Here is a 57,671-nt window from a genome sequence, read left to right on the forward strand (position 1 = left end):
AGACCGCTGGCACCGGTGCCGACGATGACAACATCTGTTTTTTCTGTTTCCATGACATCTACCTTCTTCTATTTGGCTAAATCCAGCATCCGTTCCAAAGCCTGAACGGCCTTCCCTGCCATCTTGGCATCGACAAAGACTTCGTTCGTTTCGTCGCGCAGGCAGTCACGGACCTTTTCCAAGGTGACCTTCTTCATATTGATGCAGTACGCATCTTCCATGGCCGGATAAAAGACCTTATCGGGATTCCGCGTTTCCAGCTCATAAAAGACGCCGCCTTCGGTTCCGATGATGAATTCCTTGGCATCCGACGAACCGGCATAGTCGATGATGCCTGACGTGCTGCCGACGTAATCGGCCAGGGCCAGGACTTCCTTGCGGCATTCGGGATGGGCCAGGAACAGGGCCTGAGGATGAGCGGCCTGTACCTTCTTTACGTAGTCCGGATCGACCGTATCGTGACGGGGACAAAAGCCCTGATTGAGGATAAAATGCTTATCCGGCACCTGGGTCGAAACGTAGTGTCCCAGGTTTTTATCCGGCGTAAAGAAAATATTCTTCTGGGGCAGCTTCTTGACGATCTTGACGGCATTGGACGACGTGACGCAGACGTCGGACGCAGCTTTTACGGCTGCCGTCGAATTGACGTAACAGACGACGGCCAAGTCGTCATACTCGGCGCGGGCCTTTTCGATCGTCGCCGTATCGGCCATGTGGGCCATGGGACAGGACGCCGTCCGATCGGGCATGAGGACTTTCTTTTTGGGATTGAGCATCTTGGCGCTCTCACCCATAAAATCGACGCCGGCAAAGACGATGATTTTAGCATCCGTTTCAACGGCCTTTTTGGCCAGACCAAAGGAGTCGCCGACGTAGTCAGCATAGGCCTGTACCTCATCGGGCACGTAATAGTGGGCGAGGATAATGGCCTCTTTTTCTTTTTTCAGGGCAGCGATCTCATCTTCAATATACACAGGTTTCCATCCTTTCAGGGAAACGGGACCGCCCTTTGGACAAGTCCCGTTCAAACCGCCAGTCCCTAAGGCTGACGACAATTTTTATTTACACCAATTATACCCTATTGACCGATTTTTGACAATACTACTGTCATGACAATAGAAATCAGGTCGGTATGCAATGTCGTTCTGCCAAAGACAAACAAAAGCCGCCCTTCAAGACAAAGGTCTCAAAAGACGGCTCATGATCATCATAACGTTAGTGGCCGTTGACCGATTCCGACACGGCGCGGAACTTGGCAATCGTTTCGGCCGCTTCCCGGCGGATGTCTTCGGGATTGCGGGTGATGCGGGCGACGCCGCTGTCCATGGCCGCTTTGGCAACGGCTGCAGCGACGGCCGGAGCTACCCGTTCGTCAAAGGCATTGGGAATGACGTGGTCTTCAGCCAGTTCGTCGTCCGAAACTAAGGAGGCGATGGCATAGGCTGCGGCCAGTTTCATATCCTCGTTGATGCTGCGGGCCCGGACGGCCATAGCTCCGCGGAAGATGCCCGGGAATACCATGACGTTGTTAATCTGGTTAGGCGCATCGGACCGCCCCGTACCGACGACTTTGGCACCGGCTTCTTTGGCCGAGGCGTAGTCCGTTTCGGGAATAGGGTTAGCCATGGCAAAGACGACGGCGTCGGAAGCCATGGATTCGATGAGCTCTTTCGTGAAAATATGCGGTGCCGAAACACCGAGGAGGAGGTCGGTGCCCTTGACGGCATCGGCCAGGGTCCCCTGTTTCTTCGCCTTGTTGGTCACGTCTGCCAACGCAGCCTGGACGGGATTGAGGCCTTCCATGCCGGCATAGAGGATGCCCGGACGGTCGACCATGGTGACGTCTTCGGCACCGGCCCGGACCAAGAGGCGGCCGATGGAAGCTCCGGCAGCACCGGCACCGTTGATGACGATGCGGGCCGTCTTGAGGTCCTTTTTGACGAAGCGCAGGGCTCCAATGACGCCGGCTAAGGCGGCGATGGCCGTACCGTGCTGGTCGTCATGGAAGACGGGGATGTCCATTTCGCGCTTCAGCGTTTCTTCGATGTCATAGCATTTCGGAGATGAAATGTCTTCCAAGTTGATACCGGCAAAAGACGGCTGCAGGCGCTTGACCGTTTCGATGAACTCCTTCGGATCCTTCGTGTCCAGGCAGATGGGAACGGCATTGACGCCGCCGAATACCTTGAACAGGATAGATTTCCCTTCCATGACCGGCATGGCCGCTTCCGGGCCGATGTCGCCCAAACCGAGGACGCGGGTCCCGTCCGATACGACGGCAATCATATTGCCCCGGCAGGTCAGGTCAAAGGACAGATCCGGATCTTTGGTGATCTCCCGGCACGGCTGGGCAACGCCCGGCGTGTAGAGTACACTCAAATCGTCGTTGGTCTGTAAGACGGCCCGAGGGAAGGTTTCGAGAATCCCCTGTTTACCTCGGCGGATCTTCATGGCTTGTTCATCAAAATTCATGTCAAAAAACTCCTCTACAATAGTTTATGCGTTAAAAATAGCTTGCGGTTCTGTAAATTCGAGCATCCCGTCTTTGCCGCCTTCACGGCCGAGACCGCTGTCCTTAAAGCCGCCAAAAGGCGCTGTGACGTCGCGCGGGCTGCCGTTGACGTAGACGTTGCCCGACAAGATGCCTTCGGCAACCTTCGTCGCTTCTTCCTTATCGGGACCCCAGACGGCACCGTTGAGGCCGTACTTGGTATCGTTGGCAATGGCCAGGGCCTGGTCGACACTGTCATAAGTGAGGACGCAGAGGACGGGCCCGAAGATTTCTTCTTGGGCAATGGTCATGTCGTTGGTCACATCGGTAAAGACCGTCGGATTGATGAAGTACCCCTTTTCAGGCGCTTCCGGACGGCCGCCGGCCAGGACCGTCGCCCCTTCTTCGATGCCTTTGGCAATGTACGAATCGACGATCTTCCACTGTTCTGCCGAAGCGACAGCGCCGACTTTCGTCGTTTCCAAGGTCGGGTCGCCGACCTTATATTCCGGCAGGACCTTGAGGATGATGTCTTCGATTTCTTTTTTCGCTTCCTTCGGGATGATCAGCCGCGACAGAGCCGTGCAGGTCTGGCCGCTGTTGAGCAGGAGCGAATTGAAGCACATGCGGACGGCCTTTTCATAGTCGGCCCCGGGCAGGATGATAAAGGGTGATTTGCCGCCCAATTCCATGCTGATGCGCTTCATAGAAGCCAAGGCCCGCTGGGAGACCTTGATACCGGCTTTGGTCGAACCCGTAAAGGATATCATGGCGATATTGGGGTCGTCGCAGATAGCGTTGCCGATTTCACCGCTGCGGCCGGGGATGAAGTTGAAGACGCCCTTCGGGAAGCCGGCCCGATCAAAGGCTTCGGCCAAATAATAAGCCGTTACCGGCGTAGACTGGCTGGGCTTTAAGACGACCGTAGCACCGACTAAAATAGCCGGGATGACTTTCTGGATAACCTGGCCCAAAGGATAGTTCCACGGCGTGATGCAGCCGATGACCCCTAAGGGACGGCGGTAGACGACGGACTGGGGCAGTTTTTCGACTAAGGGCAGGTCCGGGGCCAAGTCGATATAAGACTGGGTCCGTACGAACTGGTAGGCGATGTGATTGGTCTTAACGAAGGAAACGGGGATGCCCAATTCCTTGACGGTGGCATCGACCATCTGCGGTTCAAACTGAATGAGCTCTTTAAGCAATTTTCTCATAAAATCAATTCGTTCTTCCATCGGCCTTGCCGCCCACGCAGGAAAGGCCTTGGCTGCAGCAGCTGAGGCCGCGGCGACATCCTGTTCACCGGCAGCGGCAACGGTCGTGAAAACTTCCTTCGTCGCCGGATTTTCAACGTCGATGTATTGGCCGGATAAGGGAGCTACCCACTGGCCATCGATATACAATTTTTTAAAGTCCATGAAAAAAACCTCCTTTGCGCTGATTTATGCTACCATTATAGATAGAAATTCTCCATTGTGCAACAAAAAAGGCATCGTACTCTGAAAAATTTAAGTACAATGCCTTTACCATTATTTTGCCTCGACTTCCAAGGCCTCCGATTCCGACGCGAAATGCCCCAGAACAGACCCGCCGACAAGACCGACGACAAAGGGAACGATCCAGCCGAAGCCGTAGGCCGACAAGGGAACGGCAGCGACGATGGCTTTGGCAACGGCCAGGCTGCTAAGGCCCGGCAGGGATTCCAAGCAGGCGAAGACCGTGACCAAGTAGACCGAACCCTTATAGGCCCACTGATTGGGCAGCAAGGGACCGACGATGCCTAAGACCAATAAGGCCAGGCACGGCGGATAAGCGACGCCGAAGATCCAGCCGATGTAGGTGACGATGCCGTCGACACCGAGGAAGGCCGTCAGGGCCGAGAGGATCGAGCAGGCGACGGCCGCCTGTTTATAACTGACACGGCTGCCGGAAGTCGTGCTGGTAAATTCCGCAACGGCAGCGATCTGACCGATGGCTGTCGTCAGGCAGGCCAAGACGACGGCGATGCCCATGGGAATCATGACCCAGGTGCCGATGCGGTGGATGATGGCTACCAAGAGTTCAGCCCGGCCGATGGACTGGGGATAGTAGGAACTGACGCTGGCCCCCATGTAGAGCAGGCTGCCGTAGATGATGAGCAGCAGGACGAAGGAGACGACGCCGCAGTAGATGAGGACCTTATTGCGCTGGCCGACGCCCGTATAGCCCTTGCCGCGAATGGAGCTGAGGAAGACGGCAGCCATGATGAAGCTGACCAGGACGTCGCCCGTATTGTAGCCGCCGAGGAAGGCATTGACGAAGGGATTGTCTGCGGCAGGTTCCGCCGGCGTCCCCAAGGGGAAGAAAATCCCGGCAATGGCGATGGCCACCAAAATGAAGGCCAAGGCCGGCGTCAAATACTTGCCCATGCGGTCCATGACGTTATGCGGGTCGGCGACGAAGAAGTAGCAGAGCAGGAAATAAAGGACGACTAAAGGAATCATGGGCGCTGCCGGAAAATTTCCTTGTACACCGAGCTGGATGGCCGTCGCCGCCGTCCGCGGAATGGACACGAAGGTACAGACCAGCATCAAAGCCGCCAATAAAATCCGGTACGTATATTTTCCGACCTTGTCCGTAATCGTATGGACGTCGCCGTTGAGGCCGATGACGATGAGCGTAAAAATAGGCAGGAAAATCCCCGACAAGGTCAAACCGGCCAGGCCCGACAAGAAATCACTGCCGCTGTTGAGCCCCAAGTGCGGCGGAAAAATAAGATTGCCGGCCCCGAAATAGGTGGCAAAAAAAGCAAAGCCCAGGATGATGACATCCCGTTTCCGAATCGTCTGTCTGCTGGAATCATTCATAAGAAAAGTCCCCCCAACCCCATCATAAAGAATAAGTGCATCATACAAAAAAGAGGCGCTGCCCTCAAGCTGCGCCTCAATTCACATCATATCTTTCAGGAATAGCCTGTAGGAATTGGCACCTTACCATTGGCAGGTTGCCGCAGCGTCATCGGGCCCATCCCTCAGCTGCTCTGGATATTGCGGTATGAAATTTTGTATGTATTGGTAGTATTTTATAAAACTTTTCGCTGTTTGTCAATAACTTTTTAACAAAATTACTTCTTCGACGGCTTATTTTGACTTCCCGGGCATAAATCAGAGAGGAAGCATTCGTCGCATAAAGGCTTTCGGGCCTTGCAGACCCGTCGTCCGTGCCAGATGAGCCAATGATGAGCCCGGCTCCACCATTCCTTGGGAATGGCCTTCTGCAGTCCCTTTTCGACTTCAAGGGGCGTCTTGCCTTTGGCCAGCTGGAGCCGATTGGATACGCGAAAGACGTGGGTATCGACGGCGATGGCCGGAATGTCGAACAAGACACTGACCAGGACATTGGCCGTCTTGCGGCCGACGCCGGGCAGTTTCACCAATTCGTCAAAAGTCTGCGGTACTTCACCGCCATAGTCTTCACAGAGGATGGCGCAGTTGGCCAGGATATTCTTGGCCTTGCTGTGATAAAGGCCGCAGGTCCGAATCTTTTCTTCGAGGCCGTCGAGGCCGAGGGACAGCATCTTTTCTGCCGTATTATATTCCGGGAAGAGGCCGGCCGTCACGATATTGACCCGTTCGTCCGTGCACTGAGCCGACAAGATGACGGCAATCATCAGTTCAAAGGGCGAATTGTAGTGCAGGGCCGGCTTCATGATGCCGTATTGATCCTGGAAACGCTGGAGCATTTCATCTTTTACTTTCTTGGTAACAGCCATATCACTTTACTTCCTCATCGGTATCGATGACATCATTGAGACTTCCCATTTCATAGCCGCCAAGGTCGAGGGTAACGTAGGAGAACCCCGTATCCTTAATGGCCCGGACGATTTCCTGGCGATGGGCCAACACCGACGGGATCTCGTCTAAGCCCACTTCGATACGGGCTACGTCGCCGTGATAGCGGACCCGCAGCGACCCTTGAACGTAAGGAGCCACAGCGGCTTCGGCAGCATCGATCTGAGCCAGGAGATGCGGCGTCAGGCGGACGCCGTAAGGAACGCGGCTGGCCAAACAAGCGGCACTCTGCTTATTCCAGGTCTGGAGACCGAATTCCTTGGACAGGGCCCGGATATCGGCCTTGTCTAAGCCGGCTTCGATCATGGGACTGCGGACCGAATCAGACAGCTCTTTAAGGGCCTTCATGCCCGGCCGGTAATCGCCGAGATCGTCGACATTGCCGCCGTCGATGACCCACTGATAGCCTTCGGACCTAGCTAGGTTCACCAAGGCCGTGAAGCGGATCTTCTTACAGTAATAGCAGCGTTCCGGCGGATTTTCCACAAACGTCGGATCGTCGAACTCCGTCGAATTGACCAACCGGTGTTCGACGCCGATGAATTCCGCCATGGCCTTGGCATCAGCCGCTTCACTCCCCGGCAGGGTGGCCGATACGGCCGTAATGGCCAGGACCTTATCACCCAGCGCTTCATGGGCGGCATAGGTCAAAAAAGTACTGTCCACGCCGCCGGAAAAGCCGACGACGACACTGCCCAGCGACTTTAATATATCTTGCAGTTTTTCATATTTCTTGCGCGTATCTGTTGAAACCATAAGGATTCCCCCTTATACAATAGTGCAGAAAAGGCGCCTTCTCCCCTCTTCCCGAGAGGGCCCCAAAGAGCCGCCGCGGAAAGGAAAGCAGAAAGAGCCTCCCTGTTCGGCCATCGTCCCCTCAATGGCCGGCTTAGAAGAAATGAGCCGATTCTTCCTTCAACACGGCATCCCGCAGGGCCGACAGCTTGCTGCTGCGCTGGACCCACATTTCTTCCGGATTGACCAGCCGCAGGTATTCAGGCCACAAGGTCTGAATCTGTTCATCGGCATAGGTCATGATGTCCTTGAGATTCGGTTTTTTATAGACTAATTCACCCTTTTTAAAGATAGGGATGAGCATTTCCTGAACGCGGTAGGTCCCGGCCGGAATCGTCCGGAAACGCCAGGGAGCCTTGTCGCTCTTTAAGAGCAGATCCTTCGACTCATCGATGCTTTCCCCTTCGAGGATGATGATGTCAGCCTTCATCTTGCCCGTCTTCTTGTCATAGACGCGAAGGACGTTCTTGAGGCCCGGATTGGAAATCTTTTCGGCATTGTCACTCATCTTGATCTTCGGTACGAACTTGCCGTCGTCGTACTGGCCGACGAGCTTGAAGACGCCGCCCAAGGACGGGCTGTCCTTAGCCGTGATGAGGTTGGTGCCGACGCCCCAGGAATTGATGGCGCAGCCCTGGGCTTTTAATTCGGAAATGAGGTTTTCATCGAGGTCGTTCGACGCTGCAATGATGGCATCGGGGAAACCGGCAGCGGTAAACATCTTATGGGCTTCCTTCGAAAGATAAGCCAAGTCGCCGCTGTCGAGGCGGATACCGTAGACCTTGGGCAGGGTTCCGGCCGCCTTCATTTCCTTGAAGATCGTAATGGCATCGGGAACGCCCTGCTTCAACGTATTATACGTATCGGCCAACAAAATGAGGTTGTTGGGATACTGTTCGGCATAGTGACGGAAGGCTTCCAGTTCCGACGAGAAGCTCATGACCCAGCTGTGGGCCATGGTCCCTAAGACGGGCATGCCGAATCTGGCCCCGGCCAGGACGTTACTGGTCCCGTTGAAACCGCCGATCATGGCCGAACGGGCGCCGTAGACACCGGCCGATTTGCCCTGAGCGCGGCGCAGGCCGAATTCCATAAGATTGTCATTGCCGGCAACAGTCCGAACGCGGCGAGCTTTCGTGGCAATGAGACTTTCATGGTTCATGATCATGGACATGCACGTTTCCAAGAGCAAGGCTTCGTCCTTCTTGGTCTGGACGCGAAGGAGGACTTCCTGCGGAAAGGCGACGGTGCCTTCGGGCATGGCATAAATATCGCCGGTAAAGCGCAGTTCCTTCAAATAATCGAGGAATTCCTGACGGAAAAAGCCGGTACTCTTCAAGTACGCCAAATCATCGTCGCTGAAGTGGATGTTTTCCACATAGTCGATGAGGTGTTCCAAGCCGGCGACGACCGTATAGCCTCCCTTAAAAGGATTACTGCGATAATAGCGGTCAAACACGCACTGCTGCTCGTGCTTGCCTTCAAAAAATAAGCCCTGCATCATCGTCAACTGATACAGGTCTGTCAACAACGCTTTCGTGTACAAAATAACTCGCCTCCAAAAAGATGTTATACCTATTATACATCAGTTAGTCCAAAAGAGATAATCAATTACCGATTTTGCATGCTTTTCAAAATGTTATACAAACTTAGCATGACAGCCCTTTATGTATGCCGGATATGAAACAAGCTGCTCTTCCGATTCATACAGGATGAGCAGCTTGGTCATTATTTTCTTTTCATAACCTTGCGGGCAGCGGCGATGACGTCTTCGGCCGATAAATGATAGGCCTTCAATAAATCATCGGGCTTCCCCGATTCGCCGAAGCGGTCCTGAATGCCGACCAGTTCGACGGGAATGGGATGATGCTGGGCCAAGGCTTCGCAGATGGCACCGCCCAGGCCTCCCATGATCTGATGTTCCTCGCAGACGACGGCTGCCCCCGTTTCAGCCGCACAGGTGCAGATCGTATCGACGTCGAGGGGTTTTACGATGCGGACGTTTACGACGCGGGCCGAAATCCCTTCCTTTTCAAGGGCTTCTGCCGCCACCAAGGCTTCATGGACCATGAGGCCGTTGGCAAAGAGGGTCACATCGGTTCCGTCGCGGAAAACAGCCGCCTTATAGAGGTCAAAAGGCGTGTCTTCCGACGTAATGACCGGTGCCGGATTGCGGCCGAAGCGGACGTACGACGGGCCCTGAATGTCATAGACAGCCAGTGTCGCCTTGTACGTTTCCCACCAGTCGCAGGGCGTGATGACCGTCATGTTGGGAATGGTCCGCATGAGGGCGATGTCCTCGAGAGCCTGATGGGTCGCTCCGTCGGGACCGACGGAAATGCCGGCGTGAGCGCCGCCGAGCTTGACGTTTAATTTATTATAGCAGACCGTGTTGCGGATCTGTCCCCAGCCGCGGCCCGTCAAAAAGACGCCGTACGTCGACACAAAGGGGACGAAGCCCGTCAAAGACAGGCCGGCTGCCGTGCCGACGAGATCTTGTTCCGAAATGCCGACATTGATGTATTTATCCGGGAATTCCTTGCGAATCCATTCGGTCCGCGTCGACTTGGCCACGTCGGCGTCGAGGACCATGACGTCATCGTGAAGGCGGCATAATTCTAAGAGGGCCTTGCCATAGCCGTCACGCATCGGTACTCGGTTCATGACCGCACCTCCAATTCTTTCATAGCCTGCTCGTACTGGGCTTCATCGGGCGCAGCCCCGTGCCATTCGGCCTGGTTTTCCATATAAGAAACACCCTTGCCCTTGACCGTCTTGGCCAGGATGACCGTCGGTTTATCCGTGCGGGCCTTGGCCTCCCCGTAGGCATCATAGAGGGCGTCCGTATCGTGGCCGTCGACGCGCAGGACATGCCAGCCGAAGCTGTCCCACTTGGCATCCATAGGCTCCATATCCTTGATGCCGGCCATGGAATCGACGAGCTGCAAGCCGTTGCAGTCGACGATGAGACAGACGTTGTCCAAATGGTGCTGGCCGGCAAAGGCTGCCGCTTCCCAGATCTGGCCCTCCTGCTGCTCGCCGTCGCCGATGAGACAGAATACCTGCTGCATCTGCCCCTTTCGCTTCAAGCCCAAAGCCATGCCGTTGGCAATGGACAGGCCCTGCCCCAAAGAACCGACGGCACAGTCGAGACAGGGCAGCTTCTGCAGGTTAGGATGGCCCTGAAGGGGACTTCCTACGGTCCGCAGCGTATCGAGCCATTCCAAGGGGAAATAGCCCTTATGGGCCAGGGTGCTGTAAAAAGCCGGCGCCGCATGGCCCTTCGACAAGACGAAACGATCCCGTTCCGGCGCATGAGGCCTGTCGGGAAAACACGTAAATATATCGGTAAAATAGAGCGTGGCCATAATTTCGACAGCCGATAAAGAGCTGCCCGGGTGGCCCGACCCGGCACGGTAAATAGACCGCACGGTATCCCGCCGTATCTGCATACAGACGTCGCGTAGATCATGCCTCATGAACGCATAGCCTCCTAATAATATACAGGTCGATTAAGAAAAAAACGCCGCAGTACTCCCCTTTCATCGGGCAGGCGGTACGCGTGCGTTCGGACAAACGACCTCAGTTATTCGCTTCCGTTTCTTCAATTAATTGTACAATGATTAGATACGCAAGTCAATCGCAATCAACGGCCCAAAGCCGCTTTATGCAAGTATCGCAAGGGCCTCTCCCCCATCTCCAAAACGCAAAAAAAGCCCTGTCAGAAAAGACAAGGCTTTCTCAGCAATTGTAAAATCGACTACTCCTTCATGGCTTTGACGACTTCCGGATCGACAGCAAAACTATATTCCTCATTGGGGAAACTCCGATCCTGTACGTCTTTGATGTACTGACCGACGGCATCGACGATGGTCTGATGGAGGTCGGCATAGGTCTTGACGAACTTCGGACGGAAACCGCCGCTCATGCCGAGGAGGTCCGTGCAAACCAAGACCTGACCGTCGCAGACATTGCCGGCACCGATCCCGATAGTGGCCGCCTGTTTCAAGGCCTTCGTAATTTCCGCTGCAATATCCGTCGGTACGCATTCCAAGACGATGGCAAAGGCACCGGCTTCTTCTAGGGCCAAGGCTTCCTGAATTAAGCGTTTCGCCGTTTCGGCATTTTTCCCCTGCACGCGGTAGCCGCCGAGCTGATGGACCGACTGCGGCGTAAGGCCGATATGGCCGACGACGGGAATGCCTGCCGTCGTCATGGCTTTGACAGCTTCACAGACACTGGCGCCGCCTTCTAATTTTACGGCATCACAGCCCGTTTCCTTCATCAACCGTCCGGCATTGTGAAGGGCCTGGCAGACACTTTCCTGATAGCTCATGAAAGGCATGTCGGCGACGACCAAAGCCCGCTTCGTCCCGCGGACGACAGCTGCCGTATGATGGACCATATCGTCCATAGTGACCGGCAGGGTCGACGTATGACCCATGACGACATTGCCCAAAGAATCACCGACGAGGATCATGTCGATACCGGCTTCGTCGACGTTCTGCGCCATGACATAGTCATAAGCCGTAATCATGGAAATGGGCGTCCCTTCCCCTTTCATTTTCTTGATGGTCAGATTCGTTACTTTCTTATTCATTGTGAACTCCTTCCGCCATCGCAAGGATTTCTTTCAGTACTTCATACTGGTTTTCCGTAATCGTTCCGTTTTCTAAAGAGAGTTCTCCCGCGGCCCGGCTAAAGGCACAATAAGGCCCCACCAAATCGGCCGGCATGGCTTCCAGGTGTTTGGCCACCGTCCCCGTATCGCCGCGAGAAACAGGCCCGGTCAAGGCCTTCTGCCAGCGATCGGTGCCTTCGAGGTTTCCTACCGTCCCCTTAAGGAGAGGCATCAGCGACTGTGCAGCCTCCTTGTCCGTCTCCGTCCAGCGCCGCATGAGCCGCTGCCCGAGAGCGACAGCCGTCACGACGTAATTGGAGCAAAAACAAGCAGCGGCGTGGTAGAGGACCCGTTCTTCCGGCGGCACAAAAAGAGGCTTGCTGTCAAGAGACGTCACCAGCGAAAGGGCCGCTTCCTTGGCCCGGTCATCGCCGTCGACAGCCATATAAATATGGCGCAGCAAATCTCCCGACGGTGCGGCAAAGCTCTGCAGCGGATGAAGGCTGCCCACCGAAAATCCCAAGGCCGACAACGGCTCAAGAGAAGACAAATCCATGGCCCCGCTGCAGTGAAGGATAACCGTATCACAAGCCCCGTCATCCCCGGAAAGAGCCTCTGCCAGCGCCCCGGCAACGCTCCCGATCACATCGTCACGTACCGTCAGCAGCAGGACATCACAGTGCCGAAGAAGATCGGCCCCGTCGGAATAGGCCTTGACCTGAAGGGACTGCGCCCGCTGCGTCGTATGTTCTTTTGTAGAACAAAGAATACCTTCAACGGCCGAAGGCATGGCTAAAACAAAAGAAGTGCCGACTCTGCCGGCACCGATAATCCCTAAACGCATGATGTACTCCCTCAAAAAAAGCGCATTCCACCCGGGAATGCGCACAAAAAGCCTACGTCTACAAATTTCGTCCCAGTCTTTCGATCCAAGCGACATGCTATGAAATTAAAATGCGTAACAGAGACAATATGCGGTACGGATCCCACGGATTCCGTCCAATCCCGGTTACAACTACAGAATACACTATTTGTGAAAACTTTACCAATATCATTTAGGAATAGACATTCATCTTTGAAGCAAAAAAAAAACATATCCGAACCGGCATTCCTGCCACATTCGGATATGTTTGCTTTGGTGGGCGGTAATGGATTCGAACCATCGACCCCCTCGATGTCAACGAGATACTCTAACCAACTGAGCTAACCGCCCTCAATATGAATTTGTCATGCGACTTTATTATTATAACGCATCCTCGATGTCTTGGCAAGTCCTTTTGATTATTTTTATTTTAGAGGTCAATCGTAGAGTAAATACACCTTCAGACATTACCCACAGACTGGCCTGCAATATCTGAAGGTCTTAATTCTAACCATTATTTCAACTTTCACGCCGAGGAGGCTTCAACATAGATAGTTTCACTGCCCCTCTCATCACTATCACGCCTGCACTAAAAAATATCATCTGTCCCCAATCGTACCTGCCCCAAGATTCATTGCCTATCTTTGTCCCTAATGCTCTGACCATCCGGATACAGCCACATAATTCGGCCATTCGCACTCCCTCCGACGACACAGGCGGCCGCAGTAGAAGGGCTGTCGAAGGCTACATCCTCGACGAAGCATCCGTTTTTAATTTTGTTCTCAGTGATCAGCATTCTTCGACGGTTATGGATAGAATTAGGGCACGACGGGCGTTCTACCGCACTGAACCCGGAACCCTTGCACACGACAAAGCGATTCCCTGCAATGTAAGCCGTTGCCGCGACTTGTCTTCCCGCAAGATGAAGAATTTCTATATCTGATTTACTGTGCGTATAGCCGAAAATCCCATTAGGAAATACATCCAGATAAAATTCGATATCTTGAATATAATTTTCGCAAGTATGTATCTGTCCCCCGTTAAGATGATAATGTCGTTTCCTAAACGCCCTCGTACAATTCATCTTTGTAGGACTCGTAGTCAAGCACTTTTTAAAGTGATTATGTGCATATTCACACATGGCATTTTCAATAAATTGCAGCTCATTACTACTGATATTAAAATCTGTAAATTTAAATCCTAAAACAGTATGCCACGATGAATCGATGTCGCCTGAATGCGTATTCAAAATTCTTCTTTGAATCGTATCCAATCCCGTCTGTCCAACATACACCGCATCGGATGCAACAAGGAGCAAATAAATACCCGGCCCATTTAATTCATTTTCATAGTCCTTTATATTTTCTTTTTTGACTTTAATTACGGATATTTTCGATGAATCGCTGCTCATCGTAACGGTACCCTCATAAGTACCATCCGCTAAATATATTTTTAGGCCGCGCATTGAACAATCACTCCTTGAATTATGTTGCTTAGACTGATTTGCTTCTATGAATAACTAGAGTATGAAATTGCAGAATCGCTGCCTAAGGATTTATCCTCTTCTGTTCGAGCATTTCGTTAATTTCAAAAATAAAATTCTCACTACAAGAAGCCAATATACATGAATAGCCATATCCGGAGGATTTCATAAGGTTAATACACAAACTTATAAAAAATAGTTTTCCTGCAGATGTCGATAATTTCGGGACCTGCACCTATGAATTCTTGTACACCTTTTAGTGTAAATTATCATTCCATATCATTTATTATCGTCAGTATATAAAAGTCATATACATGAAATACCTTAAGAACGTCATAAAGAATTCCGTAAAAATCCTTTAAAACAGCGCATGGCTATCGCTAAAAACATTATACGGGTTATACATAAACAAATCAATAAACCGGTATATTAGGCCGACATAATTAATAAAGCTCAGCAACGCTGATGAATCTGTTGAAAGAGCTCTTGATATCACTAATATCATTAATTCTTGCTACTATATACAATGCTAAATAAAAACTGAACCGCCTGTCGATTTTTGTATAAAATCCTCCATCGGCGCAGTCTCATTTACTAGTTACATAAGATTAGACAATGATCGCATAATAAGATCTATATCCTGATTTTCAAGTTCCTGTATAATATGCAGATATGTTTTCTGTGTAGTCGTCATACTGGCATGCCCAAGCCGCCGTGCCACACTTGCAATGGAAACCCCGGCAAAAAGCAGAATAGATGCATGGGTATGACGAAGTCCATGAACAGAAATTACAGGAATTTCAAGTTTCTTACAGCAACGTTCCAGGATATCATTTACAGTAGAATTATATACCTTTTTCTTGGTGATAAAAATCGGTTTATCCGGCGGCATATCTTTAACAAGAAAAGCAAATTGCATAATTACTTGCCAATCAATTTGAATTTTTCGGACAGAAGACTTATTCTTTGTCGGCGAAAAACCTCCCCCATTTTTATAATCCCATGTTTTGCTGACAGAAAGTGTCTGATGGGCAAAGTCAAAGTCAGCCGGAGTGATTGCAAGGGCTTCTGAAAAACGCATTCCCGTCTTGGCAACCAAAAGGATAAACCAGTCCCAATTAACCTCATTCCCGAGATTCAGGCTTTTCAATAACGTATGAAGTTCAAACTGATTCAAATATTTGATTTTCTTTTGGGACTGGGCTTTTCCTTTGATAATAACTTTTCTGGTCGGATCGCGAGGGATAAGACCTTCATCAACAGCATCAAGGATTGACCCTTTTAACTGATGATGAAAATCCATGGTTGTCTGACGTTCATGTTCCTTGGCATATTCGTTAATGATTTGCTGATAGGCCACCCGCGTCACATCGCAAAGTCTAAGATTCGGAGCCAGACGCTCCAGCCAAGAAAGGCTCATACGGTACTTAGAAAGGGTCACACTGCGAATAGCGCCTTCCTTATACACAGCAATCCAGTTTCGGTAATAATCCTTCAAATAATCCGTTGATCTGTTTTCAATTGCCATAAGTGCCTCCTCCCTACGCCGATGAAGGATTGGAGGCCATTAATTATTTACGATTTTTCTTCTTCATCCGGATCCGGAATGTCAATCCCGCCTTCGAGGATAAACTTAGTGAGCAGTTCATCCACGCGGTTATTCACGCGGAATGGAGGTAAGCTTTTCCCATCGACTTTCGTGAAATACTTTTGGGCCTTTTCTCTTACTACCGTCGCTTTCAATTCATCAAACCGCCCGTATTCATTCAAATTATCTTTTGTTACATGAGCATCCATCATTTTTTGCAGGAGCTCCTCAGAACAGCCAAGGGAGTCAGAAAGTCTCCGTTCTTGCCGTCTCTTTGCATTGCTAGCGTACTCTACAATATAATCTCTGAAAGTCTTGCCTTCCGTAAAGCAAACATCCCCGGTCTGTACATCGTGAAGAAAGAGGTTAGCATACTTTTGTTCTTCCTGTGAGAGGAAGGCAAACGATTTGTGGAGTTCCGTCAGCGTCGCTTCTACAGCAGCCGGATCCGCATTGGGATCGCTCAGTTGTTTTCTCCACTTTTCAAAACGAGAGTTCATATAGTCGTTGTCAATAACCCCCGTGTTCTGTTCGGTGAGATAAGGATCGATGGGGAAGGTAATGTCATCATCATCCCCTCTATTTCCATCATCAGGTTTGCGCAATTCTTTGTACCGCTGAAGGAGGATATTATACTGTTCTTCCGTCGGCAGCAGATGAATGATTTCTTCCTTGCTCGTATCTTCTGCATCAATGATAGAAGAATATTCAGTCTTATCCCAAGTAAAGCCCTGAATTCTTGCCGCCTGCAAATAGGTAGAAAATTCACGGAAAAGTTTGGCAAATTTTGCTTTTGAAGGAAGATCTTCCGGTAATCTATCCATAGCCGGGACATCGGCATTTTTAAAAATATCTACCATATCGGCAAAAGTTACATTCATATGGCGAACATTATCAGGCAGATGGTCCGCAAAAAGACCTTGGGGACGATCGCCGGAATAGAGCTGCACAGCGTCTTCAATATTCCGCTTCATCGTATGAGGCATTCGGTAATAACGAATGGAACCAAACGGTTTTTCATTGATGTTAAAAAGCCGGTTAGTACGCGAAAATGCCTGGATTAAATTCTGATAAACCAAAACCTTATCCAAATAAAGGACGTTAATCCACTTAGAATCGAAGCCGGTCAGCATTTGATTGACGACAATCAGCAAGTCCAACTGCATTTCAGGTTCGACTCGTTCATAGGGCTTCTTGTGGGCCAATCTTGCCGATACATCTTTTTTAAACTTAGCGTATCCGCCGATATCGAAGCACTGGCCGAAGGTTTTATTATAATCTTCGAGCATCGCTTTTAGTCCGTCTTCTTTATCAAGCGAACGTTTTCCACCTTGATTATCAATCGTCGGATCAAAAAGCCCGGTTACTTTCAGTTTGGGATATTTTTCCCTGAATTTACGATAGTAACGGACAGCTTCCGGAATGCTGCTGGTAGCAAATAAAGCATGAAATTTATGATTTCTTGACAGGGTCAACCAGTTTTCGGCGATATTATCGACTATCGCCCATTCATATTCATCGGTCTGCCAGGCTTCATCTCCTACATAGTCTTCTATCCCCTTCAGGTATTTTCCGTCCTCCTGGCGTTGTCCTGCCATGGGCACTTCAGATGGCGACATGAAATGATAGTACTTCTTGCTCATACTTGGATTCGTTACAGCCTCTTCCTCAGAACTTGCCCCGGATTCCTGCAAGGCAACTTTCTTTCGCAACTCGTTGTCTTTATAGACCATTACCATCGTGGGGTCGAAGCCGAGAACATTTTTATCACGAATACCATCTGCAATACTATAGCGATGCAATTCATCACCAAAAATATCAGCCGTCGTCGTCATAACTTTTTCATTTTCACGGAATACAGGCGTTCCCGTAAATCCGAAAAAGAGCGCATGGGGGAATGTCGCCTTAATAGTGGAAAGCATTTCGCCAAAGGTAGAACGATGACATTCATCAATAATAAATACGAGACGTTTAGATTTCATGGCCTCAAGGTCTTTTGCCTTCATGCTAACTTCTGCATCGTCTTTGATATTGCTCATCTTCTGAATGGAAGAAACAATCAAGGTATTTTTAGGATCATTGCTTTTCATCTTGCTTATCAGAGTGACCGTATCTTCTGTTTCCTGCACGTCATCGGCATTATCGGCAAAAGCCCGATATTCCTTGAGCGACTGTGTACCAAGTTCAATCCGATCCATCAAGAATACGACTTTATCCGCATCTTTCGAAGCTGCGATAAGCTGAGCTGATTTAAAGGAAGTCATCGTCTTGCCAGATCCCGTTGTATGCCAAATATAACCCCCAAGCTGATTTCCTTCTTCCCAGTCATGTTTAGCCACACGGTCAGAAATCCTATTGGCAGCATAATATTGGTAGCTCCGCATGACTTTCAAAACCCCGTCAGCATCATCTGCAACGGTATAGAACCCGACTAACTGATGAGCCATGGGAATTGACAAAAGCAGCTCGGCAACACGCTTCCAATCGTTGATAGGATCATTATTCAAATCTGCGCAGTGGAAATAAAAATCTGGATTGAACCGTCCATCGGGGCCCGGATTCGAAAAATACAAAGTCTCGGTCGGATTCATTGCCACAAAAATCTGGATAAGAGAGAAAAAGCCAGTAAAAAGCCCTTCATGAGCGTATTTTTCAATTTGATTGGCCGCTTCAATTACGGGAACACCGGACTTCTTCAGTTCGATATGAAAAACAGGCATGCCGTTAATCAGTAACATCAAGTCACCGCGTCGGTCTTGCAATACTTTTTCGTGACGGGCAAATCGAGGTTGTTGAACGATCTGGTAGCGACTTTGTCCGGCGGCAATTTCCATGCGGTCATAGATTTTCAAGCTTACTTCTTTGCCATAGTGCAAGGTATCTTTAGGGTTTTTTCGAGTTATGGATACAGTTTTCCCATTGATGAAGCCGTTTAAAGCCAAAGGAGTCCGAAGACGATTGATTTGTTCCAGAAGATCATCGATTTCTTCTTGAACAAGAGGAAAATCACCCAAGCGGTCGATACTCCGATTGTTTTCAAAAAGAATATTCGCCCAGTTTTGAATCAATTCTTTTTCTGTCGGATACTTAATGACATCCTGTCCCCAACCGTAACGCTGCAATGCAGTAATCAAGGCCGCTTCAAAATCTACTTCTTTATCAAAATCATCCATAACTTTACTCCTATTCTTACAAAATTTCCATAAATTCAGCTTTCGTTGATGAAGGGTAATGGTTTTATCTAAATACGTGAAAAACACACCTATTTTATCTTGTTCCGTGGCATCGACTGGAATCATTACATGTTTTTGCTCCATCCCTGACTTTGTAATATGAATCATTGTTGAGCCATTATGCCCTGCCAATAACGCCTCTTTATCCCTATCAAGTAATTGAACCATAAAATGTTTCTTACCAGTATTAGCTAACTCAATTTTCCAAATATGGTAATGATAAATGACTTTTTCCCCGTGCCAAATATGAGGGCCAAAAGTAGCAGACCATGTATATAATAAATCTCCGTCATTTGCATAATATCTTTCTGGAAGTTCAATATTAGAATAGTACCACGAGTCATTTGTATAGAAATTCCCTACACGCAAAACTCTATATTTTCCTTCATCTAATAATTCAGTTTGAGAATACGCTCTCCCGTTTATAAATGTGGCAATGTCTCCTAACTTACGCTGTTCCCAATCATCAGTGAAGCCTTTAAAGCGAATGCGTGGTTTTTTCGTCTTATTCATCAGTTTCACCACCTATCAATTTTTGTAATTCTCGGATTCCCGCCATATCGGCATCAGACCCGGTCAGATCCGATAGCATAGAAGATAGTAATTTCTCCGTACGTCTAATATCGTCTTCAATATCCTTCATAGTGACAGAATATTTTTGTGCCAGTAATTCCACTCGTTTCGTAAAATCGTCAATCATGGCATCAGCAAGAGCGGCGATGTTATTTACAATCGGGGTAACCCATTTTTTATGAAGAAGCTGCCGTACATCTTCATCAGAAAAGTTTTCAATCGTCTCTTTTGTCAAAAGATGCAACGAAGTTTCTTCTTCTTTGATTTGTTTTTTTAGACTTTTTTCCTTGTCATTCAAACTTTGAGCACTCTTAAGAATTTGAATCAATACCTTGTTGTCCGCTTCATCTTCCTTGAGTACTTTTATGACACCTTTTATATTCTTGAATACAAACTCATCATTTGATTCATTCAAAGCATCGCTAATAGTGTTTTTATCGTCTTCACTCAAAGTCTCAATCAGTTCTTCATAAGCATGGGGAATTTCAGCGAGCTCATCGCGTTTTTTCGACAATGCATTCAATTGCTCAGAAAGGTAAAATTCTTGGACCAACTCGAATTCAAATGCATGCCCTTTCCACCCCTCTTGAACCTCAACTTCTTTCCCTTTTTGTTTCTTTACAACCATGTTGGGATCAACTTTTTTAAAAGTATCTATTCCTTCTGACTGAACGAGCTCTAAGTCTCCAGAGATGATGCTATACTTTTCTTCAAAACTTTCATACGCCTGGTAAGGGTCTAAAATCGGAATACCCGAAAAATGATCAAAAAGATCTGAAGCAATTTGTTCCTCCATTTTAGGGATAGAGAGCGACAAAGACTGATCAATCAGATTTTTATCCAAATATTCCCCGAAATCAGCAAATCGACTGTGAAAACGTCCCAGAAAATTCTGAACATCAAGATTATTCCGAATCGTTGTTTTAATGTCCTCATTCTTCACAGAAACATATTCATCATCGCCGGTAAAGAGATTTTCTTTAAGAGATGGAAAAACCTCCCAATAAGAATCTAGGACAGCAAGTTCACTCACAGGAATCCCGCCAAACATGGAAGCGTAAATATCATAACTTCCCGTCTCTTCCGAAGAATCCACGTAACGCGGAATATTCAAATTATAGTCATTGGCCCTAATTTCATCACGGCTGACCAAGCGGGAATATTTTTCTATACTCAGCCGTCCTTTCACTGTATCCACGACACGGCGAATATCAGAAGGCCTCAATCTATTATTTTTTCCCTCCTTTGTAAATCCCTTAGAGGCGTCGATTACAAGGACATCTGTATTTTCTCTTTTTTGCCGCAATATCATAATAATGGTTGGAATCCCTGTACCGAAAAAGATATTCGCCGGAAGTCCGATAATCGCATCAATATTATTCTGTTCAATAAGGTTCTTACGAATTTGTCCTTCTTCACCGCCACGGAACAGAACCCCATGAGGCAAGACGATTGCCATAATACCATCAGGCCGCAAGTGATAGAGATCATGCAGTAAAAATGCATAATCAGCTTTAGACTTAGGCGCAAAGCCGTACCTGGAATAGCGTAAATCATTTTCTCTTCCAGACGAATCCCAGCGTTGAGAATAGGGCGGATTAGAAACGACAGCATCCACATAGAGTGGATCATACGTCCCGACCGGATCGGAGTCTTCAAAATACGGCCAGTCATCTTCCAGGGTATCTCCATTGCGAGTCACGATATTATCCGGCAAGATACCGCGCATAACAAGATTCATCCGGGTCAGATTGTAAGTATTGGACTTTAGTTCCTGTGCATAATAGCGAATACGATTTTTATCTTCCATATATTTTGCCGTCGTCTGGCCTATGTTGATAAGAAGACTGCCGGAGCCACTCGTCGGATCATAAATCTTGATGTTTTCTCTGCCTCTCAGTTGATTGGCCACAATTTCAGACATGAGGAGAGAAACTTCATGGGGTGTATAAAATTCCCCTGCCTTCTTTCCGGCATTGGCGGCAAAGTTTGAGATCAAATATTCATAAATGAAGCCCAATACATCATAATCCTGTTTTTTCTGCATAGGGATTTCATCAATGAGATGCGCCAGATCACGAACAGATTTGGTTTGGGACTTAGTGTTTTCACCCAGCTTGGAAAGTCCCGTCTCGAGGGTATTAAAAATCCCTTCAAATACTTTTTTATGAGAAGGAGAAATGAGACGAGTAAAGGAAGATAATGCGGTACGCACATTGTCTACAGAAAAATCAGAACCTAAGTGAATCCAAGTTGAAAAGAGATCTTTATAGGAGATAAAGTACCCGAGATTTTTCTGAACAGTACGAACCGTTTCGAAATCCTCTTCATTTACATAATTTATAATATCTTCCTTCGTATATTCTTGGGACAGAAGCCACTGCTCTTCCTTATCAGACAAATATTTATAAAAGATAAAGCCAAGGATATAGTCTTTATATTCATTAGGTTCGATTTTCGACCGCATACGGTTTGCAGATTCCCATATTTTCGCAGCCAGCTGTTGTTTATTCATTGAAGTATACTCCTTACTATATATTCGTTCAATAGTCAAACGTTTGATTCTAATCTCAATAAAGTGCCGTTATCATCGTAATATTCCTTATTATTAACGATTATCCTGCATAATAAATAGTATATCATCATTCCATCCTTTAGAAAAGAAACACCGACAGGAGTCCGTATCATCACTCATCCGTCAGTAACAATAGGATGAAAACAGGATATCCTATGACAAAGTCACAGAACATCCTGTTTATTCAGAGTCAAACGATGATCTTATTTGCCTTTAAAGGTCGTTTTACGTTTTTATACGAAAGCAGCTATGTCTTTTCCATGAGGATCAATATCTTTGGAGACAAAGTTAGAGTTTTTAGAAGACAAGTAAGTTATCATTCCAAAAGTATTCTTACAAACAGAATAAAACAACCTAACAAAAGCCGATACAAGACATCCCTAAAAGATGCCCTATATCGGCTTTTCTCATGCAAGATTCAGTTTTCAGTCCCCCTATAGCATTACCTCCTTTTTCTAAAAGGAGTCCAATTAAATCTGGAGATTTTAGTAATGCGACGGTTGAGCTGGTCAAACTTGTTCGGCGAAAGCTTGTTTCAGTCCCCCTATGGCACAAACTCCTTTTTCTAAAAGGAGTCAATTTAGACCTGGGGATTTTGGTAATGCGACTGCCAACAACACAGATCGCATGTCTTGGTCAACTGAACGTTTCAGTCCCCTTACGGGGATTTTGGTACTCTGGCTTATCCGATAAAGCCGTCGAAGAAGTTGCGTGGTTTGTAAAGTTTCAGTCCCCTTACGGGGATTTTAGTACTCTGACGATGACGATTTCTGCCACTTATGCGCCGTTGCCGGAGTTTCAGTCCCCTTACGGGGATTTGGTACTCTTACTGATAAACCCGGAAAGCCGCGGAATATCAAGACAATCCTGTTTCAGTCCCCCGATGGCACAAACTCCTTTTCCTAAAAGGAGTCTAGTTAAATCCGGGGATTTTGGTACTCTGACCTTGTTCTGAATATGCGCAGCCGTCTTGTCATGGTCTCGTTTCAGTCCCCTTACGGGTACTACGACCCGTGAGCTAACTGCCCACACAACGCCATTATCGACGTGTTTCAGTCCCCTTACGGGGATTTTGGTAATGCGACGTTAATGCTTAAGATTCTGGAGTTGTTCGGGGGCATGTTTCAGTCCCCTTACGGGGATTTTGGTACTCTGACGAGGAACGGCAATTTTTCAATTTTCATGGTAGTCCTAGGTTTCAGTCCCCTTACGGGGATTTCGGTACTCTGACGTTTTCCAAAGGTCAGTAGTACTTTGACTTTTCTTTAGTATACGTTTTCCGACTTTTATTGTCAAACGAATAGTCGCGTTAACTCCAAAAAAAGCCATGCCCGAACGGCATTCGTCCGGAACATGGCTATATGGAAAAAGGGATTGGCTGACCGGTACTTACGAGGAAGAAGCAGGTGTATTAGAAGGTAATTTCAATGCCCGTCCGCCAAATGCGTCCGTCGAGGTAGATGGCGTCGATCTTTTTATTGAAGACGTTGTCGATGCCGGCGAAAAGGCGGGTCTTTTCATTGAATTTACGGTTGATGACGAAGTTGAAGGTTTGATAGTTGTAGGCTTTATGGGTGTCGCTTTCGTAGTAATTATGGACCCACTGTTCCCAAATCGTGGCATTCCAGCCCGTTTTCTTATGGTCGTCGTAGGTAAGCTGCCAGGTCGTGATGTTGTCGGCAATGCCGTCGACGCCGTGGGCCGATGCTTCTGCCGATGCCGATTTATTGCCGGCCGACGTCCAGTTGCTGGTCACCTTCGTATCCCAGCGGTCGGACAGTTTGCGGCCTAAGGTCAATTCGACGCCGTGGGTCTTGGTCGTGCCGTCGATGTTGTAATACTGGCTCCAGCCGCGGCGACCACTGCCGACGGTATGCGTCGATATCATGTTTTCAATATCGTTGTGGAAGTAGGTCAGTTTGCCGAAGGTCTTGCCCCATTCCCCTTCATAGCTGATGTCCCAATTCTTCGATTCTTCGGGCTTCAGGTCGGGATTGCCCAAGGTCAGGACCCCCATGTGGGTATAGTCCATGTAGAGTTCGCTGACGCTCGGCGCCTTGTAGCCTTCGCCCCAATTGACCTTGAAGCGGTTGTTGTCGTTGAGGAAGTACGTCGCCCCGATGTGGGGCGTCGTCTTGCTGCCAAACTGGCTGTGATGGTCGTAGCGGACGGCCGGGATGATGACCCATTTGTCGCCGATGAGCCATTCGTCCTGGATGTAGGCGGCGTAAGTGCTGACGTCCTTGCCGTCGCTTCCGTCGCTTCCGAAGTTGACGCCGTCGACGCTGTAGCGATTGTATTCCGTGCCGTACGTCAGGGTATGGTCGCCGTTGATCTTATGGCTGTTCTTGCCTTCAATGCCCCAGATGCTGTAGTTATTCGTTTCTCCGTATTCTTTGGCCAAGGCCGTATAGGGCAGGAAGCGGAATTTATTCAGCTTGCTGTAGAAGGTGCGGATCATATAGTCGTCGTTCTCGGTCTTACCGGTCAGGCTCAGGCTGGCGTCGCGCCGTTCCGTTTCCAGCTTGGCGTCGGCCAGGCGAACGATGCCGCCCCAGGCGCCGAGGTTATATTCTTTATGGCTCCAGTCGCCGGTCAGCTTATCTTTATAGTAACCGAGGTCGAGGTTGAGGTTCTTATTTTCGCCGAGTTCATAGGTACCGCTGAAATTGTAGCTCTGCTTCGGCCCTTCGAGGTTCTTGACCGGAAGGCCCGATACTTGGTGTTCCGTCCACTGGCGGTCCTTGGAAAAATTCATATCGAAGGTACCGCTGAACTTGCCCTGCTTCCCTAAATCGATGTGGTAGTAATTGGATATGTTGGTCGTCCCCGTGGCAACGCCCATGGTAACCGACGGTTCGCCGGACGACTTCTTGGTAATGATGTTGATGACGCCGGACAGGGCATCGGAACCGTACTGGGCCGAGGCGGCACCGCGGACGATTTCGATACGCTCGATGGTATGGACGTTCAGTCGGTCGAGGGCCAACAGGTTCTGTGTCGTCGACGTATCTTCAATGGCCGTCCGCTGGCCGTTGATCAGGATAAGGGCACTGTTGCTGGCCATGCCGCGCATGGAAATGCGGTGACCGAAGCCGGTGCTGGTATTCATGATCTGTATATTATCGGCCAACCGCAGGGCCGAATAGACGTCGGTGGCGCCTAATTTTTCAATGTCCTCGGCGGTAATGACTTCGACGGTCTGCGGCACGGTCTTGACCTCCGCTTCCGTCCTGGTCGCCGTAACGACGACATTCTTCGTCGTCACTCCTTGTTCCGTATCCTGCACATCTGCCGCATAGGCCGGCAGGGACAGGGCCATCAGTATGCCCCAAGTTACATAAGCAGCGCTTTTATGCCTCATCGTTTGATAAGTCCCCTCTTTCATTAGTTATTTTGAAAATGTTTCTCGTTTAAAAGGGTACCATATCTCGTAGTCACATTCTACTCCATTCAGCCAAAAAGCACTCCATTACGACATTTTTTTCACAAATCAAGGTCTTCCTCCGCCTGATTGAGCGCTTTCACCGGCCTGTGACCTCAGGCCTCCAATCGGTCCGAAAAGGCCTGCTGCTTGCGGTATTCCCGAGGCAGGCAGCCGGCCGTCTTTTTGAAGGCCACGGCAAATTTACTGCTGTTTTCATAGCCCACGCAGTTGGCGACTTCGAGGACGCTCTTTTCAGTCTTCACCAAGAGTTCCATGGCTTTAGCCATACGCAGTTCTTTCTGGTACTGATACATCGTCGTCCCGTAGACATCCTTGAAGCAGCGCTTCAGCGACGTCGGCGCCATGTTGTAGCGTTCGGCCATCGCTTCGATCGTGCAGTGGCAGCTCAGATCAGCCACCAATTCCTGGTGGACCGCCTTCACGGTTTCGACTTGGCGCCGCGTCAGGTACGGGCGGTCCAGGCGCATCTTGCCTTCAAAGGTACTGAGGAAGAGAAAAATTTCTAAAATCTTCAGGCGGAAATATCGATGGCGGATGGCCGGCGGCACGTGGTAGAGTTCATAAAACAGATGCTTCATGGCCTCGTTTTCCTGAACGATGATGCCGAAATCGGAATCGCTGCAAAAGCGGTCACACAGGGACATCAAAGAGAAGCTCTCCTGTTCCAGCAGGCGGTCCACGACGGATTGAGCCCGTTTTTCATCGACCAGGACCGACAAGCCATGATAGTGGGATGACGGGAAATAAGCCATATGGCAGTAATCGCTGCAGCTGCGGCGGCCGACGGACATGTCGCCCTTGCCCATGTACAGGTATTCTCCGTTTTTAAATCGGCATTCGATGCGGCCTTCTTCGCAGTGATTGATGGCAAAGACGTCGGGCCGCAGGGGCGCATAGCAGGAAAATTCTTCCATATGGGCTTCGAGATAGCTGAGGGTAATGCCGGGGTAGACTTCCCAGTTGTTCATTTCGGCCGTCCCCGTTTCATTTTCTAGAGACAGGACCGTCAGCGGTCCGTCGTGGCGAACCATCTTGATCGTCGTCGTATAATCCATGATAACCTCCTTAAAGTATGCACCGAGTCTGGCGTAAAGGCTGCTTCCGTTTGGCAAAGCCGGACCAGACAAAGGTCATCCGCTGCGGCGTCAATTCGATGCCGTGGAGAACGACGGCCATGGCTGCCAGCCGTTTTTCGGAAATCCCCTTGGCGGCCGCCGCAGCTTGATAGGCCGGGTCAGCGGGTTCTAACAGGCGTACGGAGCCTTCGATTTGAAGGCCTCCCAAGTGGTCCGTATCGGTAAAAGCATCGAAGACGGCAAAGGCCGCCCGGGGATTTCGGTAGAGATGAATGAATTTTTCTCCGCCTTCACTGAAGAAATAGAGCTTTTGCCCGACGAAAACGTACTCGATGGGCGTAGCCCGCAAGGTGCCGTTGCTTCCAGTCGTCAGAACACCCGTATTATGCTGGGCCAGAAAATCTTCCATGGCCTGCACAGCCTCTTCATCGGCAAAAGGCGCCGGCCACAGGGCCTTGAGGCGCCGAGCCGTTTCCATCGTGTCTTCGAGAAAATTTTCACTAGAAACGAAAAAGGACGCCGCTAAAGACCGTCCCAGTCCCTCTTCGACAGCCGCCGGGCCTTCTCTGATTTCAGTCTTGGCCGTAAGCAAAAGAACCAAGGCTTTCCCTGAAAGGGGCTCCCGCCATTCGGGAAGGGACGAGAGCATGTCTCCCCTTTCCCCCATGACCAAGACAACCCGGCCGTAACGCTGCCACGACGGAGGCGATTCATAAAACGCGCAGGCCCCCATGCCGACCATTCGGCTGACCATAAGGGCTATTTTTCTGGTTGCCTCATCCTCATAGAGATAGAGCGTATTCATTAGAGCCTCCTTTATAAATAATATTGACTCTCATTATAATTTTAATGGATAGCCGTAAACCTTGTCAAATACAAGTAAAAACTGCCGCCCGAAGCAAGGGAGTGGCTCCGGGCAGCAGTCGCTTCGGACCGGTGAAGGGCCGGCCCATCTATAGGGGAGTTACATAGAACCCATGCGCTTCATGACAGCGCTCAGTTCTTCCGGTGAAAGATGCTGCATCGCTTCTGCCATCTTTTTCATGGCTTCCATGCCGGGCTGAACGCCCTTCTCTTTCATTTTTTTCATCGCCGCCGCCATGGCCTCGGACTTGGCTGAATCTTGAGCAGCGACGGCAGCTAAGTTCATGACCGATTCTCCTGTCAGGAGATACTGCATGCATTCCAGCGTCGTCTGGGTCAGGTTGACCTGCCAGAACTGCCCGGCTTCGGTGAGCATATAGAGGGTGCCGTTGTCGGTCACCAGTCCCCGCGCCTGCCAAAGGTCGTAAAGCCACTTCAAATCGCCTAAGCGGCGGTCCTTGGCGATGAGACCGTTCAAATCGAGATAGCCCTGTTCCATTTGGACCTGGACGAAGTCGATCAGCGGCCGCAGGGGCGACTGTTTCATGAGGGCCATGAAGGGCTTCTGCCCCTGGCGGACAAACATTTGATACGGCGAAATGGCCCGGTGAAGCATCGTTTCGTAGCCGTCGACGTGACCGCCGGCGCCGCTGCCGAAGGGAAACATGGCGGCCCCCGACCGGGCCAGCACGTTATACAGGCTGCGCTCCCGGTTGGTCCGGCTCCAGTGGCAGATATTAAGGCGCCGATAAGCCCGTTGTTCCAAATAGACTTTCGCCTCGTGGAACATCTGCGCTTGGACGGACGTTTCGGCCGCCCGTTCCAATCGACCTTCGGAAATAGCTTTATTCAAGTCGCTGCCGTCGAAGACGTTGAGCTGATATAAGTCGGCCCCGTCGGCGGCACATTCCGTCAAAAGGCGCATATCGCGGCGCCAGACATCCATGGTCTGACCGGGCAGGCCATACATCAGATCGATGACGATGACCGCCTGGTTATAAGCCCTTACGTCATCGAGTCGGCGAAGGACGGTCTCCTCGTCGTCGAGGCGGCCGACGGAGCGGCGGACAGCCGTATCAAAGGACTGGACGCCGAGAGACACGCGGTTGACGCCGTTTTCAAACCAAATATCCATCTTTTCCGGGACGACGTCGTGGATCCGCCCTTCCAAGGTCAGTTCGTAGTCATTGGCCAAGGGCAGGCAGCGGCGAATCGTTTTCAAAAGCAAGTCGGCATTAGCCGGCGACAGCGATGTCGGCGTGCCGCCGCCGATGAAGACGGCATGGATCAAACCGTCCCGCAGGCGGGGGCTGTCGGCAGATTGTTCCAGTTCGTCGACGAGACAGCGAACGTATTCGTCTTCGGCCTCCTGCTCGGTTCCGTTTTGAAAGAAACCGCAATACAAGCATTTTGTTTTGCAAAACGGAATGTGGATGTATGCCGTTTGGACGTCCCGCCCGGCAGGCCGACGGCTCATCACGTCCTGCCAGATCTGCTGCGACTCGGCCGGAGCGATGATCTTTCCGCTCAATCCGGCGTGGACGACGCGCTTTCTCGGGAAGGCGTGCCCTAAGGGATCGCCGCCGGAGAGGCCAAACTGCAGGGCCTGCTCTTCCGGCGACAGACTGTCGTAATAAGCCTGTAAGCTCATTGCCCGCCTCCTTCCAGCCAGTGCAGGATATCGGCAGCAAAATCAAAGGCTCGCTGCAAGTCGTCTTCATCGGGGTGCTTGGCCGCTTCGGCATGGCGGGCATCCCGTTCCGGCGTCCGCCCGTGGGGATGGCCGGCATGAAATTTTTTATACATCATTTCAATGATTTTCGGATCCACTGCGCCCTGGCAGATGAAGGTCCCGACGACGTCCGTCCCTTCGGGCAGGAGCCGTGCACCTTCGTCGAGGCTCTTTTGCGCGTGTTCCGACCGGGGATCTGCGCCGAGGGTTGCAAAGAGGGCGACCTTCGGATGGTGCAGTCCTTCGAGGAAGGTCCTGGCTTCGGCATTGGCCGTCCCCCGGTCTACCCAGTAGCCCATAAAGACCAGATCGTAGGTTTCGATGTCGGACGGTGCTTTCGCTGCCGGCAGGCACGGCGTCCCGGCCGGCAGGGCACTGGCAATAGCCTCAGCCACTTTTTTCGTATTTCCCGTGCGGGATGAGTAAAGTACGATTATTTTCATAATGCTTCTCCTCACTGTAATTCAAAAGTAACGGGGACATTGACGGTGATGTCGCCCCCGGTCGGATTGGGATAAGGGCAGGCGGCGTAGACGGCCTTCATCGCCGCTTTAGCCAGCAGCCCGTCGCCGCTGGCCGAAACGCCGATGCAGTTACCGCTGCCGTCGAGGGTGACCGTCACGTAGACCGTCCCGGTCAGGCCGCGCTTCACAGCCATGGGAGGATAGGTTTTATTGGCATTGACGGCGGACCAAAAGCCGTCGGTATCAAAGGCGCCGGTACCCGTACCGTCACTGCCGCTGTCGCCGCTGCCCTGACCACTGCCGCTTCCTTCGCCGTAGCCTTCTCCGTCACCGATGCCGTCGCCGCTGCCGCTGCCCGAACCAGAACCGTAGCCCGAGCCGGACCCGCTGCCTTCGCCGCTTCCCGAGCCGCTGCCGCTGCCGCTTCCTTCCCCGCCTGCCGCAGAGCTGCCTCCATCAGACGAAGCAGAATTTGTCGGAGAGGGATTGGCCGCTGCGCTTTCTACCGGCGATATGGCCGATGGAGCTGCCAAGGCTGACGAAGCCTGTTCGACCTGAGCCCTTCGCTCGGCCACGGCCGCGTCGGACAACTTATCGGGGAAGAGATCGGCCGCTCCGCCGCCACCGCCGGCATGACCGCTCCCGGCGCCTGTCAGTTCCGACGCATCGAGGTCGATGACGTACATTTTTTCTTCTTCATGGTGAGCGACGGAGCTGGCTAAAAAGCACATGAACAGGCCGAAGACCAGGGCGTGGATGACCAGGGATCCGCCATAAGCCTTTTTCCAAGAAATACGGCTGTCCATGGACCTCACCCTTTCTGCTTGGCCGCAATGGCCAGCCGCTTGACGCCGGCAGATTTCAACATGTCCATAACGGCTACGACCTGGCCGTGAGCCGTGCCCTTATCGGCCTGGAGGACGACGGCGGCATTGGCATTATCGGCCATGTGCTTCTTCATCAAAGTCGACGCTTCGTCGATACTGACCGGCTTATTGTCGAGGGTAATATGGCCGTCCTTGTCGACGGTGACGATCAAGGGCATCTGAGCCGGAGCCGAAGCGCTCTGGGCCTGAGGAAGCTGGACGGAAAGGGCTTTTTGGGCGACGGTCTGCAAGCTGTTCATCATAAAAAATACGAGGAGGAAGAAGATGATGTCGATCATGGGGATGATCATGAACACGGGCTTCTTCTTCATTCTGACGTGAGAAAACATGACGTTCGCCTCCTATCCTGCTTTTTGGGCCTGCATGACGTCGAGGCAGACCCGTTCCGTATCGGTGACGATCGTGTCGAGCTGATGCGAGAAATAGGTATAGACGCAGAAGGCCAGGATGGCTACGCAGAGGCCCGTTGCCGTAGCGACTAAGGCCTCGCCGACACCGCCGCTGATGGCCGAGGCACCGGCACCGTTATCGAGGACGCTGAAGGTACTGATCATGCCCGTAACCGTCCCCAAGAGCCCTAACAGGGGAGCGATGGTGACGATGGCACTGAGATAGTCGAGATACCGCTGGAAGCCGATGGCTTCGACGTGCATCTGTTCATGAAAGGCCGTCTTCATCCGATTTTCGTCGCCGCCGTATTTCAGGCCGTTGGCGACGATGCGGCTCATGGCCGTCGGAAATTGCCGGCAGTAGGCATCAGCCCGGTCCCATTCCCGGCTCTCGGCCGCCTCACTGACGCCGGCACAGAATTCCTTAGAGCCTTTACGGTTCACCCGGTAGTAGCCAAAGCGTTCGATGGCGATGGCCAGGGTAAAAATAGACAGCAGCAAGAGAGGATACATGACCAGACCGCCGCTGTGAAACAACTGTAAGGCATACTGAAAAGCTTCCATTCTTTCACACGCTCCCTTTTATGAAATTAATTCTCATCTTTAAGCAGTGTCATTGTAACAGATTTTCCCCTCCCCTTTCTACTCCAAGGAGGTCAAAAAGGATCCGTTCAGACATTTACTTTAAAAATGGATCAAAGACTGATAAAATACCGCCTTTTTCTAGGCTTTTGAAGAAAACTGAGCCCGGTATAAGTCATAATAAGCCCCTTTTTTCGCTATCAGCGCTTCATGGGACCCTTCTTCGGCAATCCCCTCTCCGGTCAGGACCACGATGCGGTCGGCCTGGCGGATCGTCGCCAAGCGGTGGGCGATGATCAGTGTCGTCCGCTTCGCCGACAAGGCCGTCAAAGCCTGCTGGATCCGCAGTTCCGTTTCGTTATCGAGGGACGACGTGGCCTCGTCGAGGATCAGGACCGGCGGGTTCTTAAGGAACATGCGGGCAATGGCCAATCGCTGTTTTTGACCGCCCGACAAGAGGACGCCCCGTTCGCCGACATAACTGTCATAGCCTTCGGGCAGGGCCTCGATAAAGGCGGCGGCATCGGCTTTTTTCGCCGCTTCCCGAAGGGCCTCATCGGGTGCCGTCTCATCGCCAAGGGCGATATTGTCCCGAATCGAGCGGGCAAAGAGAAAGACATCCTGCTGGACGATGCCCACGGCCTGCCGCAGCGACGCCAGGGTATAGTCGCGGATATCCCGGCCGTCGAGGACGATGGAACCGGCCGAAACGTCATAAAAACGAAGGATCAGATTGGCAAGGCTGCTCTTTCCGACGCCGGTAGCACCGACGATGGCTACCGTTTCCCCCGGCGCGACGGTCAAGTTAAAATCCTTCAAAATCATCGTATCGCTGCCGGGATAAGAAAAGGACACGCGGCGAAATTCCAGACGCCCTTCAATTCCCTCAGCCTCGACGGCGCCGGGACGGTCGACGATTTCAGCCTGTTGGTCCATCAATTCTGCATAACGACGAAATCCGGCCATACTGCGCTGATACCGTTCCGTCAGGACGGTGAGCTGCATGATAGGCCGGATAAAGAGCATGAGATACATCAAAAAGACGACTAAATCGGCGACGGCCATGGCTCCGTGAATGATAAAATAACTGCCGGCAGCAATGATGACCAAGTTGTTTACATTGGTAAAAAAGAGGATGGTACTCATCAAATAGGCTTCCAGGAGATTGGTCCGCTTCTGGGCCTGCCGCAGCTTTTGGCTGGCCCCTTCAAAATGGCGGAAGAGGCGGTTTTCACTGCCAAAGGCCTGAATGACCCGGATGGCACTGAAGCTTTCGGCACAGACCGTACTGAGGCTCCCCATTTTCTCCCGCGCGCGGAAAAAGGTCTTCTTCATCCGTCGGTTGAGCCATATCGTATCGGCCGTCTTTAGGGCCAAAACGACGAGGACCAGACCGGCCAACTGCCAATTGAGGCGGAACATGAAGAAGGCACTGCCGGCCATGGTAATCGTGCAGACGAGGGCTAAGTTGGGCAGTTGAAAGACGAGGTCGCCGATCTCTGAAATATCGCTGATGACCGTCGACACGAGCCGTCCCGTATGGACGCGGTCGAAGAAGGAAAAACTCAGCCCTTCCACATGGGAAAAGAGGTCACAGCGAAGGTCATGCTCAATGCGGGCTCCCATATTCCGGCCGCAGTAATAGACGAGAAAGGTCAGGAGCAGACAGAGGACGTAGAGCCCCAAAAGGCCGAGGGCTGACCGAATCAGGGCCACTAAATCCCCGGACGGCAGGACGACGTCGAGGATATGGCGGACCACCATGGGAAAGAGGGTCTCCAAGACGGCCGATAAGACGGAGCCGATAACGACGACGGCCAGGAGCCGGCCGTACGAGCGGTAGCAGGATAAAAAGCGCTTCATCCCCCATCGCCCGCCTCTGTGTTAGGTACGACGACGATATAGTCCCCTTCATCTTGGTACAGCCTTCCCGGCTGCACACCGCCTGTCTCGGACGACTCCGCGAAAACGGCGGTAATGACCTGTATATCGAGGTCCGGCTGCCGGCGGTGGAGCTGTTCGACAGAGCCCAAATAACCGCCGCTGTGGACGGCCCCGGTCAGATGATAGACCAGATGAGCGGGATGGTTCTTTTTATAAGCGGCCAGCCTTTCGGCCATGGCATTGTCCTTTAAAGATTGGGCCGAAAACAGCTTGGGGATCGTTTCTTCCGATACCGGCATGGCCCGCCCTTTTAAGGCCTTCATGATCTTCGTAAATTTTCGTTCATAAGCCAGAGAGCTCGGGTAAAGGGGCTCCGGCACATAGGATTTCCACGATGCCGGAATGGCGTCCAACGTCCCCGTCCGGGCATACGCCGCCGCAGCCGGCCTCGGGATCGAGGCGGCGACGACAGAAAGGTCATGTGTTTTGGCAAATTCAACGGCGGGCCGATAGGCCTCCCTATAGTTGGGCCAGGGCCGGCTCTGGGCTAAATAAGTTTCTTCAGGGACCTCTCCCTTCAGATAGGCATCCAGCACGGGCTGGCTGTCCTGTTCAGCCATTTCCAACGAAAGGGCCAGATTGCGGCCTTTTCGCTCATAGAGAGCCTCAAAGAGAGCTGCTTCCAGTTCGTGAATGGCGGTATTGTCATGAAATTCCCCAAAGAAGATGACGTCCGCCCCTTTCACCTGATCGGCTAACTCCGAGACCGACAGACTGCGGCCCGTCGCCGTTTCGACGATGTCCGGTCCTTGAGCCCCGTTCGTCAGTCCGGGTACGGCCAGGACGAGGGCCCAAGCCCACAAGGTCAATGATTTTCGTAACAAGGATTTCATCACGACGCCCCCTTACCACTTCCATTCAGCGCCGATCCGCCACATCCGGCCGTCGACATAGATGTCGTCGACTTTCTTGTCAAAAATATCATCGACGCCGCCGTAGACGGCAAAGCCGCCGCTCAGTTTCTTGCGGAAGGAGAAGTTCAGCGTATTATAGGTATAATCCTGTCCGTCAAAGCGGTAGTCGTTGCTGAACTGATCCCAGAGGACGGCACTGAAGCCCTTTTCTTTATGATCGTCGTATAAGAGTTGCAGCGTCGTCGTATGTCTGGCCCGATAATTGAGGCGTTCGCCCGTCGTACCGTTGGTCGCGTCGAGGTAGTTATGGGTCATCTTCACGGTCCAGCGGTCATTGAGGCGGCGCCCCACTTCGGCTTCGACGCCGTTGATATCGGCCTTGGCGATATTGATGTACTGATAGGTCATATAGCCGATGGGAGCTGTTTCGATTAAGTTGGTCACCTTATTATGGAAATAGGTCAATTTCCCGAAATTGCGGCCTTTATCGTATTCTAAGCCGAAGTCGAAGCTCGTCGATTTTTCCGGTTCCAAATCGGGATTGCCGTAGATATTGACCGTCGTCGCTCCCATGGCCCGGTGCATTTCCATATAGAGTTCACTGATGGACGGGGCCTTATAGCCCTGGCCGTAATTCGATTTAAAGCGCCAGTTCTGATCGATGTTATACGTCAGGCCGATTTTAGGCGTCGTCTGACTGCCGAACTGGCTGTTGTGCTCAAAGCGCAGGGACGGGATGAGCAGCAGGCGATCGTTGACCTGCCACAAGTCTTCTACATAGCCGGCATAGGAATTGACTTCGTGCCCGGCCACATCCTTATCAAGACCGACCGACGAGCCGGAGAGGCGGGTCCCTTCGTATTTCAGTTTCCGATATTCGCCGCCAAAGGTCAGGTTATGATGGTCGCCGATATACATCGTATCCCGGGCTTCGGTCACCCAAGTGCTGTAATCAGCCCGGTCCATATCGGCTCTGGGGTACATGCCGCCTAAGATCCGTTCCATCATGCCCGGAAAGAGAGGGCGGTCATTGTAGATGACAGAATTTTTCTTCAACTGATTGTAATACGTGCGGAACATGTAGTCATTGCGGCCGGTCTTCCCGGTGTATTCGACGCTGGCTGCCCGCTCCTGTTCATGGTAAAATTCCCGCTTATCCAGCGACATCGGAAGCTTCATGGGCCCCATGGCATACCAGGCCGGAGCAAAATCGGACCGCAGGTCATCATTATGATACTCCAGGTCGACGCGCAGCTTGTTGTCGTTGCTGTTTTCAAAGTCATAGACGCCGGCCAGATGGTACATGCGGCGCATGCCGTACATGGCCCGGTCATAGCCTTCGGTCACGGTCCGCGTGCCGCGGCCGGAGACGGTGCTGCTGTAGACGTAGCGGTTAAAGGGCCGCAGCCGGTCCCAGCGGGCGTCGAAGGACGTCGACCAGCGATGGTGTCTGCCAAAGTCGATATTGACGTATGACGCCGTATTTTCCGTACCGGTGACGACGCCTACAGTGCCGCCGGCCTTATCGGGGACCTTGGTGATGATATTGATGACGCCGCCCATGGCATCGGAGCCGTAGAGGGAGCTCGACGGGCCGCGGACGATTTCAATGCGCTCGATATCGCTCAAATCGAGGCGTTCCAGGGCATAGACGTTGGTCGTGACATCCGTATCTTCACCGGCATAGCGCTTGCCGTCGACGAGGATCAGCGAGTGGTTGGTGCTCATGCCGCGAATCATGACGGCGTTCCCCGTCATGCCCGCCCGGGCCAGGTTGACGTTATTGGCCAGTTGCAGGGCCGACCGGACATTCGCCGCTCCCATGAGCTGCAGATCTTCCTGCGTCCAGACTTCGACCGCCTGAGGCACGGTCTTCACTTCTTCTTCGGTCTTGGTCGCCGTGACGATGACGTCTTTTAATTGGACCGGTTCTTCATTTCCGACGGCAGCGCCTTCAATCGTTCCATACAAGGACGTCGTCATGAGTACGGCTAAGAGTGCCGTATAGTTACGATAGTTCATTCCCTTTGCTCCTTCCAGCAGTCAGTGCGTCCCATAAGGCACACACAGGCGGTACGTTTCAGCACCTTCCTGTACTTCCGTAATAATAGCTTGTATGTCGTACAGCGGTTCAATGATGTCCCGCCGAAACACATCCTTAACCGGTCCGTCGACGACGATCCGTCCTTCTTTGACGGCAATCAGGCGATGGCTGTAGCGGGCGGCATGATTCAGGTCATGGAGGACCATGACTACCAACACGCCCGTCGTTTCATACAGTTCAGCGATGAGTTCCATTAAATCTAATTGATGGTGAATGTCTAAATAAGTCGTCGGCTCGTCGAGGAGCAGGACTTCCGGCTCCTTGGCCAAAGCCAGTGCCAGCCAGGCCCGCTGCCGTTCCCCGCCGGACAGGGCCGAAAGGCGTCGGTGCTGCAGCTTGGTCATCCCCGTCCCGGCCAGCGCCTTATCGGCAGCCTTACCATCTTCTTCGCGAAGGCTGGAAAAGAGGCTCTGATAAGGAAGCCGTCCCAAGAGGACCAGGTCCCGCACGGTAAGATCGCCGGGGGCCTGCATCGACTGGGGCATAAAAGAGATCATACGGGCCAGGGCATCCGTCGAAAAGCTGTTCATGTCGCGGCCGTTCAAGGTGACGACGCCGGCCGACGGCAGGATCAGGCGGGCCATCGTCTTCAGTAGCGTCGACTTCCCCGACCCGTTGGGGCCGATGATGGAGATGATTTCTGCCTTGTCCAGTACCAGGTTCAAGTCCCGGGCAACGACCTTATTGCCGTATTGGATCTGAAGACCCTTAAGTTCAATAGGACTCATGGCGTACCCAGCCTCCGTCTCAATAAATACAGGAAAAACGGCGCCCCGATGAAGGACATGAAGATGCCGACAGGAACTTCCATGGGACTGAAGACCGTCCTGGCCGCAGCGTCTGCGCCGGCTACCAAGACGGCACCGAACACAGCCGAGCAAGGCAAAAGGGGCTCGAAATCAGAACCGACGATGAGGCGCATCACGTGGGGCACGACCAGTCCGACGAAGCCCAAAAGGCCGGCTACGCTGACGGCAGACGCCGCCAAAAGCGCGGCCAGGGCTACCAAAAGAGCCCGCGTCCGATGGACCTGAACGCCTAACGTCTGAGCTACGTCGTCGCCGAGCTGCAGGGCATTGAGGCGCCGATAGAGGCAGATTGTCCCCACCATGCCGATCAGACTATAAGGCAGGATCATGCGCACGCTCTGCCAGCCGGCACCGGCAAATCCGCCGGCCATCCAGGACACGGTCCCCTGGACCTTATCGGAAAAGAAAACGGACAAGGCCGTCATGCCGCCGCCAAAGAAGGCCGCCACGGCCACCCCGGCCAGTACCAGGCGCAGGGGATTGACGCCCCGCTCCCAGGCCAGGAAAAAGACGATGGCCGCCGCCCCTAAGGCTCCGGCAAAGGCCGCTAAAGGTACCCAAACGGTCAGCGTCGGCGCCAGCATCATCAAGGCCATAGCCGCCAGGCCCGCTCCGGCCGAAATGCCGATAATGCCCGGATCGGCCAAGGGATTGCGAAGGACCCCTTGGAGGATGCAGCCCGACAAGGCCAGGTTGGCCCCGGCCAAGGCGGCGCAGATGCCGCGAGGCATGCGCAGGGTATAGATGATACGGTAATCTTCCGTCGTCCCCGGCGCCCGCAACGCCAGCCAAAGATCCGGTAAGGGGATCGATACGGCACCGACGACGACCGTTAAAATAAGGACACCGACCAAGAGGACCAGGCCGGCTAAGAGGACCGTCAGCCGCCGGATCTCTCTTTTCCGGGTGACCTTATCCGCCATCATAGGGTCCCTCCCCCATACAGGCGGTCGGCCATGTATTCCATGGCATCGGCAATGCGGCTTCCCGGATTGACCGTAAATAGGGCCGTCGGCAGGGCATAGACCTTCCCTTGGCGCACAGCCCGGACCTGACTCCAAGAATCGCTGTCAGCCATGGATGACCGGAATCGATCGGCCTCATCGGGACTCTGGCCCATGGAGATGATAAAGATGACCTGCGGATCTTGGCGCAGGACGTATTCCATGCTGAGGGGCACAAAGGGCTCGTGAGAACCGGCGCCCTCGGCAATATTGGTACCGTGGAGGCGTTTCAGCATATCGCCGGAAAAGCTGGCTGCCGTCGCCATATTGTTGCTGTCCGGCGAACTGAAGAGGATCAGGGCCCGCGGGCTTTCCTTCCCGCCGGCAGAGGCCATGACGGCATCGGTCCGATCTTTGATATCGGCAGCCTTCTTCTCTGCCTCCGGTTCACGGCCGGTCAATTCGCCAAAGAACTCCAGCGTCCTCAGACTGTCTTCCAAGGAATCCAAGGAATTGATGTACAGCGGGATGCCGTTTTGGGCCAGGGTTTGGCGAATCTGGTTGTGAAAAGGCACGTTGATGCCGACGACTAAATCCGGATGGAGCGATAAAATCGTCTCTAAATTAGGCCGATGAATGATGCCCACCGACGGTACGGCTGCCAAGGCCTCGGCCAGTTCCGGTGCCATAGAATCAGACGTCGGCTTGCCGACAATCGTATCCCGGCCGCCGGCAGCGTCATATAAATCAAGATTGGATACATTCAAAAAAACGACTCGCTGCGGGTGAACGGGAATCGTGACGGACTCTCCGGTTGCATCCACGACTTGACGAGTCGCTGTCGATGGTACCCCATCGGCGTCTGCCATCATGAACCAGGCCACGGCTGCCACGATGACAATGCCGCAAAAAATAAGACTGCTGATCAATACTTTACGCAAAAAAGACCTCTCTTTCAAAGAAAACTACCAAAACAAGACATAAAACACGAATGCAGCCAAGGCCCATAAAGCTCCTAAAAAGGCGAAGCATTCGCCGGTCCCGTCGAACACGACTTCTCCCTGTATGCGATACATAGACAGGTCCTCCTTTCCCTAAAAATCCGGCGGGGATGGCGGCGTGTTCCCAAGGGGATCTCCTATATAAAAGTTTTATTATCGATATCGATTTTCAATATATTTTGTAATAAAATCATAACATATTACAATTATAACGACCACTCCAATTAGTCGGGAAATGATCCGTTCCGACATTTATTTTGTAACCGCCTGTCTGAACAGCCTTTCCTGCTATTCTCATTATCATTTTATTTGACATATTGAGAATAGAGGTATATCATGTTAATACATCGAATCTTATAACCTTTTAGGAGGCGTCCCCTATGAAACATACCCTCTATCTTTTCTCGTATCTCGTCATGCTGCCCTTAGCCGCTGCCGTCTTCGTCATCGCCCTTTTCACCGGCTGCGTGACTGTTGAATCCCTACTGAAAGCCTTGCTCTGGCTGACCCACAGCACGATGACGACGGAAACCAGAAACCTGGCCGTCGTCATCGCCGCTATGCCTCTTGCCCTGTGTTCAGCGTCGTGGGTACTGGCCCGCACGGCCTGTCAACTGCGCCATTATTGGTCCTAAGGCAAGGGATTTAAAATTTATAGGTCAGCTGCAGGCGGGCATAATCGCCTAAGGTAAACTGTTCCGGCCCGTAGAGCGTATCCCGGCTGTGAATGCCCTTGGCATCGAAGGTATAGAAGGCTTCGACGAGGAAATTTTTAGCCGGTACATAGCCGGCACCGACGGTAAAGCTGCGAATGCCGTCGAGATAGCGGTCCGGCAGGCTTTCCGTACCGTTGCCGCCGAAGAAGGAGCCGTGCTGGAAGTATTTATAGTCGGCAAAGGCATTCCAGCTGCCCGGTATGTCCGTATCGCTGCGGCCCACGTCGAGGCGCACCGTCCAGAAGTGAGGCGTTCCGCCCTTATCCCGGCCAAGAAGGGTAAAGTCTGCCGTGCCCCGCTGATGATCGTACCGGGACTGACCGTTCAGGAAGCGGCCGAATTCCGTACGGTTCTGGCCGTAGTCGGCAGACAGGCGCAGGTTCTGTCCGATCTGCCAGCGGGCCCCGATGCCGACGACGTCGGCAAAACGGTCAAAGATATCGACATCATTGCCGTGGTTATTTTCCGAGAACCACGGCTGTTTGTCCTGCCTGAAAGAGTGGAAGTACCAAGCCTGAAGGCCGAAATCAGCGCCGAATTGTTTCTTGACCTGGACGAAAGCCGCCCGATCGAGAGGGGCAATGACGTCGCGCCGGAGGATCGTCCCTTCCGTAAGGATCGGCCGACCGATGGCTTTTTCTAAAGCCGCCCGGGGCTGCTTGCTGGCCGAATCGGCACTGCGGACGAGATCTTCCAGGGCTTTCAGGTATTCCGACAGCAGTCTGGGAATCTTCAGCCCGTAATTCGGGTCGTTTCCATTGAAGTCGGCACTGCCGTAATTTTCCTTGTACAATTCATCGATGAGATGGTCCAGCGTCGAGTCGAACCGGTACTGTGAATACCAACCCGCTCCGTCTTGGCCGGAATCTTTCCAATCGAGGCTGCCGATGTCTTCGATGCCGTCATAGACATAATCGCCGGCCCTATCGCTGCGGCTCACATTACGCCACATGCCGCTTCCGTCCAAGGGACGGTAGGTCGTCCCCATTTCATCGTCCTTGCCGTAATAGCCCCAAGCTTCTTTGGCCGTATGCTCGGCAATGGCTTCATAGCCCCGATGCAGTTCCGCTTCCCGGGAAGTGAGGAAGGCCCGGCCGTCACCGAGAGCCCTGTCGTCACTGAGGCTGATGGAAAAGTATTTATTCATTTCCTGTTTATAGGCCTTTTCTTCCGGCGAGTCGAAGTCGCTGATGTAGCTGTTATAGTAGACATCGGCCGCCTTATAGACGACGGCTCCCGTGTCTTTATGCTTCAAGCGGTACAATACCTTGCCGTGAATCGGCACGTTGAGGGTAATGCCGGCTTGAGCCGCTTCTTTGCCGTAGGCCGTGTTCACGATGTGCTGGAGGCGGCGGATTACCTCGCCCTGCTCCTTCGTGTCGGCCCCGTTTTTTACGGCATCCCGCAGCTGCTGGTAGAAGTAGACCTTGTCGTTTTTCCCCTTATAGGACTTATTGTAAATATCGTTGGGGCTGCCTTCGTCGTAGACCGTTCCTTCGCGGTCGGGATCGGTCGTTCCCGGCTTCAAGGGGTTGGCGCCGGCCATCTTGGCCAGATCATAAGGCCAATCGTCGCGATTGAGACCGATCAATTCCGATACCGTCGGCGGCCGATAGAAGACGGCGTGCGTCGAATGGGTATAAGCCGAATCGGAGATACCCGTACTGTGCTTAAAGGACCCGTATCCCAGGCGGACCTGGGTATCCTTTCCGGTCCAAACGGCGCGGACGCCGTCGAATTCTTTCCCGAACCAATAACCGGTGACCCCCATGGGTTCCGTCAGGCGGCCGATGGAGAAGTCCCATTTCCGTACGCGGTGCGTCAAGTCCGCTTCTTCGACGCGCTGATGCTGAAGGCCTTCTGACAAGGGCACGGTCTCTGCCGTATCGACGGCTGCCGTCCCGGAGGCGCTGCCCAAGAGGCGCAGATTGGTATCGTCTCCCAAGCGGGCATCGACGCCCAAACGCAGGCGATGGCTAAAGCCGTGTTCTCCCCGGTCATACATGTTGCGGTCTGCCGTATCGATGTACGTATCTGCCCTAAAGGGCGGCAGCTGGCGGTCCTGTCCCTTATGGGAATCCCACCGCAGGCGGTAGTCACCGATGATGTCCCAGCCTTCTCCCTTAGACTCGTCAAAGGGGCGGGCGATGAAGTCGTTCATGCGAACCGGCGTTCTGGCAGCCCCTGCGCCTTCAGCAGCGGAAGCCTTCTTCCCTTCGAGGATGTCCCGGGCATCGCGGCCCAGTTTAAAGTTGACCCCAAAGCGGTAGACCCGCTGCTGCGTCGCCCGGTCGTCGTCGCGGTGGTTGAACAGGTTGTTGATGCCGAAGTAGACCAAGGAATCTTTATTGATCTTTTTCTGCACCATGAGGTTCCAAATACCGAAGGTCTTCTTCTGGTACCGGGGCTTGCGGTACACGGCCCCTTCTCCCTGAAGGATATCGGGCCAGTAGTTCGACGAATCGGAAAGGGAATTGCTGTCCAGCATGTGGATGTAGTAATTGCCCCATAAGGACCCGCGCCAGCCGCTTGCCGGGTCGTCATAGTCAAGGCCGATATCGACCTTATGGACCGGCTTGTCGAGGAGGCGGCGCGGCATATCAGAGTCGCTCTTATTGATGGCATGGAGCCAGGTATACCCCAGTTTAGCCGTCCAATGACGGCCCAGTTTCTGCTTCACTTCCGCTTCCAATCCCGTAATTTCAGCGCGGCCGATATTCTTAAAGCTGTAAATCAAATCGGGGGCCCGCATCCATTTGGCCGAAAAGCCCAAATCAGGGGCAAAATCCATGTAGCGGCCGGTAAAATAGACGGTCATGTAATCTTTGATGCGGTTGTGGAAGAAGCCCAATCGGGCCGACGTATTATCATTTTCCCCTTCGATGCCGATGTCGAAGTTAACCGACGTTTCCGGCTTCAAATCGGGATTGCCGACCCAGTACCAGCCCATGCGGGCCACGCCGATGCCGACGGGACTGCTGCCGTACATTTCCCAGTTATACCAGAGTTCGCCCATGCCCGGTTCGGTATAGCCCGTGCCGATATTGGCTTTAAAGCGCCGGTGTTCGTTGCCGCCGACATTGTGGGTCAGCCCCAAATTTCCCGAAAGATGGCTGCCAAAGAGGCTGCTGTCGTCCAGCCGGAGAATAGGGGTCACGATGGTCCTGTCGTTGACCTGCCACGTATCTTGGATGAAAAAATTACGCCGATTGATCGTGCCTCGCCCCGTCGTAATCCGGTTGTTGCGGCGGCGGTACTCTTCGAGAAAATGGCGGCCGTTAAAGACCGGCGCCTTTTCCCGGGTCTTGGGATCCGTCGCCATGCCCCACTCAAAATACTTGCCGACGATGTTCGATGCGCCGGCCAACTGCGGGTTCTGGTCGCGCAGCTGCTGTTCAAATGTCCAGTAGTCCTTCCACTTGTCGTCGGTCATGGACGAGTCATTGTACCAGCGGCTCGGCTCCTTATCCTTCAGCTTATGCCGTTCGTAATCGGTATAGGTAATGAGGGGCAGCGTCGACGGATCGTTGCGGTCGGCGCCGTAGTATTCATAATTTTGGTCCCATTGAGGCAGGCTGGTGCCGTTATCATAAAAGGCATAGTCGTGGATGTGGGACCAGACGGGAACGCTCGTATCTCCATCGTTTCGCATATAGGCATCGATGCCTTCGACGAGGAGGCCCTTGTCGTAATCCCAGGGATCGATGTAGCGCGTCGACATCCGGGGCGAGCTCTTGAGACGGCTTCCTTCGCCGGTCTCTTTGATAAAGCCGACGCCGTAGCTGAGGAGATGGCGGTCATTGATCTGCGTATTGGCCGACGCCTTGAGACTGCGCTGGCGGTGGTCGACGTCGTCGACGTATTTCAGCTCATTCTTGCCCTCGTAAGACGACCGTCCATAGTAATTGATGAGGGAAATATCGTCTTCCTTCATACGGGAATAATTCGTTTCTACACTCCAGTCGGTCCTGCCGGCCCGTCCCGTCCAGCCCAAATTATACGTATTGCGGTCAGCCCGCCGCTTAAAAATCTGTTGGGGCTCCATATCGCTGTCGGTGTGCTTGACGTGGCGAAGGAGGTCTTCCGTATAACGTTCGACGTTCCAATGGAGGCTGTTATTTTCATTGATGTCATACGTGCCGACCATACCGATCGTATCGGCCGTCCCGTGGTAGCGCAGGGAGTTTGGCTCAAAATTGGCCATATCCTTATTTTCGATGATCCACGTCCGCCGCGGCTTCTCACTGGCGTATACGGGCATGATGTCCCGCTTGCTGCCGTAGACGCCGAGGCCCATGTTTTCAGCGGCCAGCCAGACCTGCATGGCAGCAATGCTGGCATCGACGACGCCGTGATTCCGGCCGTCACTCTGTCGGACCCAGGCTTCATCCGGTACATAACCGATGGCAATGGTCAGGGGTGCTTGGAAGTGGTATTTCGTGATGGCCTTAATCTGTTCGAGTTTCTCCTTCGATTCGATGACCCAGGCCCGAATGGGCTGATAGTTTACGGCACTCGGCGCCAGCAGGATGGCTTCCTTCAGTTTATCAACGAAGGCCGGTTCTACTTTTTTATCCAAAAATTTGCGGACCGAATAACGATCCTTCATCAATTGTTCAAATTCCATGGTCAAGTCTCCTTTTCGCATAAGGTCTCCCCGTCATCGGGTTATCCTCATTATACTTACTGGTATAAAATTTACAAGTACGCACATTTTTGGTACCTAAAAAAATAACTTCCATGACAAAAGCCGATACCAGGCATCCCAGATAGATGCCGGTATCGGCTTTTCTCATGCAAGATTCAGATTTCAGTCCCCCTATGTAATTCCTCCATTTTTCTAAAAGGAGTCTAATTAAATCCGGGGATTTCGGTACTCTGACGTGGGCGTTATTAGTATTGCTAGTTAAACTTGTTTGGCCGTTTCAGTCCCCTTACGGGGATTTTGGTACTCTGACGCTACTTACTTTTTAATTTCTGGTCGATTATTGGTTAGTTTCAGTCCCCTTACGGGGATTTTGGTACTCTGACTCGGCATGATTCTTCTGCCTGAATGGTACGCGTTCGTGTGTTTCAGTCCCCTTACGGGGATTTTGGTACTCTGACGAGGGCGGCAAGAAGACTGGTGTCATGTTGTTACTGAGTTTCAGTCCCCTTACGGGGATTTTGGTACTCTGACACAAACCAAAAACGGAAAAGCACCAATTTATTGGTGGTTTCAGTCCCCTTACGGGGATTTTGGTACTCTGACATGTGTTAATTTTCACCAGTTTCGGCGATTTGTTAGTTAGGTTTCAGTCCCCTTACGGGGATTTTGGTACTCTGACTCGGCGTTCCGGTCTGCCAGTCGATTTCAACGGCGACGTCGTTTCAGTCCCCTTACGGGGATTTTGGTACTCTGACACGGCGGATTTAAAAGGTATCCGTGACGCATGGAAGGAGGTTTCAGTCCCCTTACGGGGATTTTGGTACTCTGACTCTAAGTTCGGAAAGTTCTTCTGCATCATTATTGAAAATGGTTTCAGTCCCCTTACGGGGATTTTGGTACTCTGACGTGAGGGAATCCATACTCTCATTCTTAGGCTTATTTTTTAGTTTCAGTCCCCTTACGGGGATTTTGGTACTCTGACCCGTAGCAAGAACCTCCGAGGATGGAGATTCTATTATGTGTTTCAGTCCCCTTACGGGGATTTTGGTACTCTGACCTTATTAAAACAATCAGATTCTGAAGTAGCTAAACAGTGTTTCAGTCCCCTTACGGGGATTTTGGTACTCTGACATGGGTGGCGATTTCGCTGCTGGTCTATTACAGAGTTTCAGTCCCCTTACGGGGATTTTGGTACTCTGACTCTGCCTCCCAGTACCCGCTCCCTGACTGGGCTCACAGGCGATTTTTTCAAACCTCCGGCTTTTTTGGCCTTTTTCGCTGACCCGGGTGAAAAATAAAAATCAGGCAGTGCCGCTTATCCGCTTGGTTATGCCGTTTTTCGTAGGTTTGAAAATTTTCAAACCTACGGGGTTTTTGACCCTAAAATCGGTTTTCCAAAGCCGTCGCATTACTTTGACTTTTCTTTAGTATACGTTTTTCGACTTTTATTGTCAAACGAATTTCGGAAAAGGGCTCATCTTCGAATGTCCTCGCAAATGCCTCTCATCGGGCACAGGAGCGCCTTCTCCCTCTTAGCCATCTAGTCTGTATGAGTCGACCGTAGATGGCCTTTTAACGCTCGTCTGAAGGGTTTCCGCATAAAACAAGATTTCAGTCCCCTTACGGGGAATTAGATGATGCGACGGTATGACAGTCCAGTTGAGAGTCTACTGTTATGTACAGTTTCAGTCCCCTTACGGGGAAATTGTTAACTCAGATCTAGTCGTCACATCACTTTGGCTTTTCTTTAGTATACGTTTTTCATCTTTGTTATGAAAAAAGGACGTCCCATGACAAATCACGAGACGTCCCTTTATTCGGAGTCAAACGATGATCTTATTTGCCTTCAAAGGTCGGTTTACGTTTTTCTACGAAAGCAGCCATGCCTTCCTTCTGGTCGTTCGTGGAGAAGCAGAGACCGAAGACTTCAGCTTCGTAAGCGATGCCGGTTACGACGTCGCAGTTGATGCCGCGGTTGATGGCAGCTTTGGAGAGCTGTACAGCGACGGGAGCGTTCTTGGCGATTTTGCCTGCCAATTTGAGGACAGCCGGCATTAATTCTTCCTGAGGAACGACTTTGTTTACGAGGCCGATAGCTTTTGCATCTTCAGCACCGATCATGCCGCCGGTGTAGATGAGTTCTTTAGCCTGGCCGCGGCCGACAACACGAGTCAGACGCTGGGTGCCGCCGAAGCCCGGGGTAATGCCGAGGCCGACTTCAGGCTGGCCGAATTTTGCGTTTTCCGATGCATAGCGGATGTCGCAAGCACAGGAAAGTTCGCAGCCGCCGCCGAGGCAGAAGCCGTTGATAGCAGCGATGACAGGCTGAGGCATGTTTTCGATTTCCGTGAAGACGTTCTGACCGAACTGGCCCCATTCGCGGCCTTCTGCCGGAGTCTTGGTAGCCATTTCTTTGATGTCTGCGCCGGCAACGAAGGATTTTTCACCGGCACCGGTGATGACGACGACTTTAACGGCTTTGTCGACAGCGATCTTTTCGATAGCGTCTTTTAATTCCGTAACCGTGTCGAGGTTCAAAGCGTTCAGGGCTTTCGGACGATTGATGGTAATCGTTGCGATACCATTTTCTACTGCACAAAGAATGTTCTGGTAATCCATGAGATAAACCTCCTAAAACAACTGATATAGAGAATAGTATAGAATGAGTATAGAAAACGACGGGTCTTTTCCATGATGGAATCCAACAGGCCGGACCGCCCCCGGGACGCTGGTGAGATACGCCGTTTTATGACCGTAAATCTTTAAAAATAATACGGGGTGTGATAGTCACGCCCCGTATTCAATTAGCACAATGCTAACTTATTTCGCGTAGTCGTAGAAGCCTTTGCCAGTCTTACGGCCGAGGTAACCAGCCTGGACGTATTTCTTGAGCAGCGGGCACGGACGATATTTCGGATCGCCGAAGCCTTCGTAAAGAACTTCCATAACGTGGAGAACAACGTCGTTACCGATAAGGTCGCAGAGAGCCAGAGGTCCCATGGGATGGTTGAAGCCGAGTTTGCAGACGTTATCGATGTCTTCTTTGGATGCAACGCCTTCCATCAAAGCCTGGATAGCTTCGTTGAGCATCGGAATGACGATACGGTTGCCGGCGAAGCCCGGGAAGTCGTTAACTTTAACCGGAGTTTTGCCGAGGTCTTTCGACAACTGTTCGATCTTAGCGTAGGTTTCGTCAGAAGTTGCGATGCCGTTGATGAGTTCGAGCAACTTCATGACCGGAGCCGGGTTGAAGAAGTGCATGCCGATAACTTTGTCCGGGCGTTTCGTAGCTGCGCCGATCTGAGTGATAGCCAAGGACGACGTGTTGGAAGCGAGGATCGTGTGTTCCGGGCAGAGTTCGTCGAGTTCTTTGAAGATAGCCGATTTGATCTTCAAGTCTTCGATAGCAGCTTCGACGACGAGGTCGATGTCGCTCATATTTTCAGCCGTACGGGTAACGAAACCGGAAATGCGAGCCATGGTTGCGTCTTTGTCAGCCTGGGTCATTTTTTCTTTAGCAACTAATTTGGTCAGAGATTTGTCGATTTTGGCCTGGCCGCCGGCGATAAATTCGTCTTTAATATCGTTCAGGACAACGTCCCAGCCGTGCGTAGCGAAAACCTGTGCAATGCCGGAACCCATCGTACCAGCGCCAATAACCATTACTTTACTCATGTTTAACTCCTCCTTCGTCGCGTGATTTTTTTCACTAGATTAGTTTAAAAAAAAGTCACACGCCTCATAAATAAGATTCACTGCTTACATTGATAGTATACCACACACACCAAAAAAATCCACTAAAAAACGGCACTTTTTTCATTTTTTCACATTTATTACATGCATTTTATGCAAGTCGTTTTAAGTCAAGTTACTTATTATCATTCTTTAATATAATTATGTCATGGAAATACGTTACGTTATGAACTTATGTTATAAAAGTTACGTTGTTTTTTCACAAAGTGCATGGAGTTCTATAGCCATAAGGAATCGAAAGTGCCGGAGACAGGCCCTTTCGTGGGTACCAAGTAAAAAAAAGTGCCGCAGCAGGCAAAACCTGTACGGCACGTGAGGCTCTTAGTCTCCCCCATTGAGGGCTTTTAAGAGGGCTCCCCGTTTTTCATAGGAAGCGCGATACATTTTGGTATTTTCTTCGTCGGGAACGTAGGTGGCCTTGACTTCCAACTGGCGTTCAAGGGCTTTTTTCAGGTCCTTGATATCGCCGGCCGCGTAGGCTGCGACGATGCAGTTGGTAGGTACGGCTCCGCCGGCGACTTTCAAGGTGACGACCGTCGTATCGAGCATGTCAGCCTTGATCTGGTTCCACAGTTCGTCCCGGCTGCCGCCTTCGGTAATGGTCAGGTGCTTCAATCCGATGCCGGCTGCCCGGTATTGGTCGGTGACTTCCATATAGTCATAGCCGATGCCTTCGAGGACGCAGCGCCACATGGCTCCCTGGTCGGAATCGAGGGTAAGGCCCGTAAAGGTCCCGCGGACGTTGGGGTAAGCGCTGTCGCCGCCCGTAAGGTACGGCAGGAACATGGCCCCTTCGCAGCCCGGTTTATGGCGCTTGGCCAGTTCGTCGAGGGTACTGTAGTAGTCGTCCCCTTCTTCTCGGGCGATGCTGTCTTTGAACCAGCGAAGGGCCAGTCCCCCCGTGCGGACCATGCCCCAGTAGAAGTACGTTCCCGGCAGGGTCCCGGAGTTAAAGATGAGGTTGCTTCCGGGGACCGACAGTTCCGGCATGATGCCGTCCGTTGCGGCGCAGAACATGGCGCAGGTCCCGGCGACGTCGACGGCGTTGCCCGCTTCCAAGATGCCGCTGCCCATCATGGATTCCATCGTATCGCCGGCACCGGCACAGATGGGAATGCCTGCGGGAAAGCCCGTTTCCATAGCGTCTTCTTCACAGAGATGACCGATGATGTCCCAAGGCTTTACGATGCGCGGCATGGCCGATTCTGGAATGCCCAGGATGTCGAGTTGTTCCTTGGACCATTCTTTTTTGACGACGTCGTAACCGAGGCCCCAGCCGGACATGGTGCCCCAGTCGATGAAGGCGTCCTTGGCCGTAAGGCCTGCCAGGTGCATTAAGACGTAGGGGCAGTTGTGGACGAATTTGACGCCCTTTTCCTTCCAGGCCGGGATGTTCTTCATGAACCAGCGGGCGAACATGGCCGGGAACATCATGTTCGGTTCGGCGTTGCCCGTTTCCCGTCCCCAAATGTCGAGCTTCTTTGCTTTCAGGGCTTCGACGTCGTCGCGGGTGCGGCTGTCGAGGTAGTTGACGTAGGGCGTAATGGCCTTGCCGTCTTCGTCGATGCCGGCGATGCCGCAGATGATGCCGTCGCCCATGATGGCCCGGACTTTGCTGACGTCCCAGCCTTTTTCTTCCATCTGGCGGCTGCACGAGGCCATGCACTGTTTGATGAGGCGATAATATTCATCGACATCCATCTGGACCCAGCCGGGCTTAGGATATGCCAGATGGGTCTTGGCCGTATCCATGGCCAGGCAGTGCTGTTCATCGTCGTAAACGGCTACTTTGACGCTCTGTGTACCGGCGTCGAATCCGATATAATACTTATCACTCATTGAGACCACAATCCTTTCTTATCAGCCGTGGCAGTCCTTGACCAGGCCGCCGATGCGTCCGACCAGGCCCGTCGTCGATTGGTTGGGCTTGGGCAGGCGCTTGAGACCGGTCAGGGCTTCGACGTAACAGAAATACTCATCCATCGCCGTTTCGATGGCGTCGAGGGTCTGTCCGTCGATGTGTTCAATGAGGGCCAAATCGTGCTGTTCATAGCGGTTGATGTAGCCGTAAAGCGAGGTAAAGGTACCGGTATGCTTGGTATACGAACAGAAGAAACAGTATTCGATGACGGCGTCGCATTTTTTCAGCGTCTGCTGATCCGCTGCGCCGGAAAATTCCGGTCGGTCCTGGATGATGGTCTTGATCCAGTTGTTGATAACGCCTTCAAAAAAAGTAAATAACGACAACAATGCCGCCCGATAGTACCGGCGGGATAAAAAGATGCCTTTCTTCGTTTCCTTTTCTTGCTGCATGACAGCCCGTTGTTTAAATGTACAGTAATCCTTCCACAGTTCTTCATAAATCGAAGCCTGCAGTATATCCATATCACCGTTCTTGAAGATGGTGACGTCAATCTTGGCCTTCATGAAATCGGCTGTCCTCCTACTTGGATAATTTTAAAAAATCTGGTTCTTTCTCGGCCATGCGGCTGAGGATCTTTTCGTACCCGCCGCTGCCATATACGAGACAGCGCTTGATACGGCTGATGGTCGCCGTGCTGGCGCCGGTCTTTTGGACGATATCTTCGTAAATGTCGCCGGCTTTGAGCATGCGGGCCACTTCGAGGCGGGCTGAAATGGCTTTCATTTCCTGAATGGTGCAGATGTCTTCGAAAAATTCATAGCATTCATCGACGCTCTTGAGTTCCAGTATGGCCCGAAACAGTTGGTCGTGCAGGTGATCCCGTAGTTTTTCATTCACTGCCACGATATATCCCTTCCTTCCCTTACAGATTTTGTCTTGCTGAGGCCGTTCCTTTAGTCGGCTAAATACAAGAATTATTATACGGCAATAACGGCAATCTGTCGAGAGAAAAAGCCCCTCCGAAGGGAGAGGCTCTGACTCCTGTATGGTCTTTTACATGGCAAAGAGGTCGATCTGTTCGTCTTCCGGAAGGTCGCCTAAGCAGCCGTCTGCACTCATGGTGTCGATGAGGGACTGGGAAACCTTGCCGCGCATCTTGAGGTCGGCTTTGGAACTGAAGGGAGCGATGGCCCGTTCGGCCACGATCTGTTCGGCGACACTTTCGCCCAGGCCGTCGATGGCCGTAAAGGGCGGCAGGATCTTGCCGTCGCAGATGGTGAATTTCGTCGCTGCCGAGCGGTTGATGTCAACGTTCAGGAAGGAGAAGCCGCGAAGGCTCATTTCCTTGGCCAGTTCCAGGGCTGAATAGAGGTCCTGTTCGATCTTGGAGGCACTCTTGCCCTTGGCGGCGATTTCCTTCATGGCCCGTTCCTGCCCTTCGAGGCCGTGGATCATGGCCGACAGTTTGAAGGCCTTGGCCCGGATGGTGAAGTAAGCGCAGTAGTAAGCCAGGGGCTGGTTGATCTTATACCAGGCGATGCGGAAGGCCATCATGACGTAGGCCACGGCGTGGGCCCTCGGGAAGAGGTAGCCGATTTTCTGGCACGATTCGATGAACCACTGAGGAATGTGCCCTTCTTTTAGTTCGCCTTCGTAGTCCGTCGTCTTTTGGCCCAGTTTGTTGGGCTTATCGATGCCCTTGCCCTTACGGACGTTTTCCATGACCTTGAAACTGGTCTTGGGTTTAATGCCGTGTTCGATGAGATAGTTCATGATGTCGTCACGGGTCGAGACGGCTTCCTTCAGGGGGACCGTCCCCGACGTGATGAGGTCCTGGGCGTTGTTCAGCCAGACGTCGGTACCGTGGGAGAAACCGGAAATACGGACCAGTTCCGAGAAGGTCTTGGGCTTGGTATCGACCAGCATCTGACGGACGAAGTTGGTCCCGAATTCCGGGATTCCCAGGCTTCCGACTTTGGAACCCAGTTCTTCCGGCGTCACGCCGAGAGCCTTGGTCGAGCTGAAGAGGCTCATCGTGGCCGGGTCGTCGAAGGGAATGGTCGTGGCCTTGATATGGGTCATGTCCTCTAACATGCGGATGACCGTCGGATCATCGTGGCCGAGGATGTCGAGCTTGACCAGACGGCCTTCGATGGAATGGTAATCGAAGTGGGTCGTAATGATGCCGCTTTCTTTCTTATTGGCCGGGTACTGGACGGGGGTAAAGTGATGGACGTCCATATCGCGGGGGATAACCATGACGCCGCCCGGATGCTGGCCCGTCGTATTCTTGATGCCCGTGCAGCCTGACACGAGGCTGTTGATGTAAGCTTCGTTGACGTGGATGCCCTTCTTCTCGGCCCATTTCATGACGTAGCCGTAGGCCGTCTTATCCTTGACGGCACCGATGGTACCGGCGCGGAAGACGTTGTCTTTCCCGAAGAGTTCTTCCGTATATTTATGAGCCTTGGGATGGTATTCGCCGGAGAAGTTGAGGTCGATATCGGGGACCTTGTCGCCGTCGAAACCGAGGAAAATGGCAAACGGAATGTTGTGGCCGTTCTTTAAGAGCGGTTCGCCGCATTCGGGGCAGGTCTTATCGGGCAGGTCGAAGCCGCCGCCGTATTCGCCCTTCGTGTAGAAGTGGCTCCAATGGCACTTGGGGCAGACGTAGTGCGGAGGAAGTGGGTTGACTTCCGTAATGCCGGACATGGTGGCTACGAAGGACGAGCCGACAGAGCCTCGAGAACCTACGAGGTAGCCGTCGTCGTTGGAGTGTTTTACCAGTTTATGGGCGATGTAATAGAGGACGCCGAAGCCGTGGCCCAGGATGGACGTAAATTCTTCTTCGAGCCGGTCTTCGACGATTTTCGGCAAGGGCGTGCCGTAGATTTCATGGGCCTTTTCGTAACACATGTGTTTCAAGGCTTCCGACGAGCCTGCGATCTGCGGGAAGTACAGCGTTTCCTTCGGGATCGGCCGGCAATCGTCGATCATGTCGTTGATCTTATTAGGGTTGGTAATGACCACTTCTCTGGCCCGGTCTTCGCCGAGGTAGGAAAATTCTTCCAGCATTTCGTCCGTCGTGCGCAGGTAGAGGTCTGGCTGGAATTCGGCATCTTTGAAGCCCTTGCCGGTCATGAGGATTTCCCGGTAGATCTTGTCTTCGGGATTCATAAAGTGGGCATCGCAGGTGGCGACGGTCAGTTTTCCCAGTTCGTCACCGATTTTTAAGATCGTCCGGTTGATGTCGCGCAGCCCTTCTTCATCGGCCACATAGCCTTCACGGACTAAGAAGCCGTTGTTGGTCAGAGGCTGGATTTCCAGGTAATCGTAGTAATCGGCGATCTTCTTTAATTCTTCGTAAGGAAGCCGTTTCTGGACCATGGAGCGGACCAGTTCGCCTGCTTCACAAGCCGAGCCCAGGACGAGGCCTTCGCGGTATTCGTCGAGGACGGCCCGGGGAATGCGCGGACGGCCGCGGTAGATGTATTTAAGGTGAGAAATGCTGACCAATTTGTACAGGTTGCGGATGCCCGTCTGGTTCTTGGCCAGGATGATGATGTGGTACGACTGGTCGATTTTGTCATCGAAGAGGTAGCCTTCCATGCCGTAGATGACCTTGACGCCGTTGCTCTTGTCCGTCGAGATTTCCTGCAGGAGCGGGAAGGACTGGACGACGCCGTGGTCGGTGACGGCAATGGCCGGATGATGCCATTTTTTGACGGTCTTAATGAGCTGTTTGACCGTGATCAAAGCGTCCATATCGCTCATGACCGTATGGAGATGGAGTTCGACACGGGGCGTCGGGTTATGGTCTTCCCGTTCGACGGTCCCGCCGTCGGCTTCCATCATGTCATAGGCCATGAAGACGTAGTCGTTCTGGTAGTTGTCGTATTGGATATTGCCGTGGATGCGGACGTAGGCGCCGGGCTGCAGTTTTGTCTTGAGGCAGTCGTATTCTTCCGGCGTCAGGGTATTCTTGCGGCGGAATTTGCCGCTGCCGCCCTGGTTGCTGACGTCGAGGAACTTTTTGGCCGAAATGCCGTTGGTGCTGTCGGCCATCTGGAAGGTCAAGAGGATGCGCTTGGACTTCAATTCCCGGAACTCGACTTTGACGACCTTGCCCTGAAGGACGACGTCGTTCTGCTCTTCGCCGAGGACGTCGTTGATGGGAACCGGCTGGCCGCCAAAAGCCCGGCCCATCCAAACCCGGCTGTCGCCGCCGGTCTTAGTGCCGCCATTCCCCTTCTCGCCCTTGCTGACGCTGCACGACGAGACGGAAGCGCACTGGCAGGCTTTTTTATAGTCTTCATCCTGATATAATTCTTCGTCGACGTCGTAGAGGGATTCGTACGAATCTTCGTGAGGAATGCCGTAGCCCTCGAGGTCATCCGTCGAGATGTCGGCAATCTGCCGCAAGGGATCGTTTTCCGGGATGGAAAGGGGCATGTCGCCGCCGTGGAAGACAGACGTCACCTGGTGTTCGACAGACACGTTGCCGTCGAGGCCCAGTTTCCGGCAGACCCGGTCGCGGAGGAGGTCCATATCGCCCGGCGCATAGGCCGACTCGGTCTTGACCTTCCACCAATGGCTTTCCAGGTCAGCTGCAATGGAGGCGACGGCGACGGTCTGGCCGCCGTCGACGGGAATCAATATATCATTTTTAGGAACAATATGCCAAACTTTCATCGATTATCCTTTCTTTCAGGCACGATGGCAGGCTACTCTTCGTCCGAATAGTCCTCTTCATCGTAAGCGTCTTCGTCATCGCCGGCAGGAGCTACCGTGACGTTGAATTCCATCATGTCGTGGGGCGCATTGAGGAGCGGATCCTGGGGCTCGAGATCGGCCGTGCTGACGACTTCTTCACTGTCTCCGTCAGGCGTCAAAACGATGGCGTCATTGGGATCGTAATGCGACGTGATGAGGTCGATATGACGGTCGCCGTCGCTGTAGGTCACGGTCCGGCGGATGGTGATGTCGTGGCCGTCGTAGCCAAACTGCTTCAGCGTATCGTCAGTGACGCTGTCATCGTGCTTCTTTATGATCTTGTGCGGTAAATTCTGGAGATGGGTCGTTTCAAAGGTGACCGTGCTGGTATCGGCGTGGTTGCCTAAGATATACGTCGTCACCGTGTTGGCCCCGACGACGGTATAGACGGCGACGGGGTGCTGGAAGGGGTTGGTAAAGGCAAAATCAAGGCCGTCATCGGCAACGGTAGCATCCATGCCGACCGGTACGTAGGCTGCCGGAGCGAAATGCGGTTCCCGGCTGGCGATGAAGAGGCCCGCCCGAAGGGCTGCGTTGAACAAGGTCGTGCTGACCTGGCAGACGCCGCCGCCGACGGATTGTTCCAGTCTGTTTTCAAAATAGGACGGGGCCTGTTTGTAGCCCTTATCTGCCGTTCGCGTGCCGACGTATTTATTGAATGAAAAGTCCTGTTGGCTGGCGACGAAGGCATGATTCAGCCGTTCCTGGGCCAATTTGATATTCGTATTGCGATCCGGATTGCTGTTGTCGAAATGGGTCGTGTAATAAGACAGGACCGTATCGATGTCCTTCAAGTCATCGCTCTTGATATCGGCCTGCTGCCGACTGTCAACGGGGACGTCGATATCGCCGGTCTGGCCCTTATGCAGGCTGTCGGCAATGGAATCCTTGAGGCCTGCCGTATTGATGACGATGCGGTCTTTTTCCGGTTCGACGGCGACGGTCTTATTGTCTTCCTTGACATAGGCAAAGGCATTTTCCGGATCCTTGTCGTGTTTGTCGTGGAGATCGCTCAGGGCCTTGTCGAGTTTTTCTTCATCGACGGCAATGGCCAAGGGGATGTCCTTGCCATACATCAAGGTCGTCGCCACGTCAGCCACGCGCTCCCAAGGCATGCCCTGCCGTCCGATGAGGTGGAGTTCATCGTCGATGTACTGGCGGTCGAGCTTGGCCCCGAGGTCATCGAGGTTCAGCGTCGTATCGACGCCGTCCGCTGCCAGATGGAGCTTGCGCCCTTCGATATCTTTGGCATGGATGTCGAGGTAATTGGCAATATCTTCATCGGTCATGCCCTGGACTGAATGACCGTCGAGGGTCACCATCTGTTCGGCCCTCGTCTGGGCGGCAAAGAATCCGCCGAAACCCAAGATGCACAGGGCTGCGACGACACCGCCTATTTTTTTCCATGACCGAGACTTCGGAGCCGGCAGCCCATGTTTTTCACGATACCGGCGGCGGTATTCCTTCATTCTCTCTTTTCGTTCCTTTTCTGCTTCCGTCACGCTCTAACCTACCTTTTCAGACTACAATAAAGACAAATAAGGGCTCCCATATCGGCCGGCGACGCCTTCCCGCTGCGGATATGGAGCTGTAAGGTAAAAATATTGCAAATACAACGTTCTAACTCTTCTATTGTCCAATAAGATGCGACTTTTTGCAAGTGATATATGACATATTTCGCACTTCGCCCCTTATTGACCGCCGTCAGGACCTGTTCGCGCTGGGTCTTTCCGGCATGGGCCTTCAACAGTTCTTTATACGACAAGAGGAGCCGCAGTCGCGACAGCATGTATCCCGTGTTCTTCAAAAAGGCATCTTGCTTGCTGAACAGCCCTTCGACAAAGGGCAGTGTCTTTTCCCCATTGCGGCGGAGGAAGGCATCCATGAAGGTGAAGAGGTTCTTTTCCATGGTGCCGGCAAAGAGATCGGCCAAGTCATCCGGTCCGATGCTCTGTTTCCCAGCGGGCAGGGTGATGCACAATTTATCGAGTTCGGAAAAGACGTAGAGCAGAGAAATGCTGCCCCAGGTCTGGAACAGGTCCTGCAAAAAGACGACGCCGTCGCGGCTGAGGCTCTTGCCCTGTTTCTTCAGGTACGCCGTCACGTAAGGCATGACATTTTTTTCGCTCACGGCTTCGGCAGCGACGACCCGGGCCATGGGCTTCAAGGCCTTAAAGAAAGCGCTTCCCGTATCGACGTTGCCCTTGCTGTAAAACAAGAGGCTGTTGCCGTCGTCGAGGCGTCCCGCTTCGTCGAGGAACCACTGTTCTTCTTTGCTCACTTTGCTCCGCGACCGGCCGCCCCGCTTCAAGGGCAGAAAGGGACAGTCGTACCAGACGGTGATCGTGCCGCTGCTAAAGAGGCTCGTCCCCTGAAAGGATTCGACGACCGTTGCCGCCGCCGCATCTTTTTGAAAGGTCTGCACTTCAGCGTCGCCGCCGGACCGTTTCCGGGCCGCTTCAAAAAACTGTCTCCGCCCCTCTTCCATGAGGTAGGCTTCGGACCCGTAGATGATCATTATATTTTTAGCATTATTCATAGATGTTCCTCAACAAATGTAGACAGGTGCCACCTTCCACGCCGACGGGCCAGGCGCAGTTGTCCGTCCCGAGACGGAAGGTAGGCAGGAACGCCGAAACTGTCGGCTGCCTCGCTCCACTCGGAAAAGGCTCCGTCCCCGCGGCGTCCTTCATAGACGACGGTGGCCATGGCCGAGGCCGGAAAGGCCCTTCCGTCCCAACCGTCAAGAGATCGGAACTCCCAAAGGA

Annotated in this window: 41 protein-coding genes, 1 tRNA gene, 1 CRISPR repeat array and 1 riboswitch (2 of these 44 cut by a window edge); of the genes, 1 reads left to right on the forward strand and 41 read right to left on the reverse strand. The window is 52.3% G+C overall.

The features are described from left to right. The 31 genes from UCI88_RS10100 to UCI88_RS10250 form a co-directional block, all read right to left on the reverse strand. Positions 1-53: the 5' end (the start) of an L-aspartate oxidase gene (locus tag UCI88_RS10100; protein WP_044503022.1), read on the reverse strand. The gene continues 1,273 nt to the left of window position 1, outside the view; 53 of the gene's 1,326 nt are visible here — the first part of the coding sequence; the start codon lies at positions 51-53; its stop codon lies off the left edge, out of view. A gap of 15 nt (positions 54-68) precedes the next feature. After that, a complete protein-coding gene (gene nadA / locus UCI88_RS10105) occupies positions 69-974 on the reverse strand; it encodes a quinolinate synthase NadA (protein WP_256179474.1) in 906 nt (301 codons plus the stop codon). A gap of 241 nt (positions 975-1,215) precedes the next feature. Next, positions 1,216-2,472, reverse strand: coding sequence for an NAD(P)-dependent malic enzyme (locus UCI88_RS10110; protein WP_256179473.1), 1,257 nt, complete (start codon positions 2,470-2,472; stop codon positions 1,216-1,218). Positions 2,473-2,496: 24 nt separating this feature from the next. Then, complete coding sequence (locus UCI88_RS10115; RefSeq protein ID WP_044503025.1) at positions 2,497-3,909, reverse strand: aldehyde dehydrogenase family protein; 1,413 nt, start codon at positions 3,907-3,909, stop codon at positions 2,497-2,499. A gap of 111 nt (positions 3,910-4,020) precedes the next feature. Further along, entirely contained in the window at positions 4,021-5,337 is a 1,317-nt protein-coding gene (locus tag UCI88_RS10120) for a branched-chain amino acid transport system II carrier protein (protein ID WP_256179472.1), read from the reverse strand. Positions 5,338-5,422: 85 nt separating this feature from the next. Next, positions 5,423-5,521: riboswitch (SAM riboswitch) on the reverse strand. Positions 5,522-5,594: 73 nt separating this feature from the next. Then, a complete protein-coding gene (nth, locus tag UCI88_RS10125) occupies positions 5,595-6,242 on the reverse strand; it encodes an endonuclease III (protein ID WP_044503027.1) in 648 nt (215 codons plus the stop codon). Between the two features lies 1 nt (position 6,243). Beyond that, complete coding sequence (gene larE, locus UCI88_RS10130) at positions 6,244-7,077, reverse strand: ATP-dependent sacrificial sulfur transferase LarE (RefSeq protein WP_044503028.1); 834 nt, start codon at positions 7,075-7,077, stop codon at positions 6,244-6,246. A gap of 133 nt (positions 7,078-7,210) precedes the next feature. After that, on the reverse strand, positions 7,211-8,662 hold the full coding sequence (locus UCI88_RS10135) for a nicotinate phosphoribosyltransferase (protein ID WP_044503029.1): 1,452 nt from the start codon (positions 8,660-8,662) through the stop codon (positions 7,211-7,213). Between the two features lie 182 nt (positions 8,663-8,844). Further along, the gene (locus tag UCI88_RS10140) at positions 8,845-9,780 is read right to left on the reverse strand and encodes a transketolase family protein (protein ID WP_044503030.1); all 936 of its coding nucleotides are present in this window, start codon (positions 9,778-9,780) and stop codon (positions 8,845-8,847) included. Further along, entirely contained in the window at positions 9,777-10,595 is an 819-nt protein-coding gene (locus UCI88_RS10145; protein ID WP_256179471.1) for a transketolase, read from the reverse strand. The genes UCI88_RS10140 and UCI88_RS10145 overlap by 4 nt, the downstream gene beginning before the upstream one ends. Before the next feature lie 281 nt (positions 10,596-10,876). Further along, positions 10,877-11,716, reverse strand: coding sequence for a 3-methyl-2-oxobutanoate hydroxymethyltransferase (gene panB / locus UCI88_RS10150; protein ID WP_044503032.1), 840 nt, complete (start codon positions 11,714-11,716; stop codon positions 10,877-10,879). Then, complete coding sequence (locus UCI88_RS10155; protein WP_256179470.1) at positions 11,709-12,581, reverse strand: Rossmann-like and DUF2520 domain-containing protein; 873 nt, start codon at positions 12,579-12,581, stop codon at positions 11,709-11,711. The genes panB and UCI88_RS10155 overlap by 8 nt, the downstream gene beginning before the upstream one ends. A 292-nt stretch (positions 12,582-12,873) precedes the next feature. Further along, positions 12,874-12,950 (reverse strand) — tRNA-Val (locus tag UCI88_RS10160). 280 nt (positions 12,951-13,230) lie between these two features. After that, entirely contained in the window at positions 13,231-14,064 is an 834-nt protein-coding gene (locus UCI88_RS10165) for a DUF4357 domain-containing protein (protein WP_256179469.1), read from the reverse strand. A gap of 616 nt (positions 14,065-14,680) precedes the next feature. Then, a complete protein-coding gene (locus tag UCI88_RS10170) occupies positions 14,681-15,610 on the reverse strand; it encodes a site-specific integrase (protein ID WP_044503036.1) in 930 nt (309 codons plus the stop codon). A gap of 47 nt (positions 15,611-15,657) precedes the next feature. Beyond that, a complete protein-coding gene (locus UCI88_RS10175; protein ID WP_302356978.1) occupies positions 15,658-19,416 on the reverse strand; it encodes a type I restriction endonuclease subunit R, EcoR124 family in 3,759 nt (1,252 codons plus the stop codon). Beyond that, positions 19,409-21,991: a type I restriction-modification system subunit M gene (locus UCI88_RS10180; RefSeq protein WP_256179466.1), complete on the reverse strand. Its 2,583-nt coding sequence runs from the start codon at positions 21,989-21,991 to the stop codon at positions 19,409-19,411. Before UCI88_RS10180 ends, UCI88_RS10175 begins: the two co-directional genes overlap by 8 nt. Before the next feature lie 1,471 nt (positions 21,992-23,462). Next, positions 23,463-25,415 (reverse strand): TonB-dependent receptor plug domain-containing protein, encoded by a 1,953-nt coding sequence (locus UCI88_RS10185; protein WP_256179465.1) that lies wholly within the window; start codon positions 25,413-25,415, stop codon positions 23,463-23,465. A gap of 176 nt (positions 25,416-25,591) precedes the next feature. After that, a complete protein-coding gene (locus tag UCI88_RS10190) occupies positions 25,592-26,554 on the reverse strand; it encodes a helix-turn-helix domain-containing protein (RefSeq protein WP_049917261.1) in 963 nt (320 codons plus the stop codon). Between the two features lie 10 nt (positions 26,555-26,564). Then, positions 26,565-27,380: a pyridoxamine 5'-phosphate oxidase family protein gene (locus UCI88_RS10195; RefSeq protein WP_256179464.1), complete on the reverse strand. Its 816-nt coding sequence runs from the start codon at positions 27,378-27,380 to the stop codon at positions 26,565-26,567. 159 nt (positions 27,381-27,539) lie between these two features. Beyond that, positions 27,540-29,090, reverse strand: a complete 1,551-nt coding sequence (gene hutW, locus UCI88_RS10200; protein ID WP_302356973.1) for a heme anaerobic degradation radical SAM methyltransferase ChuW/HutW — start codon at positions 29,088-29,090, stop codon at positions 27,540-27,542. Next, entirely contained in the window at positions 29,087-29,614 is a 528-nt protein-coding gene (locus tag UCI88_RS10205; RefSeq protein WP_256179462.1) for a flavodoxin family protein, read from the reverse strand. The genes hutW and UCI88_RS10205 overlap by 4 nt, the downstream gene beginning before the upstream one ends. Before the next feature lie 11 nt (positions 29,615-29,625). Continuing rightward, positions 29,626-30,441, reverse strand: a complete 816-nt coding sequence (locus UCI88_RS10210) for an energy transducer TonB (protein ID WP_256179461.1) — start codon at positions 30,439-30,441, stop codon at positions 29,626-29,628. A 5-nt stretch (positions 30,442-30,446) separates the two neighbouring features. Further along, positions 30,447-30,851: an ExbD/TolR family protein gene (locus UCI88_RS10215; protein WP_044503043.1), complete on the reverse strand. Its 405-nt coding sequence runs from the start codon at positions 30,849-30,851 to the stop codon at positions 30,447-30,449. Positions 30,852-30,863: 12 nt separating this feature from the next. Further along, the gene (locus UCI88_RS10220) at positions 30,864-31,475 is read right to left on the reverse strand and encodes a MotA/TolQ/ExbB proton channel family protein (protein ID WP_044503044.1); all 612 of its coding nucleotides are present in this window, start codon (positions 31,473-31,475) and stop codon (positions 30,864-30,866) included. A 159-nt stretch (positions 31,476-31,634) separates the two neighbouring features. Continuing rightward, positions 31,635-33,356: an ABC transporter ATP-binding protein gene (locus UCI88_RS10225; RefSeq protein ID WP_256179460.1), complete on the reverse strand. Its 1,722-nt coding sequence runs from the start codon at positions 33,354-33,356 to the stop codon at positions 31,635-31,637. Continuing rightward, positions 33,353-34,270, reverse strand: coding sequence for a ChaN family lipoprotein (locus tag UCI88_RS10230; RefSeq protein WP_256179459.1), 918 nt, complete (start codon positions 34,268-34,270; stop codon positions 33,353-33,355). The genes UCI88_RS10225 and UCI88_RS10230 overlap by 4 nt, the downstream gene beginning before the upstream one ends. 12 nt (positions 34,271-34,282) lie before the next feature. Further along, a complete protein-coding gene (locus tag UCI88_RS10235) occupies positions 34,283-36,313 on the reverse strand; it encodes a TonB-dependent receptor plug domain-containing protein (protein WP_256179458.1) in 2,031 nt (676 codons plus the stop codon). 21 nt (positions 36,314-36,334) lie between these two features. After that, positions 36,335-37,123: an ABC transporter ATP-binding protein gene (locus UCI88_RS10240; protein ID WP_044503047.1), complete on the reverse strand. Its 789-nt coding sequence runs from the start codon at positions 37,121-37,123 to the stop codon at positions 36,335-36,337. Then, a complete protein-coding gene (locus UCI88_RS10245; protein WP_044503048.1) occupies positions 37,120-38,130 on the reverse strand; it encodes a FecCD family ABC transporter permease in 1,011 nt (336 codons plus the stop codon). Before UCI88_RS10245 ends, UCI88_RS10240 begins: the two co-directional genes overlap by 4 nt. After that, entirely contained in the window at positions 38,127-39,089 is a 963-nt protein-coding gene (locus UCI88_RS10250; RefSeq protein ID WP_256179457.1) for an ABC transporter substrate-binding protein, read from the reverse strand. Before UCI88_RS10250 ends, UCI88_RS10245 begins: the two co-directional genes overlap by 4 nt. Before the next feature lie 440 nt (positions 39,090-39,529). On the opposite strand from UCI88_RS10250, the gene UCI88_RS10255 reads away from it, so the two are divergent. After that, on the forward strand, positions 39,530-39,784 hold the full coding sequence (locus tag UCI88_RS10255) for a hypothetical protein (RefSeq protein WP_044503050.1): 255 nt from the start codon (positions 39,530-39,532) through the stop codon (positions 39,782-39,784). 10 nt (positions 39,785-39,794) lie between these two features. On the opposite strand, the gene UCI88_RS10260 is transcribed toward UCI88_RS10255, so the two are convergent. The 10 genes from UCI88_RS10260 to UCI88_RS10305 all read right to left on the reverse strand — a co-directional run. After that, positions 39,795-44,492, reverse strand: a complete 4,698-nt coding sequence (locus UCI88_RS10260) for a TonB-dependent receptor domain-containing protein (RefSeq protein WP_330024189.1) — start codon at positions 44,490-44,492, stop codon at positions 39,795-39,797. Between the two features lie 295 nt (positions 44,493-44,787). After that, positions 44,788-45,714: direct repeats of the CRISPR family, unit length 36 nt; unit sequence GTTTCAGTCCCCTTACGGGGATTTTGGTACTCTGAC. A 635-nt stretch (positions 45,715-46,349) separates the two neighbouring features. After that, positions 46,350-47,132, reverse strand: a complete 783-nt coding sequence (locus UCI88_RS10265; RefSeq protein WP_044503054.1) for a short-chain-enoyl-CoA hydratase — start codon at positions 47,130-47,132, stop codon at positions 46,350-46,352. Between the two features lie 201 nt (positions 47,133-47,333). Continuing rightward, positions 47,334-48,188 carry a 3-hydroxybutyryl-CoA dehydrogenase gene (locus UCI88_RS10270; RefSeq protein WP_044503055.1) on the reverse strand — a complete coding sequence of 285 codons (855 nt, stop codon included), beginning with the start codon at positions 48,186-48,188 and terminating at the stop codon, positions 47,334-47,336. Between the two features lie 399 nt (positions 48,189-48,587). Beyond that, complete coding sequence (locus UCI88_RS10275; protein ID WP_256179455.1) at positions 48,588-50,105, reverse strand: FGGY-family carbohydrate kinase; 1,518 nt, start codon at positions 50,103-50,105, stop codon at positions 48,588-48,590. A gap of 21 nt (positions 50,106-50,126) precedes the next feature. After that, entirely contained in the window at positions 50,127-50,693 is a 567-nt protein-coding gene (locus tag UCI88_RS10280; protein WP_044503057.1) for a hypothetical protein, read from the reverse strand. Positions 50,694-50,709: 16 nt separating this feature from the next. Further along, positions 50,710-51,033: a YerC/YecD family TrpR-related protein gene (locus UCI88_RS10285; RefSeq protein ID WP_044503058.1), complete on the reverse strand. Its 324-nt coding sequence runs from the start codon at positions 51,031-51,033 to the stop codon at positions 50,710-50,712. A gap of 150 nt (positions 51,034-51,183) precedes the next feature. After that, positions 51,184-54,822 carry a PolC-type DNA polymerase III gene (locus UCI88_RS10290; protein ID WP_044503059.1) on the reverse strand — a complete coding sequence of 1,213 codons (3,639 nt, stop codon included), beginning with the start codon at positions 54,820-54,822 and terminating at the stop codon, positions 51,184-51,186. A gap of 32 nt (positions 54,823-54,854) precedes the next feature. After that, positions 54,855-56,405 carry a VanW family protein gene (locus tag UCI88_RS10295; protein ID WP_256179454.1) on the reverse strand — a complete coding sequence of 517 codons (1,551 nt, stop codon included), beginning with the start codon at positions 56,403-56,405 and terminating at the stop codon, positions 54,855-54,857. Positions 56,406-56,413: 8 nt separating this feature from the next. Next, positions 56,414-57,442 (reverse strand): DNA polymerase III subunit delta, encoded by a 1,029-nt coding sequence (holA, locus tag UCI88_RS10300; protein ID WP_256179453.1) that lies wholly within the window; start codon positions 57,440-57,442, stop codon positions 56,414-56,416. Beyond that, positions 57,439-57,671 carry the final stretch of a ComEC/Rec2 family competence protein gene (locus UCI88_RS10305; RefSeq protein ID WP_256179452.1) on the reverse strand. It continues 1,861 nt past the right edge of the window, so the window shows 233 of its 2,094 coding nt (coding positions 1,862-2,094); its start codon lies beyond the right edge, outside the window — the gene reads right to left on this strand; the stop codon is at positions 57,439-57,441. Before UCI88_RS10305 ends, holA begins: the two co-directional genes overlap by 4 nt.

It is taken from the genome of Megasphaera massiliensis, from assembly GCF_036305205.1.
GTDB classification, from domain to species: Bacteria; Bacillota; Negativicutes; order Veillonellales; family Megasphaeraceae; genus Megasphaera; species Megasphaera massiliensis.

Excerpts from the sequence above, each read along its gene's own strand:
- UCI88_RS10290 (WP_044503059.1), bottom strand. The coding sequence starts at position 54,822 with ATGAAAGTTTGGCATATTGTTCCTAAAAATGATATATTGATTCCCGTC.
- hutW (WP_302356973.1), bottom strand. The coding sequence starts at position 29,090 with ATGAGCTTACAGGCTTATTACGACAGTCTGTCGCCGGAAGAGCAGGCC.
- UCI88_RS10260 (WP_330024189.1), bottom strand. The coding sequence starts at position 44,492 with ATGGAATTTGAACAATTGATGAAGGATCGTTATTCGGTCCGCAAATTT.
- UCI88_RS10210 (WP_256179461.1), bottom strand. The coding sequence starts at position 30,441 with ATGGACAGCCGTATTTCTTGGAAAAAGGCTTATGGCGGATCCCTGGTC.
- nth (WP_044503027.1), bottom strand. The coding sequence starts at position 6,242 with ATGGCTGTTACCAAGAAAGTAAAAGATGAAATGCTCCAGCGTTTCCAG.
- UCI88_RS10230 (WP_256179459.1), bottom strand. The coding sequence starts at position 34,270 with ATGAAATCCTTGTTACGAAAATCATTGACCTTGTGGGCTTGGGCCCTC.
- UCI88_RS10145 (WP_256179471.1), bottom strand. The coding sequence starts at position 10,595 with ATGAGGCATGATCTACGCGACGTCTGTATGCAGATACGGCGGGATACC.
- UCI88_RS10215 (WP_044503043.1), bottom strand. The coding sequence starts at position 30,851 with ATGTTTTCTCACGTCAGAATGAAGAAGAAGCCCGTGTTCATGATCATC.
- UCI88_RS10205 (WP_256179462.1), bottom strand. The coding sequence starts at position 29,614 with ATGAAAATAATCGTACTTTACTCATCCCGCACGGGAAATACGAAAAAA.
- UCI88_RS10165 (WP_256179469.1), bottom strand. The coding sequence starts at position 14,064 with ATGCGCGGCCTAAAAATATATTTAGCGGATGGTACTTATGAGGGTACC.
- UCI88_RS10140 (WP_044503030.1), bottom strand. The coding sequence starts at position 9,780 with ATGAACCGAGTACCGATGCGTGACGGCTATGGCAAGGCCCTCTTAGAA.
- UCI88_RS10220 (WP_044503044.1), bottom strand. The coding sequence starts at position 31,475 with ATGGAAGCTTTTCAGTATGCCTTACAGTTGTTTCACAGCGGCGGTCTG.
- UCI88_RS10280 (WP_044503057.1), bottom strand. The coding sequence starts at position 50,693 with ATGAAGGCCAAGATTGACGTCACCATCTTCAAGAACGGTGATATGGAT.
- UCI88_RS10240 (WP_044503047.1), bottom strand. The coding sequence starts at position 37,123 with ATGAGTCCTATTGAACTTAAGGGTCTTCAGATCCAATACGGCAATAAG.
- UCI88_RS10175 (WP_302356978.1), bottom strand. The coding sequence starts at position 19,416 with ATGAATAAGACGAAAAAACCACGCATTCGCTTTAAAGGCTTCACTGAT.
- UCI88_RS10255 (WP_044503050.1), top strand. The coding sequence starts at position 39,530 with ATGAAACATACCCTCTATCTTTTCTCGTATCTCGTCATGCTGCCCTTA.
- UCI88_RS10120 (WP_256179472.1), bottom strand. The coding sequence starts at position 5,337 with ATGAATGATTCCAGCAGACAGACGATTCGGAAACGGGATGTCATCATC.
- holA (WP_256179453.1), bottom strand. The coding sequence starts at position 57,442 with ATGAATAATGCTAAAAATATAATGATCATCTACGGGTCCGAAGCCTAC.
- UCI88_RS10190 (WP_049917261.1), bottom strand. The coding sequence starts at position 26,554 with ATGGATTATACGACGACGATCAAGATGGTTCGCCACGACGGACCGCTG.
- UCI88_RS10110 (WP_256179473.1), bottom strand. The coding sequence starts at position 2,472 with ATGAATTTTGATGAACAAGCCATGAAGATCCGCCGAGGTAAACAGGGG.
- larE (WP_044503028.1), bottom strand. The coding sequence starts at position 7,077 with ATGGTTTCAACAGATACGCGCAAGAAATATGAAAAACTGCAAGATATA.
- UCI88_RS10185 (WP_256179465.1), bottom strand. The coding sequence starts at position 25,415 with ATGAGGCATAAAAGCGCTGCTTATGTAACTTGGGGCATACTGATGGCC.
- UCI88_RS10235 (WP_256179458.1), bottom strand. The coding sequence starts at position 36,313 with ATGAACTATCGTAACTATACGGCACTCTTAGCCGTACTCATGACGACG.
- UCI88_RS10180 (WP_256179466.1), bottom strand. The coding sequence starts at position 21,991 with ATGAATAAACAACAGCTGGCTGCGAAAATATGGGAATCTGCAAACCGT.
- UCI88_RS10195 (WP_256179464.1), bottom strand. The coding sequence starts at position 27,380 with ATGAATACGCTCTATCTCTATGAGGATGAGGCAACCAGAAAAATAGCC.
- UCI88_RS10245 (WP_044503048.1), bottom strand. The coding sequence starts at position 38,130 with ATGATGGCGGATAAGGTCACCCGGAAAAGAGAGATCCGGCGGCTGACG.
- panB (WP_044503032.1), bottom strand. The coding sequence starts at position 11,716 with ATGAATAAGAAAGTAACGAATCTGACCATCAAGAAAATGAAAGGGGAA.
- UCI88_RS10275 (WP_256179455.1), bottom strand. The coding sequence starts at position 50,105 with ATGAGTGATAAGTATTATATCGGATTCGACGCCGGTACACAGAGCGTC.
- UCI88_RS10225 (WP_256179460.1), bottom strand. The coding sequence starts at position 33,356 with ATGAAGCGCTTTTTATCCTGCTACCGCTCGTACGGCCGGCTCCTGGCC.
- UCI88_RS10155 (WP_256179470.1), bottom strand. The coding sequence starts at position 12,581 with ATGCGTTTAGGGATTATCGGTGCCGGCAGAGTCGGCACTTCTTTTGTT.
- UCI88_RS10270 (WP_044503055.1), bottom strand. The coding sequence starts at position 48,188 with ATGAGTAAAGTAATGGTTATTGGCGCTGGTACGATGGGTTCCGGCATT.
- UCI88_RS10115 (WP_044503025.1), bottom strand. The coding sequence starts at position 3,909 with ATGGACTTTAAAAAATTGTATATCGATGGCCAGTGGGTAGCTCCCTTA.
- UCI88_RS10265 (WP_044503054.1), bottom strand. The coding sequence starts at position 47,132 with ATGGATTACCAGAACATTCTTTGTGCAGTAGAAAATGGTATCGCAACG.
- UCI88_RS10170 (WP_044503036.1), bottom strand. The coding sequence starts at position 15,610 with ATGGCAATTGAAAACAGATCAACGGATTATTTGAAGGATTATTACCGA.